This is a genomic window from Alcanivorax profundi (genome assembly GCF_003597125.1).
Classification (GTDB): domain Bacteria; phylum Pseudomonadota; class Gammaproteobacteria; order Pseudomonadales; family Alcanivoracaceae; genus Alcanivorax; species Alcanivorax profundi.
The window spans coordinates 115,344-165,168 of the sequence record NZ_QYYA01000006.1 but is presented as its reverse complement, the minus strand read 5'-3'; the positions used below and the strand labels follow the sequence as shown (position 1 = coordinate 165,168).

40 protein-coding genes and 1 tRNA gene (1 of these 41 running past the window's edge) are annotated in these 49,825 nt (G+C 53.7%); 24 read left to right on the top strand and 17 right to left on the bottom strand.

Translation table 11 applies throughout. The annotated features are described in order from the left end of the window. Positions 1 to 130 (top strand): IS3 family transposase (locus D4A39_RS15840; RefSeq protein ID WP_147393865.1); only part of this gene is annotated, 130 nt, incomplete at its 5' end. Between the two features lie 534 nt (positions 131 to 664). Here D4A39_RS15840 and D4A39_RS15835 read toward each other — a convergent pair. Continuing rightward, positions 665 to 2,992, bottom strand: coding sequence for a TRAP transporter large permease subunit (locus tag D4A39_RS15835; RefSeq protein ID WP_007150199.1), 2,328 nt, complete (start codon positions 2,990 to 2,992; stop codon positions 665 to 667). Positions 2,993 to 3,184: 192 nt separating this feature from the next. On the opposite strand from D4A39_RS15835, the gene D4A39_RS15830 reads away from it, so the two are divergent. Genes D4A39_RS15830 through D4A39_RS15800 form a run of 7 tightly spaced genes read left to right on the top strand, consistent with a single transcriptional unit; the run spans position 3,185 to position 11,645 of the window. Further along, positions 3,185 to 4,159 carry a metal-dependent hydrolase gene (locus D4A39_RS15830; protein WP_233552502.1) on the top strand — a complete coding sequence of 325 codons (975 nt, stop codon included), beginning with the start codon at positions 3,185 to 3,187 and terminating at the stop codon, positions 4,157 to 4,159. Further along, positions 4,159 to 5,160, top strand: a complete 1,002-nt coding sequence (locus tag D4A39_RS15825) for a BtrH N-terminal domain-containing protein (RefSeq protein ID WP_007150864.1) — start codon at positions 4,159 to 4,161, stop codon at positions 5,158 to 5,160. Before D4A39_RS15830 ends, D4A39_RS15825 begins: the two co-directional genes overlap by 1 nt. Continuing rightward, the gene (locus D4A39_RS15820; RefSeq protein ID WP_233552501.1) at positions 5,135 to 6,115 is read left to right on the top strand and encodes a PaaI family thioesterase; all 981 of its coding nucleotides are present in this window, start codon (positions 5,135 to 5,137) and stop codon (positions 6,113 to 6,115) included. Before D4A39_RS15825 ends, D4A39_RS15820 begins: the two co-directional genes overlap by 26 nt. Positions 6,116 to 6,173: 58 nt before the next feature. Then, on the top strand, positions 6,174 to 7,724 hold the full coding sequence (locus D4A39_RS15815) for a long-chain-fatty-acid--CoA ligase (protein WP_119918530.1): 1,551 nt from the start codon (positions 6,174 to 6,176) through the stop codon (positions 7,722 to 7,724). Positions 7,725 to 7,771: 47 nt separating this feature from the next. Next, positions 7,772 to 8,932 carry an acyl-CoA dehydrogenase family protein gene (locus D4A39_RS15810; protein WP_035233484.1) on the top strand — a complete coding sequence of 387 codons (1,161 nt, stop codon included), beginning with the start codon at positions 7,772 to 7,774 and terminating at the stop codon, positions 8,930 to 8,932. Positions 8,933 to 8,940: 8 nt separating this feature from the next. Further along, the gene (locus D4A39_RS15805; RefSeq protein WP_119918529.1) at positions 8,941 to 10,041 is read left to right on the top strand and encodes an acyl-CoA dehydrogenase family protein; all 1,101 of its coding nucleotides are present in this window, start codon (positions 8,941 to 8,943) and stop codon (positions 10,039 to 10,041) included. A gap of 2 nt (positions 10,042 to 10,043) precedes the next feature. Continuing rightward, on the top strand, positions 10,044 to 11,645 hold the full coding sequence (locus D4A39_RS15800) for a GMC family oxidoreductase (protein ID WP_119918528.1): 1,602 nt from the start codon (positions 10,044 to 10,046) through the stop codon (positions 11,643 to 11,645). A gap of 146 nt (positions 11,646 to 11,791) precedes the next feature. Here D4A39_RS15800 and D4A39_RS15795 read toward each other — a convergent pair whose 3' ends face one another. The 10 genes from D4A39_RS15795 to D4A39_RS15750 form a co-directional block, all read right to left on the bottom strand. After that, positions 11,792 to 12,676, bottom strand: a complete 885-nt coding sequence (locus D4A39_RS15795) for a metal-dependent hydrolase (protein ID WP_008930245.1) — start codon at positions 12,674 to 12,676, stop codon at positions 11,792 to 11,794. Positions 12,677 to 12,717: 41 nt separating this feature from the next. Next, a complete protein-coding gene (locus D4A39_RS15790; RefSeq protein ID WP_007150445.1) occupies positions 12,718 to 13,584 on the bottom strand; it encodes an SDR family NAD(P)-dependent oxidoreductase in 867 nt (288 codons plus the stop codon). Next, positions 13,581 to 15,107 carry a flavin-containing monooxygenase gene (locus tag D4A39_RS15785; RefSeq protein WP_119918527.1) on the bottom strand — a complete coding sequence of 509 codons (1,527 nt, stop codon included), beginning with the start codon at positions 15,105 to 15,107 and terminating at the stop codon, positions 13,581 to 13,583. The genes D4A39_RS15790 and D4A39_RS15785 overlap by 4 nt, the downstream gene beginning before the upstream one ends. Continuing rightward, a complete protein-coding gene (locus tag D4A39_RS15780) occupies positions 15,104 to 16,063 on the bottom strand; it encodes an alpha/beta fold hydrolase (protein WP_233552500.1) in 960 nt (319 codons plus the stop codon). Before D4A39_RS15780 ends, D4A39_RS15785 begins: the two co-directional genes overlap by 4 nt. A gap of 170 nt (positions 16,064 to 16,233) precedes the next feature. Next, positions 16,234 to 19,314, bottom strand: a complete 3,081-nt coding sequence (locus D4A39_RS15775; RefSeq protein ID WP_119918526.1) for an Ig-like domain-containing domain — start codon at positions 19,312 to 19,314, stop codon at positions 16,234 to 16,236. Between the two features lie 34 nt (positions 19,315 to 19,348). Next, a complete protein-coding gene (locus tag D4A39_RS15770; RefSeq protein ID WP_031225744.1) occupies positions 19,349 to 20,710 on the bottom strand; it encodes an OmpP1/FadL family transporter in 1,362 nt (453 codons plus the stop codon). A 334-nt stretch (positions 20,711 to 21,044) separates the two neighbouring features. Then, positions 21,045 to 22,688 carry a flavin-containing monooxygenase gene (locus D4A39_RS15765; RefSeq protein WP_040297294.1) on the bottom strand — a complete coding sequence of 548 codons (1,644 nt, stop codon included), beginning with the start codon at positions 22,686 to 22,688 and terminating at the stop codon, positions 21,045 to 21,047. Continuing rightward, on the bottom strand, positions 22,685 to 23,596 hold the full coding sequence (locus D4A39_RS15760) for an alpha/beta hydrolase (protein ID WP_231880744.1): 912 nt from the start codon (positions 23,594 to 23,596) through the stop codon (positions 22,685 to 22,687). The genes D4A39_RS15765 and D4A39_RS15760 overlap by 4 nt, the downstream gene beginning before the upstream one ends. 86 nt (positions 23,597 to 23,682) lie before the next feature. Beyond that, the gene (locus D4A39_RS15755) at positions 23,683 to 24,510 is read right to left on the bottom strand and encodes an SDR family NAD(P)-dependent oxidoreductase (protein WP_008930238.1); all 828 of its coding nucleotides are present in this window, start codon (positions 24,508 to 24,510) and stop codon (positions 23,683 to 23,685) included. Further along, positions 24,507 to 25,451, bottom strand: a complete 945-nt coding sequence (locus D4A39_RS15750; RefSeq protein WP_008930237.1) for a metal-dependent hydrolase — start codon at positions 25,449 to 25,451, stop codon at positions 24,507 to 24,509. The genes D4A39_RS15755 and D4A39_RS15750 overlap by 4 nt, the downstream gene beginning before the upstream one ends. Positions 25,452 to 25,632: 181 nt before the next feature. Between D4A39_RS15750 and D4A39_RS15745 the strand changes: the two genes are divergently transcribed. Then, on the top strand, positions 25,633 to 26,238 hold the full coding sequence (locus D4A39_RS15745; protein ID WP_007151233.1) for a TetR/AcrR family transcriptional regulator: 606 nt from the start codon (positions 25,633 to 25,635) through the stop codon (positions 26,236 to 26,238). Positions 26,239 to 26,309: 71 nt separating this feature from the next. Here D4A39_RS15745 and cypR read toward each other — a convergent pair whose 3' ends face one another. Further along, the gene (cypR, locus tag D4A39_RS15740) at positions 26,310 to 27,314 is read right to left on the bottom strand and encodes a transcriptional regulator CypR (protein WP_022983808.1); all 1,005 of its coding nucleotides are present in this window, start codon (positions 27,312 to 27,314) and stop codon (positions 26,310 to 26,312) included. Between the two features lie 157 nt (positions 27,315 to 27,471). Between cypR and D4A39_RS15735 the strand changes: the two genes are divergently transcribed. The 4 genes from D4A39_RS15735 (at position 27,472) to D4A39_RS15720 (ending at position 32,204) form a co-directional block, all read left to right on the top strand. Next, a complete protein-coding gene (locus D4A39_RS15735) occupies positions 27,472 to 27,792 on the top strand; it encodes a 2Fe-2S iron-sulfur cluster-binding protein (protein ID WP_022983807.1) in 321 nt (106 codons plus the stop codon). Between the two features lie 14 nt (positions 27,793 to 27,806). Continuing rightward, positions 27,807 to 29,219: a cytochrome P450 gene (locus tag D4A39_RS15730; protein WP_022983806.1), complete on the top strand. Its 1,413-nt coding sequence runs from the start codon at positions 27,807 to 27,809 to the stop codon at positions 29,217 to 29,219. Beyond that, positions 29,219 to 30,874, top strand: a complete 1,656-nt coding sequence (locus D4A39_RS15725; RefSeq protein ID WP_119918525.1) for a GMC family oxidoreductase — start codon at positions 29,219 to 29,221, stop codon at positions 30,872 to 30,874. The genes D4A39_RS15730 and D4A39_RS15725 overlap by 1 nt, the downstream gene beginning before the upstream one ends. Positions 30,875 to 30,971: 97 nt before the next feature. Then, complete coding sequence (locus D4A39_RS15720; RefSeq protein ID WP_022983804.1) at positions 30,972 to 32,204, top strand: NAD(P)/FAD-dependent oxidoreductase; 1,233 nt, start codon at positions 30,972 to 30,974, stop codon at positions 32,202 to 32,204. A gap of 186 nt (positions 32,205 to 32,390) precedes the next feature. Here D4A39_RS15720 and D4A39_RS15715 read toward each other — a convergent pair whose 3' ends face one another. Further along, complete coding sequence (locus D4A39_RS15715; protein WP_022983803.1) at positions 32,391 to 33,056, bottom strand: TetR/AcrR family transcriptional regulator; 666 nt, start codon at positions 33,054 to 33,056, stop codon at positions 32,391 to 32,393. Positions 33,057 to 33,217: 161 nt separating this feature from the next. Here D4A39_RS15715 and D4A39_RS15710 point away from each other — a divergent pair, with 161 nt between their 5' ends. Genes D4A39_RS15710 through D4A39_RS15700 form a run of 3 tightly spaced genes read left to right on the top strand, consistent with a single transcriptional unit; the run spans position 33,218 to position 38,640 of the window. Then, complete coding sequence (locus D4A39_RS15710; protein WP_022983802.1) at positions 33,218 to 34,393, top strand: acyl-CoA dehydrogenase family protein; 1,176 nt, start codon at positions 33,218 to 33,220, stop codon at positions 34,391 to 34,393. A gap of 54 nt (positions 34,394 to 34,447) precedes the next feature. After that, positions 34,448 to 37,435, top strand: coding sequence for a peroxisomal multifunctional enzyme type 2 (locus D4A39_RS15705; RefSeq protein WP_022983801.1), 2,988 nt, complete (start codon positions 34,448 to 34,450; stop codon positions 37,433 to 37,435). Between the two features lie 23 nt (positions 37,436 to 37,458). Further along, complete coding sequence (locus D4A39_RS15700) at positions 37,459 to 38,640, top strand: lipid-transfer protein (RefSeq protein ID WP_031225738.1); 1,182 nt, start codon at positions 37,459 to 37,461, stop codon at positions 38,638 to 38,640. Positions 38,641 to 38,898: 258 nt separating this feature from the next. Here the strand turns inward: D4A39_RS15700 and D4A39_RS15695 are convergent, their stop codons facing one another. Further along, a complete protein-coding gene (locus D4A39_RS15695) occupies positions 38,899 to 40,254 on the bottom strand; it encodes a tyrosine-type recombinase/integrase (protein ID WP_022983799.1) in 1,356 nt (451 codons plus the stop codon). 182 nt (positions 40,255 to 40,436) lie between these two features. Beyond that, positions 40,437 to 40,523 (bottom strand) — tRNA-Leu (locus tag D4A39_RS15690). A gap of 126 nt (positions 40,524 to 40,649) precedes the next feature. Here D4A39_RS15690 and rnr point away from each other — a divergent pair. Further along, complete coding sequence (rnr, locus tag D4A39_RS15685; protein ID WP_022983798.1) at positions 40,650 to 43,082, top strand: ribonuclease R; 2,433 nt, start codon at positions 40,650 to 40,652, stop codon at positions 43,080 to 43,082. Between the two features lie 133 nt (positions 43,083 to 43,215). Further along, complete coding sequence (rlmB, locus tag D4A39_RS15680) at positions 43,216 to 43,986, top strand: 23S rRNA (guanosine(2251)-2'-O)-methyltransferase RlmB (RefSeq protein WP_022983797.1); 771 nt, start codon at positions 43,216 to 43,218, stop codon at positions 43,984 to 43,986. A gap of 159 nt (positions 43,987 to 44,145) precedes the next feature. On the opposite strand, the gene D4A39_RS15675 is transcribed toward rlmB, so the two are convergent. Then, a complete protein-coding gene (locus D4A39_RS15675; protein ID WP_022983796.1) occupies positions 44,146 to 44,736 on the bottom strand; it encodes a hypothetical protein in 591 nt (196 codons plus the stop codon). 2 nt (positions 44,737 to 44,738) lie between these two features. Beyond that, entirely contained in the window at positions 44,739 to 45,440 is a 702-nt protein-coding gene (locus D4A39_RS15670; protein ID WP_022983795.1) for a hypothetical protein, read from the bottom strand. Between the two features lie 285 nt (positions 45,441 to 45,725). Between D4A39_RS15670 and rpsF the strand changes: the two genes are divergently transcribed. From rpsF to alr, 6 genes are all read left to right on the top strand, one after another. Further along, a complete protein-coding gene (gene rpsF, locus D4A39_RS15665; protein ID WP_022983794.1) occupies positions 45,726 to 46,067 on the top strand; it encodes a 30S ribosomal protein S6 in 342 nt (113 codons plus the stop codon). Positions 46,068 to 46,069: 2 nt separating this feature from the next. Then, positions 46,070 to 46,384, top strand: a complete 315-nt coding sequence (gene priB, locus D4A39_RS15660; protein WP_022983793.1) for a primosomal replication protein N — start codon at positions 46,070 to 46,072, stop codon at positions 46,382 to 46,384. 14 nt (positions 46,385 to 46,398) lie between these two features. Beyond that, the gene (gene rpsR / locus D4A39_RS15655) at positions 46,399 to 46,629 is read left to right on the top strand and encodes a 30S ribosomal protein S18 (RefSeq protein ID WP_022983792.1); all 231 of its coding nucleotides are present in this window, start codon (positions 46,399 to 46,401) and stop codon (positions 46,627 to 46,629) included. An 18-nt stretch (positions 46,630 to 46,647) separates the two neighbouring features. Then, a complete protein-coding gene (gene rplI / locus D4A39_RS15650; protein ID WP_022983791.1) occupies positions 46,648 to 47,100 on the top strand; it encodes a 50S ribosomal protein L9 in 453 nt (150 codons plus the stop codon). 253 nt (positions 47,101 to 47,353) lie between these two features. Further along, positions 47,354 to 48,748 (top strand): replicative DNA helicase, encoded by a 1,395-nt coding sequence (dnaB, locus tag D4A39_RS15645; RefSeq protein ID WP_022983790.1) that lies wholly within the window; start codon positions 47,354 to 47,356, stop codon positions 48,746 to 48,748. Positions 48,749 to 48,830: 82 nt separating this feature from the next. Then, positions 48,831 to 49,825: the 5' portion of an alanine racemase gene (gene alr / locus D4A39_RS15640; RefSeq protein ID WP_022983789.1), read on the top strand. 67 nt of this gene lie beyond the right edge of the window; the window shows 995 of its 1,062 coding nt (coding positions 1–995); the start codon lies at positions 48,831 to 48,833; its stop codon lies off the right edge, out of view.

Sequence of the window (49,825 nt, the reverse complement as noted above, 5' to 3'; positions counted from 1 at the left end):
TGCCGCCCGGGCAGATATTTTTGATTATATCGAGATGTTCTATAACAACCGGCGACGCCATGGTTCTAATGAAAAGCTGTCACCGGTAGAGTATGAAAAGCGTCACCAAGAACGGCTGATAAGTGTCTAGAGAACTGGTGGCGATTCAATCAGCAGGGCCGATGGGGGCTTCACGCGACTATCCAGCATGAGTTCTATCAGTCGGCGCGGCGGCGAATCGTTTTCAGTCATGCTGGCGTTGCTATCTGGGTGATGCATGGTACAGAGCGACACCACATTTTCCCGCGCCGATCAGTGAATGTGCGTCATTGAGCCTGCCACCTCAGAAATAGGTAATGGCATCGCCCTCTCCATCGTCTTTTCTAATGCAAAAGCGGCAGATTTCGTAGGCATCCAGTCACGACAGAGTGTGATATACAAAATAGGAGTAGGGGCGTATCACGGCGGTGTGGCTGGGGCCTCAAACCCGGCACGTTGCCGGTCGAGTTTGCCCTGGTCATCATCTGTTGATGGGGGGGGCGGATTTGGTCAGGAGTTCAGATAAAGTTTGATTATTCCTGACCAAAATTTTTCGTCTTATTGTAAATGCAATCAGTTTACATTTTAATTTTCGCTGAGCGATGGAATCAGTTATTGAAAGCCAACTTTTAAAATTGACTCGCGATTAACCACCGTGCGATATTTTCTGGAACATATAGCCGTGGAGCGTATCTGACATCAGTGGCAGGTAGGATACCATCAATAGAGCGGTCAGCATCACGGCAATAGGCAGAAGATACTTCTCGTGGCGACGGTAAAAGCTGCCTCCGTGAACTTTGGCGGATTCCACTTCCTCGTCGCCGACCACCTGTCTTGTTAATAAGTGGTTAAGTGCCACCGGTGGTGACAAGTAGCCCAGTTCGAAGGCCGCTAGAGTGATCATCCAGAAGTGCAGGGGCTCAATTCCATTGGCGAACGCCACAGGAGCTATCGTGGCGTTCACCAGTAACACCGCGCCCATCGGATCCATGGTCATGCCAATGATTACCATAGTGATCACCAATATAGTCATTGCAACCCAGATATTGGCAAAAGTTTCAGGTAAGTTTTCCATCATCCCAGAACGTTCTACGATGCCACCAAGGCTTACCGACATGCCCATCAAAATCAACAAGGCACCGATATGTCCGGTGGTTTCATTGGTGGCAAAACGCAGTGAAGACTCTAGCTTCTCTCCTGTGCCTGGTTCAGGCTGGTGGTGAGGTTTTGCCGAGGGTTTTTTTACTAGATGCTGCAGAATCAGGCTGACACTAAGTAACATATTGCGCCAGAAAAGCTCCCAGAACAGGCTGTTAAGTTCATTTTTTGAAGTGCCAGTAGGAATGTTGCCGCTATTCAGGGCCTCCTGCATACCAGCCATATTGTAAGAGGAGTAGAGAATGAGGGGGACTAGCGTCAACGAGAAGACGTGTAGAGATTTTACGCTAAGTTTCTCGTAACACAGAATCGACAGCATCATTACAGGCAAAATGATGGGGGCGTAGATTTCGTTTAACTCCGCACCCAGAATATCTCGGAAAAATACTACCACCGTGCCCATGATGATTATATAGGGAAGCAGTGGGACCAGGCGTTTAAGACTGGCGGGTACTGCTTCAGATAAGGGTGCAATACGGGCGGGTGATGTGCGTACAAACTGGCTGTAAACGAAGAACAAGAACAAAGACAAAGAGAAAACCTTCAAGCCTGAGGAAAACATCTCATCTGTCGTCACTGCGTTATTCAATGCGGCAATAATCACTACCAGAAGACAAGGTCGAAGAACGACGCCGAGAGAGCCAGACATAGCAGTGGCTGCCAGAGCTAACTGCTTGCGGGCTCCGGCGCGAATCAGCTCATGGTAAACGGTGGCGCCAGCTGCGATTACAAAAATACCTGAAGCGCCGGTGAACGCTGTCGGGATTGCGGTAATTGCTAGCACGACAAAACACATGAGCTCTGGAGACATTTTCCAGGGTCGCAGTACATCAAATACCAGGTGGGCGAGTTTGGTTTGACGTAACATCATGCCTATCCAGATATACAGCGCGAGGCTCAAAAACAGTGTGGAAAGCTCCATGAGCATACCTAGGTATACACTTATTCCGTGATAGTAACCTTGTTGGGCGAACTGGATACCTGCGGAAATACACATGATGCTGTACAGCGGAATGGTCAGCAGCGATTTCCCCCAAGAGCCGCCATCGCTTAGATCTTTCGGCGGACGGAGCAACTGGTAGAACGCTGCCAGGCTGAGAATACTAAATCCTGCAATCCAGAACTGATGAAGATAGAAGTGATCAACGTTGACTCCATCTGCCACTGCGGATAATTCTGCACTGCGATAAACCCATGCTGACGCCAATAGCATCAGGTTTGCACTTAGCTGACCAACAGTTGAGACCAAATGATCCTTGCGCGTTTGAGCAGGCCGAAGTGCGATGTGGTGTCGGGAGAATGTAGCTGTTGCTGCACAGATTATGATAAGTAGGCAGAGTAAAAGGCGCTTGTAACCCCCAAGGGTGGTGACCAGATGGGCCACCCCTGTTTCCAGGTTGCGGAAGGCAATCACTCCAGGAGTGGCGTTCTCTTGAACCATCCTGTAGTCGCTCCATTTATTGCGACAAATGGAGCGGGATGACTCCAGCGATTGACGTATCGCTCCTTCGTTCACCTCTGATCCCAAAATTCCGGCTAATGGATCGGCCGCCATTCGTGCTTTCTTCTCGGTGATGGCCTTCTGGATCTCCTGTTCAATGTTAGGATCTGAATTACAGGTGGGGGCGCCGACAAGTCCCGCTGTTCGCAGCTTGAAGTAACCTTCCCATGTGCTCTCACCAATCTTGAGTAACTGGGAATGAATCACTTCGCCAGAGGCTAGAAAAATAGTGAGCAATAGCAGGATTATGGTTGGCAAGGAGGAAAGCCATTCTCCCGCAGATCGCTGTGCCATGCTCAAACTGGCAATATTCATCGGTACTTCCTTGCTCTATAAATTTATCGGTTACAAACGACAGGGTCGAACCGAATGTTTAAGGGAATTCTGAATATTTCGTAAAATGTGGTGATTCTCACTTCTTGGCTTTTGATCGGCCCATAGCGCTGATATTTAGCGCATCTTTCATGGTCGAATCACTACTTCGAAAGTTATAAGCATGAAACTTACGTGGTTTTGCCGCTTTGTAGGTTTGTTCTGGTTGACATTTGGTTAGTTGACCAAATAACATCGAAGGATGTCAACCTAAAGACAACCTGTTTCATTGGAGGAATTATGACTTCTTTGCCAATCCAGCCACGTAAAGTTGCTTTTGATGTCTCATCAGTGCCGCGGCACTGGAATGGCGGTGATCCCGTGCTGACCCGCTTTTTTGACGCCCTCTCGGTACATTTCCCGGAGGGAGAGCGCTTCTTTATCCAGTCAGTGCGTAACTTCAAGGATCAGGTGACAGATGATCAGCTGATCGAGGACATTCGTCACTTTATTCGCCAGGAAGGTCAGCACGGCATTGTCCATGATCGTTTCAACGATGTGATGGCCAGCCAGGGCGTGGATGTAGATAAGGTCACTACGAATTTAAGGACGTTTATTCGCACCACACAAAAGTACTTGCCGAAGAAGTATCAGCTCGCCATGACTGCGGCGTTTGAGCACTTTACGGCAACCTTGGGCGAAACAATGGTCAGCGAGAAAAGCGACATGTTCCGCGAGGCCGACCCGGTAATGAGGGCTCTATTTCTTTGGCACGGGGTTGAAGAAGTAGAGCACAAGGCTGTGGCCTATGATCTTTATCAGGGAGCGGCTGGGGGGGGCTACCTGACTCGTGCCTCGGCGCTGGTGGTTGCGACACTGATGATTCACCTTGTCGTGGCTCCAGTATTTTGGAATATGCTCAAGCTTGATGGTGTCACGCGCCAGCCCGGTGTGATTCTGAAGGGTTTGAACAAACTTTATGGGCGAAAAGGTATTCTCACAGGAATGTTGCCTGATTTTCTTGCCTGGTTTCGTCCCGGGTTTCACCCTTGGGACACCGGTATGCCTGAGAAGGTTGCCGCCTGGTTGGCAGAGTATGAGGCTCATGGTGATCCAATGCAGGCATCGGAGACCATTTATGGTCCGGATCCTGTGAGAGAGGCAGCCTGATGCAGACCAACGATCAGGGTAACCCCGGTGCCTTTGATTTTCGGCACACTCATAGGCCCGGACGCCACTGTGGAAGTTCAGCTATCAGGGATCTTCTGGAGTTTCATGGGCTTAATTTAACTGAAGCTTTCTGCTTCGGTCTCGGTGCCGGGCTTGGTATTACTTATGTGGAAATACCAGGCACGGACACCCCGTTTATTGTCCATGTCCGTTCAATGGGATTTGAGGAAACGGTGTTCTCTACACTGGGCGTGCCGTTTCGCTGGGAAACTTGGCAAGATAAATGTGCTGCCGCCGATGCGCTGGATGCCCATCTTGATGCGGGGCGGCCTGCGCTTCTCTTAACTGATATTTTTTACCTTCCTTATTTCAAGAGCAGTACACATTTCCCCGGTCACGCCATCGTCGCCTGGCAGCGAGCCGAGAAGGGCGAGACGATGCTCGTTAGCGATACCGAGCGCCCAGGGCTTTTAGAGGTGCCTCGTGACAAGTTGGTTGAAGCCAGATTCTCCTTGTCGCCACCCTTTATCCATCATGGTTCATTGTTCGCACCCGAAAGTGTTTCGGTTCAGGTGTCTGCCGAGAACGTGCGCAGTGCGATTGTGAAGAATGCAGATAATCTCCTGCAAGGAAGCAGGAATCACGGTATTCAAGCGCTAACAACTTGGATCCAGGAACTTCCTCGCTGGAAGGCAGTGGATAAATGGCAATGGTTGCTCCGTTTCGCCTATCAAGTGATCGAGAAGCGTGGAACGGGGGGCAGCGGCTTTAGAGCGATGTATTCAGAATTTCTCGATGAAGCGAGTGAAATTGTTCCTGAAATACATGAGGCAGGCTTGGTCGAGTTGATGCGCACGAGTGCTGCGGCATGGTCCGCTCTGGCTGATTGTCTGCGAAAGGGGTCCGAAAGTGAAACATTCCCTGAAGAGGCAATAACGGACGCCATTGAATCTGTGCGTGTTGCAGAGACCCGGTATGCGGATGCCGCTTCAACATTCTGATAAAAAGTTGCTAACTATGACAGCTGAGACATCACTCCCGAGAGAACTGCTTGCCGCAAAGGCTTTTTTTGGTTCAGGGCATCCGTTGTTCAGGGTTTTTGGTATCGCAATGGATGACATTACCAAAGATGGCGCGGTAATGAGCATGCCTTGTGTGGAAGAGGTTTGTGATCAACAGGGAAAGCTTCATCGGGGAGCCATCGCTACCTTGCTTGATACGGCATGTGGTTTGGCGATTTTTGTGCGCCTCGGCGACATGCGCCCAATTGCGACAATTGACTTGCGCGTTGATTTCATCGCTAAACCCGAGGCTGGCGAAGGGGTGGCATGTAATGTCACCTGTTTTGCAGTTGAAGAAAATATTGCCTATGTCCGTGGAGAGGCATTTGGGCGTGATGGCGGCAATTTGCTGGCGTCGGTATCAGGCAGTTTTGCGATAGGAACGGCAGGCCCGTCCTTTGATCAATCTGTGAATCCTAGCAATAAGAGAGCCCCCTCCAAGAAAAAAACAATCGATGATGAAGGAATCATCAGCTTCGAAACAGAAAGGGTAACCGCTCTCTCTACTGTGGTCGGCGATGTATCACCATACGAAAAATTTCTTGGTGTGACGGCTTCGGACGATAACGGCGAAGCAACCTATAAAATGCCGTTTCGCGAGCAGCACATTGGCAACCCTCTGATCAAGACTTTTCATGGCGGTATTATCGCAAGCTTCGCGGAGCTTGTTGCTGGCGCGCACTTAACAGCGAATCAGACTGAACAAAATAAGCCAGTATGTTCAAGTATGACTCTGGATTATTTACGCCCGGCCTTTGCGGGTACGTTGGTGGCCAAGCCGAACATTATTCGTGAAGGAAAGCGCTTCATTGTGGTTGTTGTGGATGTGTTTCTTGATGGCGCCCAGGTTTCCCGAGGTCGCTTCATTTATAAGAGAGTCCTCGCTTCCAGCTAATCCAATCTATAAACAACCCTCCCCCCTTCCTTTTCTGCCTCAATAGAGGAGTTCTGTTATGTATATTTCACAGACTTTGCGCCGTGCGGTTCAATTAAACGGCCAAGGTACGGCTACCGTTTTTGCTGGTCGGCGGCAAACCTGGCGAGAGTTTGAAGACCGTATCGCATGCCTTGCTAACGGGTTGCTAAGTCTGGGCGTCAATGCGGGTGACAGGGTTGCCATACTGGCGTTAAACAGCGATCGCTACCTGGAGTATTTCTATGCAGTGCCGTGGGCCGGTGCGGCAGTGAATCCCGTCAATATTCGGCTCGCACCACCTGAAATCGCCTATACCTTGAATGACTCAGGATCTAAAGTCCTTTTCGTTGATGACACCTTTGCAGCATTGCTGCCATCCCTGCAGCCACAGCTTGAGTCTATCAAGCATGTTGTCTTCATGGGCGAGGGTGAGTGTCCACAAGGGTGTATTGATTATGAGTCCCTTGTCGCCAACGCCGATCGAATCCGTGACGCCGATGCTGGCGGTGACGATCTGGCGGGGCTGTTTTATACCGGTGGTACCACTGGGCGGTCAAAAGGCGTGATGCTGAGTCATGACAACCTGGTATTCAATGCCCTGAACGTGGTTGCCGAGATGGGCTATGACAGTGACACCATATATATGCATGCCGGGCCCATGTTCCACTTGGCTGATATGGCCAGCACGTTCGCCGTGACACTGGCTGCGGGAACTCATGGCATTGTTCCTCGCTTTGATGTTGATGAAGTGCTGGCTTTCATTGAGCAGGAGAAAGTCACGAACACCCTGCTGGTGCCGACCATGGTCAATCTTCTAGCCTCATCTGGTCGCATCGCCAATTACGATGTCAGCAGCATAAAACGCATGCTGTATGGCGCCTCGCCAATGCCAGAGGCGGTATTGATTAGTGCTATGGAACAAATGCCGACGGTGTCATTTGCTCAGGGCTATGGCCAGACCGAAGCCTCCCCAATCATTACCTCACTCGGGCCCGAACATCACATTCCCGGCGGAGAAAAATTACGTAGTGCCGGTCGCGCAGCACTGGGTGTGGAGGTGTTGGTGCTTGATGAAAATGATCAGGTGGTATCTCAAGGTACGGTTGGCGAAATATGTGCGCGGGGACCAAACGTCATGTTGGGTTACTGGGGAATGGAATCAACAACCGCTGATACCTTGCGCAATGGTTGGCTACATACTGGCGACCTTGGCTACATGGACGAGGATGGCTTTGTCTTCATCGTTGATCGAGCCAAAGACATGGTAATTAGCGGTGGAGAAAATATTTTCTCTGTTGAAGTTGAGGGTGCCATTTATGGCCATCCTGCGGTACAGGAGTGCGCGGTAATCGGTATTCCTGATGAGCGCTGGGGTGAAGCTGTGCATGCAATCGTGGTGCTGCGGGAGGGAGAGCGCGCTAATGAGGCAGAGATTATCGAGCATTGCCGTGAAAGAATTGCAGGTTACAAAGTGCCTCGTAGCGTTGAGTTTAAGGCCGAGTCGTTGCCGGTGAGTGGGGCAGGCAAGGTGCTGAAAAACGAACTGCGAGCCCCCTTTTGGGAAAGCAACGATAAACAGGTTAATTGAGTAATCGATGACCTTGTATTGCGAAATTTATTGGCTTGGAGGCTTCCATGAATCTGGATTTCAGTAATGAAGAAAAAGAATTTCGTAAGAGTATCCGGCAGTGGATGAAGGAAAATGTGCCTGATGATATTCGGCGCTGTACTGCCCGAGGAGCGATGTTAGATAAGAATATGCAGCAACGTTGGGAGCGTTTGCTGGGTAGTCAAGGTTGGCTTACGTCTACTTGGCCAGAACAATTTGGTGGCCCAGGGTGGAGCGCAACCCAGCGGTATATTTTCGATCAGGAGCGCGCCTCGGCAGGGGCACCGCCAACAAGCCCTTTTGGTGTGGCTATGGTTGGGCCGGTGCTATATACCTTCGGTTCTGAAGCACAGAAGGAACGGTGGTTGCCCGGCATTCAGCGTGGCGAAACGCTATGGTGCCAGGGTTATTCTGAACCCAATGCGGGCTCAGATCTGGCCTCCTTAAAAACGCGAGCCACGCGTAATGGCGACCATTATTTGGTTAATGGTCAAAAAATCTGGACGACACAGGCCCATTGGGCGGACATGATGTTTTGCTTGGTGCGAACGGATAGCACCGTGAAACAGCAGCAGGGTATTTCATTCCTGCTGATCGATATGAAAACCCCCGGGCTTGAAGTACGGCCGATTTATTCAATTGATGGGCATCATCACCTTAACGAAGTCTATTTTACCGACGTGAAAGTGCCTGTGGAAAATTTGGTGGGTCAAGAAGGAATGGGGTGGACCATTGCCAAGTTTCTTCTTACCCACGAACGCACCACCATTGCCGGTGTGGCGGATATTCACTACGAAATCAATCGCCTTAAAAGTGCTATCGATGCGCTACCAACGGAAACAGATAAGCAGTTGGCGGTGCGTCGGTTGGCTGGCTTGGAAGTCGATCTTATGGCACTGGAATACACCAACTTTCGCACCGTTGCTGCCACAGATGAAGGCAAGCCGTTCGGCCCAGAATCGTCAGGACTGAAAATCAAAGGCACGGAACTACAGCAAAGGGTTTCCCAAGCGATGGTGGAAATCGGAGGTTTGATGTCTTTGCCATGGGATAACGAGGAGCCCATTGGGGAGCAAATTTTTAATCAGGCCAGTCGCCGCTATAACTTCCTGCGTGCGTGCACCATCTATGGTGGATCTAACGAGATCCAGAAAAACGTGTTGGCGAAGATGTTGCTCGGATTGTGAGGTGAAAAATGGATTTCAAGTTACCCGAAAATACCACCATGATTGCGGATACCGCGCGCCGTTATCTTAAAGACAACTATTCATTTGACACCTACATTGCACAGTTGAATGAGAGTAATCACCTTGAAGCGAATCGCTGGCAGGCCATGAATGATTTGGGTTGGTTTGGCCTTCCGTTTGCTGAATCTGTTGGAGGGTATGGCGGCTCATTGCTTGACGTGTGCGCCATTGTTCAGGAGTTAGGAGCCGCGCTTTGTCTTGACCCTTTTGTCGATTTAATTGTTTCCCCCGGCAAGTTATTGGAGTTCGCCAATACGCCAACATCCTTGTCGTTGCTTGATCGCATTATTGCTGGTGAGGCACGTGTGGCTTGCGGTCTTTATGACCGGCATGCCGGTTATCACGTGCTGAACCCTTCCTTGAGGCTAAACGGAGAACGACTTTCCGGGCAGAAGCACGTTGTGTCTGATGGTGGCGTTGCAGACACCGTTCTCGTCTCCGCTATGTCTGGTGATGAGTTGGTCATTGTCGCGCTACCTTTCGACGCCTGTGACGTTGAAAGATATCGACTGCTCGATGGAAGCCGTGCTGCCAGTTTGACGCTTGATGATGTGCTCATCACAGACGAAATGGTTTTGTGTCGTGGTGATGCGGCAAAGCAAGCGGTTTCTGCCTGGTTCGATTATCTGTGCGCATTGGACTGCGCACGTATGTACGGCGCCTGCCGAGAGCTGTATCAGGCCACTCTGGAATACGCTCGAACGCGTAAACAGTTTGGTACAACGATTGGCAGTTTTCAGGTAATCCAGCACTACCTTGTTGATGCGTTTATTGATCTCCAGCAGCTAGAATCGATGCTCTTGATGGTGTCGGTGAAAGGGGAAAGCGAATGTAATTCTGAGCGCATTCGCGCTACGTCAGCGGCAAAGGCTTACTACGCGAGCCAGGCTGTTGGTATAGCCCAGCAAGGTATCCAGATACATGGTGGCGTTGGCGTTACAGAAGAGCTGAACATCGGACACTATTTCCGCCTGATTACGCATGCTTCATTGAGTAACGGTAATCGAGAGCATCACATAACTCGATTTTGTCAGGCAGGGGGAGAGTGAAAATGGAGTCATTTGATTTCATCGTTGTGGGGGCTGGTTCCTCAGGCTGTGTCCTTGCCAATCGACTAAGCGAATGCGGGCGATATTCCGTTTGCCTTATTGAGGCAGGCCCTCATGACAATAGCGGCTTTATTAATGTTCCGTTTGGTCTTATTGGCTTGATCAAACAAGGAAAGCGGAACTGGGGATACGACACCGTGCCGCAGACGCATTTAAATAACAGAAGCCTCTACTGGCCACGGGGTAAAACACTGGGGGGAAGTAGTTCAATCAATGCCATGGTCTACATTCGTGGCCAACAGCAAGACTATGATGACTGGGGCGCGCAAGGGGCAACAGGTTGGGCGTGGAAGGACGTGCAGCCTGTCTTCACTGCACATGAAAATAATGAACAATACCCAGCAAATAACTGGCATGGAGTGGGTGGGCCACTGAATGTGACCCGAGTAAGAGATATCAATCCCTTGACCCGGTTGTTTGTTCAGGCTGGAGAGGAGCTGGGTTATTCTCGTAACGATGACTTTAATGGACCAGAGCAAAAAGGCTTTGGACGTTTCCAGGTAACACAAAAAAATGGCCAGCGATGGAGTGCCGCGCGCGCTTTCCTGGATCCTGCACGTGGCCGCGATAACTTGCACATCATGACGGATGTGCAGGTAACCAAGGTGTTACTGGATTGCGGCAGGGCGATTGGCGTCGAAATTTGTGATAGTGATGGTGCTCAATCGGTCATTGGTACGAACAAAGAAGTCATCCTGTCCGGTGGGGCGATCAATACCCCTCAGTTGCTGATGTTGTCGGGTATTGGAGAGCGAGAGCACCTATCGAAAATCGGCATCACCTGTTTGCAAGACTCGCCGGAAGTTGGGGAGAACCTTCAAGATCACCTTGATATGACCGTCATGATCAAGGACAAAAGCCGTCAATCAATCGGCATGTCACCATTTTTTATACCTCGGCTGATTAGTGCCTTCTACCAGTATTTTCGTCATCGGCGCGGCTTTCTTGCCAGTAACGCGGCGGAAGCAGGGGCTTTTGTCAGCCTGCTCAGCGAGCCGGATCGTCCGGATGCTCAGCTACACTTTTTACCGGCTTATCTTCGAGATCATGGACGTCAGTTGACGCCTGGGTTTGGTTGTACGATTCATGTGTGCCAACTCAGGCCTAAGAGTCGAGGACAGATTCGATTGGCCAATAGCGATCCATTTGCTGCGCCTTTGATAGACCCAAACTATCTTTCTCATCCTGACGATATTCTTGTGCTCCGTGAAGGCGTGAAACTAGCCAGAAAAGTGTTTCACAGTCATTCTTTCAGCTCTGCTTTTGGCGGTGATGACGAACCGGCTTCCAGCGTGGAGAGTGATGACCAGATTGACGCGGATATTCGCCAGCGCGCTGAAACAATCTACCATCCCGTCGGCACTTGCCGAATGGGTAGTGATGAAAAAGCGGTGGTGGATGTCCGTCTGCGGGTAAACGGTGTGAAGGGGTTGCGTGTCGCCGATGCCTCGATCATGCCACTGTTGATCAGTGGTAATACGAACGCGCCATGTATGATGATTGGCGAGCGAGCGGCACAATTTATTCTAGAGGATGCGCAATAAAGATCGGCTAGAGAAAAGCTATTATAAAAGGTGTAATGCCGGAGTTGCATGGAAGCAATTCCGGCATTTTTTTGTGTGTCTTTTAGCAAACGGTGGTGACAGAGTCGTCAACTATTCAGAGGTTCCCTAAACCCCCTTGAGCATTATTATGCCGCCGGATTGCTATACAGCTCATGCAGTTGGCCACCTTCAGCGAACAACTTCTCACGCCACAGTTTTTCCAGCCCTTTGGTGTCATGTTGATCAGGGTGGAAATCCGGCTGAATGAACTCAGGAAGGCGCGAAAGGATTTGCGATACAAACCCGTTACGACCTAGCAAAATATTCAGACCTTTAACATTATCGCTGATGTTGCCGAGCTGGCCGTCTTTGACAAGCATCCAGCTCCAGGTGATGCCCAGCATCGGCAGCAAGACGACCATCGAGGCGAGGGCTGCAGCCACGCGCTCTGTACGGCTGTTACCAATAAGCTCATATACGTCGTAGGCAACAGATTTGTGTTCCAGCTCTTCGAGCGCATGCCACTGCCATATTTTGATCATTTCAGGGTCTGCCTGGCGTACAAAATTCTCGTCTTCAAGTAGCTGCTCGGCGAGAAGCGCAGTAAAGTGCTCCATAAACGTGGTGGCGGCTAGCCGAGTGCTCGGCGGCAACTTCTCTAGTATGGCCAAGCCAATTTTGACAAACCGATCTGGCGACTGCATGTCATAGCCGTACTCGGCGAGAATCTGGTTCAGCCTGTCGTGCTCTCGTCCGTGAATGGCCTCCTGCCCCATGAAGCCCGATATGGCCGCCCGTAGAGATTCGTCCTTAACCTGACCACGAAAGTGTCTAACGGACTCCATGAAATAGCGTTCACCAGGTGGGAAAAAACCGGAGAGCATGGCAAAGAAAGTCGTTGCTGTGGCATTTCCAGCATAAAAATACTTTGGAATGGAATCCGGAAATTGAAAATTGATATGACGCGGTGGAATGCCCACCAGCGCGCCGCTGAGTTTCTTAATGCTTTTTACCGTATTAGACGAGCGCATATCGCCTCCAATCAATAATGTGATAGTTAAAGAGAAATATGTCAGGCCATGCCCTGATGCGTTTTTTTATTTTTGCTGCTTTGCTGTTTTTTAAACATAATTTCAAGCAAGCGTTGGTAGCCTGTGGGTATCAGTCTCTGTGTGGTGTCCAGCATGACCGCGTCACCACCTACCAAAACTCTTCGCCGGTTTTTCCGCACGCCTTTCAGGATGGTTCTAGCGGCAGCTTCGGGTGTGGTCATGGCAATTTTTTCGAACATGCTGGCAATCTCTTCTTTGTCGCCCATGTTCATGCTGCCCATGTCTCCCATGCGACTATTACGCGCGATGTTGGTCTTTACTCCACCTGGATGAACGCAAGTCGCGCTGACAAGGCCGCCCGCGATATCCAGCTCTTCACGTAATGATTCTGTAAATCCGCGAACAGCAAATTTTGCGGCGTTGTAGGCTGACTGGGTTGGAACACCGATAATGCCGAAAACGCTGGAGATATTGACGATATGGCCTTCACCTATTTTCTGGAGATGGGGAAGAAATGCCTTTGTACCGTATACGACACCCCAGAAATTGATATTCATCAGCCATTCAAAGTTTTCATAGCTCATGTTCTCGACGGTCTCACCCAGTCCCACACCGGCATTGTTCATGATGAGATTTACTTTTCCGTGTGTTGATACGGTATCTTCCGCGTATTGATAAACCGCATTTTTGTTGCTGACATCAACAACATGAGTGCTGATGTTGACGGCGTAGCCTGCCAGTAATTCGACCGTCTTCTCTAGGCTTTCTTCGCTGATATCAGAGATCGCTAAGTGGCAGCCTTCTTTTGCTAGAGCAATCGCCGTGGCTTGCCCGATGCCCGACCCGGCGCCAGTGATCGCCGCGACTTTTCCTGAAAATGATTTCATCGTTGCGCCTCTATATTGAGTGTGTTGCTCAGAAGTTTTTGGACGAGATTGCGTTTCGTTTTATGTAGGTTTGTCGTTTCGAATTTAAGGTGGCCATCATTCATTTTTCCATAACGAAGCGCCGGCAGGTCGTGAAGATAATCGTTGAGGTTTCGCCAAGGATCTTTGTTGCCTTGGCGTGGCAGGCGGTCATCAGCACGTTGAATGTAGCCAGAGCGAAGGTTGAGAAAGTTGACATCAGAGCCACACCCTTCCTCGTCGATAGGGGTCACCTTTTCTGCGCCTGTCTTGCGCATATGCTTGAGAAGCCGACAAACAAATTCGGAGGCAATATCTGCCTTGAGGGTCCAGGACGCGTTGGTATAGCCAAAGACCAGTGCCATATTAGGCACTTTTTCCAGCATTAAGCCTTTGTACATCATGGTGTTTGAGAGATTGACGTGCGTACCATCAACACGTAGCTCTGCGCCGCCCAACATTTGCAAATCCAGACCGGTAGCTGTGACGATAATATCGGCAGGTATCCAATCCCCAGATTCCAGTTTTATACCGGTTTTGGTGACATTTTTTATATGATCCGTCACCACGGAAGCCTTGCCTTCACGAAGCACCTTGAACAGATCCCCCTTGGGAACTGCGCACATTCGTTCCTCCCATGGGTTGTAGTGAGGTTGAAAATGCTTCATGTCGATATCCGGCCCCAGTTGTTTGCGAGCAGCGGCCAGCAGTAATCTGCGGATCGCTTTGGGCTTACGAATCGATAGGTTAAATACGGTTCTCTGCAGCAGGATATTGCGTGTGCGCGCCATGCGGTAAACAAGCATTTCTGGCAGTACTCGGCGCAGGTTTTTCGAGATGAGATCTTGCTCAGGGACGGAGGCAACATAAGTAGGGGAGCGCTGTAACATGGTGACATGCGCAGCGCGGTCGGTCATCGCGGGCACCAGTGTTACGGCGGTGGCGCCGCTGCCGATCACGACAACTCGCTTACCCGTATAGTCGTAGTTATCTGGCCAGTGCTGCGGGTGAATTACGTCGCCGCCAAAGCGATTGATTCCAGGAATTTTCGGTGTGTAGCCGGCGTCATAGTTATAATAACCGGTACAGTTGAGGACAAACCCAGCGGTGAAAACTTCTTCTTCACCGGTTTCCTCGTTCAACGCGGTAACCGTCCAGCGATTGAATTCGCTGCTCCAGTCCTCGGCAGTGACTTTCAGGCCAAAATGAATTTTCTTGTGGACCTGATGATGCTCAGCGGTTTCTTCGATGTAATTGCGAATAGAGGGGCCATCGGCAAGCATCTTGGTGTCTGTCCAAGGCCGAAAGTTATAGCCGAGTGTGAACATATCGGAGTCCGAACGGATGCCGGGATAGCGAAATAAATCCCAGGTGCCACCAACGCGCTTGCGTCGCTCAAGGATGCCATAGCGTAGATCTGGGCACTTGCGGCTTAGGTGACAAGCCGCACCGACGCCGGAAAGGCCCGCGCCAATGATCAGCACGTCGAGGTGTTTATGTTTCATGGTGTAAGTCTCCGATCGGTGGAGCGTATGTGATTTCCTTGCGGGTCAAGGTGCTGAAGAAAGTCCAGCACTGCTCCGGTAAAAATACTGTTGCGGTCACCCGCTACCATATGACCTGCTTGATGGATTACTCGGTACTTGGCATGTGGCACGAGGGCTAATAATTCCTGGGCTCCTGCTTCGCTGAGTACATCACTGTGATGGCCGCGGATGAGTAATATCGGTAATTTGAGTTTGCTTGCTGCAAGATTGAGTCGCGCTCGGCCGAACATGCCTTCATTTGCTTCAGGGATTACCGCATGATCAAGAAACGCAGGATCCCAGTGCCAATGGAGACGGCCATTAGCGTCCTGGCGGAGGTTTTTTCGCAAGCCCTGTGAGCTTGATGGTGCTTTTCGTGTTGGGTTATAGGCAGCCACGGCATCCTGAACCTGATCCAGAGAGTCGAAACCGTCAGGGTGGCGGCGCATGAACTCAATCACCCGGCGAACGCCTTTGGTCTCAAGCCGTGGGGCCACATCCACCAGTACCAGACCTCGACAGGGCAAGGGGGGCTCCTCCCCAAGGGTAAGCATGGCCGTCAGTCCGCCCATTGACGCTCCCACGATATAAGGTGATGTGGGAAGTGATTGGATGATGGCGCGGAGGTCTGATACCAGCGCGGTGCCGCTGTAATCCCCTTCAGGGCACCACTGGCTTTGACCATGACCGCGGGCATCAATGCAGGTAGCGCAGTACCCTGATCTGGCCAGAGCTGTTGCCGTGTGCGCCCAGGCATGACGGGTCTGTCCGCCGCCATGCAGCAAAAGCACCTGCGGTGACTTCGGGTCCCCGAACTGGGTTGCACTAAGAACCAACCCGCCGTTTCCCGGGAACTGTATATCCCTGCCAGATTCCGGTGAGTGCTTTGAATCGCTGTAGGCAAGGCTTGCGAGGCTGTCGTGAGGATGCATCATTATAGGCATTTATTTATTTGGCCAAACAACCAAATATTAGCGTTTCTTCTACACAAAGAAAAGTCCTATTTGACGATATTGATGATCATTCAGCGGTGTGGCATACGGTGAGGACAGAAAAAAGCCCCCATAAAGGGGGCATGAAAGTGCGTTAGCACAAGGGGAATATATTAAAAATCTTTTACCGGCAAAAAGGTAAAGGTCAGATCTACGCCGAGGGGGGGGACTTCCAGCTCAACACCCGCCAAGCCGATTCCCAAGAGATCAATGTTGGCCGGTATGATGAGAGGGTCGGGGTTACGGACTTTGAGAATCAGACGACCATCATCGACAAAGCGCAGGGGGCCTTCGAGGGTGACTCCGGTAATTACTTTGCTGCGGATGTCATGCCCGAGTTCTATAATTAGCCGTGGTTCTAACTCTGGTGCATCCACCATGAGATCAAACGTAGTACTGAACCAGGGGCCATCCGGGGTTTCGGTGATATAGCCCGTAATGGGTTGATTGTTTTCGTATCCCAATCGAAGTACCAGAGGACCGGTGTCCAGCGGTATTGTGATTAATCCCAGTGCGCGAGCTTCCAGAAAGACACTGGTCGTTGAGAGAACGGTAGGGAAGACTTTGGCAATGACGGCGCCGGTGACTTCATTTGATGTCATTGGGTCGCTGTCGATGAGGCGTCGGTTGATGGTGACATCCGGCTCATACTGGCTTACCCCGGCTTGCAAGGCGCCTGACCCGACAAAGGAAAATTTCTTTTCCGGGCAATCGTCGCCTATACCACAGCCAATGTTGGCATGGGTTATTACTCCCGATTTGCTTTTTAGCCTAAGCTGTAGGTAGTTGGCATCGGCAATGGCACCGCCGTTACCATCGGGTACCGCACCTTGCTCGTTGTCATCGATACTAAGATTAGCGTTAACATCCGCAACCGGCAGAGAGCGTAACGACACACGGGTGATCCGGTCTTCTTCCCCTGTTACAACGAAGTGATTGGTTAGGTCTGGACCTCCTTCTCTAAGCTCTGGGGCTGAGGAACTGGACTGAGAGATTTGACGTGTTTGTAGCGGTGCACCATCGGTTGAACATATGGCATTGGTGCCACAAACAGGCGAGTTTTGCTCGGAGTGCAGGGTGTAGCGATAAAGCTCGCCAATCTGCCACGGGTTGTTCGGGAGAAACTCTATTCGCTGGGCAAGCACCTTGAGACGACCATTGATGGGGTCCCATGCGTTATTGTTGGTATCGAAGTGTTCAACAACAAAAGTCTGATCATTAACCGTGTCGCCGTCGATACTGCGGCTAAAGATGACTCGAATACTAAAATCCTTGAACATATTCGGTACAGGATAGAGCGGGTCGCTATTTTTACCTCCTACACATCGGCCATTGCGCCAAGTCTCTCTTTCGCCGGTAAGATCGACATCGGTTAACGCACAGGGGTAACCGGGAAAAACAGCAGCGACAAGTGGTGCACGTAGCTCATTGGTGCTGCCATTGGGAAGCACGAAGTCCGGTAGGCGGATGTTGAGTGTCTGGTCCTGGTTGAGCGGGTTTCCCTGCGTATCTCGGAGCAGGCTGGTGAGGGTGAGCTCGACGTCTTTTCCGTGTTGAAGGATATCTCCTGCGATGATGATCGTGGCTCCATCGTGACGTATTGGGTACGTCTTTACTACATCATCAACAGAAACCTGTACGGCACCGTCAAGGAACACCGAAGCTGGGTCTAATGGTTTGTTGAAGTTCAGGATAACGGGGTCACCAGGCCTTGCATTGGGTTGGAACGTTTCTCCCGGTGCCCAAGACTGAAGCTGCAAGGGTCGAGTGTCTTGGCTTGGGGCAGGCGCTTGGCGCTGGTTTTGATAGGCCTCCATGCGGAATGAGAGCAGACCGGATGCCGTCTCCAGGCCCAGTACTTCAAGTTCAACCACACTGACCGCATCCAGTACTAGTACACCATCCTTTACAACGGCTAAACCCGCTACCTGCACATTAAGCAGGTTCTGGCTGAGAGCCGCATTGGGTTCTTGACCTGCTGCAGTCATTGCTGCGTCCATATTAAGCAGGGCATAGCGGGGAGCCGATGGGGAATCACTGAATGGATTCGGGATCAGATACCCATTAGCGTCGCTGAGTATCGTGATGGTGATTTCACCGGTTTCCAGCCCGGACGGTATTTCGCCCAGTATATTGACGTCCACGGGGGTGCCGCGCAGTATGGAGCCGGCGGGTACTCGCAGTGGTACAGCACCAGGAAAATCGGGCGCAAAAGCCAGATCTGCTGCTAAATCCCCGCTCAACCCGGTAAATGATTCATCTCCCAACACAAAGGATTGTACTGGCACCTGATTGATCGGGTTGCCGGTTAAAGTTGACACTAGTCCAGGTTGTTCAGCTCCAAGACTGCCAACTTTTAGAACGGATGTAGCACGGGGAAGTGTCGCTTCCGGAACAAAAGTCCGATTGTACTCCGGCAACTGTTCACCGGTAGTCTGGGCCCGCAGCCCAGCAATCGTTAGTGTGTGTTCCACAGGTTTCAGATCCTGGTCAGGATCCAGTGTCAGGTAACGACCCTGCAAAAATAGCGATGCGGGAACCAACTTGCCGAGGTTGTCACGAAGTTGAACCGATCCGGTTTCGCCATATGCTGTGCTGGTCGGATCAACCGTTTGGTTAAACGACATCCTGAAGGTGCTCATGTCGTTGGGATGGCTGGCATCATCAATCGGCTCTAGCAATGACGGTTGGTCTAGAGGAGTGGCTGAAAGCAGGGTGAAAGAGCCGCTTCCCATGGTTTGCGATGCGCCGGCTTGACTGCCTGCAGTCCGAAACCGAACGCGGGCCACGGAGTTATCATCAATGGCTCCAAGGCCATCATCGTTGACAACCAGATGGTACGCTTCCGCCGGAGCCAGCCGCGATTGAGGATACAGGGCCAGGCCTCTGCCATTGTCTACCACCTGATAGTCAACCATGACGGTATTCCCATCAGTATCACTGACCAGCTGTAGGCGTGAGTCAATGTCATCAATAACCTCTTGCTCAAGTGCAGAGGAAAATCGCAGGATTACTGGCGCGCTAGATGGAACCTCAGTCTGGCCAGGATAAGGGTAAGAAAAAATTAGTGTCTCTGGTGTGCTCCAGGGATTGCTTACATCGCCCTGATCGCCACCGCATCCGGTCAGAAGGGCTGCTATGGCGACCGCCAGACTAATCAGAAACTGGTGGATTGTGATGGGGTTATTATTCATTGCTCTTCTCCTGGTATTAATCGCATGCCTGTTGTTAAAACTTTAGCGACAGGGAGGAAGAAAATACGTTTATTTCACCATCAGCCCTTACCGTTTCATAAGGGGCTGGATCGGTGGAAGAGTTGATGGAGGTCAATTCGAAATCAGCTTCATCCAGCATTTGATACTGGTAAGCGAAGGCGAGTTCTAATGGCATATCTATTATTGGCGCGCTGGCCAGACGGTAGCTGGCACCCAGACCGAAAACCTTTTTATCGGTGTCAAGATAGTTAACATCCTGGGATCGGCTGGATTTTAAAGGTGAGTCCTCCAGGGCTGCGCCGGCAAAGAGTTTCATGGACTCCGACCACTGATAGCTAACGCCAATTCGGGGAATGGTGATGTCGTCAAACGCTAGATTAGCCTGATCGCGAATAGTATCGCCGGCAAACTCGCTTTCAAGCGCAGACCAATTGTGCTGCTCAATGCCTGCCGTCAATTCGAATTTGCCAACGGGAAGCAAAATGGCTGCGCCGAGAACTTCAGGTTGATAGGTATCAATTGTACTAAGCGCTAGGCTCAGGCCTGGTTCAGGGATAACTCCCGGCACAACCACATTGGCATCCACGGATACCTCATAGCTACTTTCCCCCCGCCAGAAAAGAGCCAGCTCCATCTTATCCATTCCAAAAGGCATGCACTCGCTTGTACCGCAAAACATTTCTCCAGAGCGGATATTGATACCTAGTGCCGGTGATAGGGATGGAGAGGCTTCCAGGGAAAGTTTTTCAGAGTCTGTGTTGCCGCCAAGGTCTGAAACTGCTTCCAGGTTGGCTTTGGCCTGGAGGGTAAGACGTGCTGATGCGCCGACGTCAACGCCCCTCAGGACGTTGCTGATAGCGCCACCAAAGGCGAGATAAAGTGGCTGAGATTCATAGCGTAGAAACTGCCCTTTCTGGCTGGTATTGGCCTGATAGGGCAATAGGTTGGATGTGTATTGGTCTACACCCACGTTCAGGCCAAAGTAAATGGGCTTGTCGATGCTGGAAATGCCGGCGACGCGGCTTTTGAAGCCGATTAATAATAGTTCGGAACTGGTGTCAGAGAGGATATCATTCTCTCGCTCCAAAGGGTCTGTTCCTCCCAGTGATTTGGCACGTAATTCCTGGTCGCCATACTGCACAATGACTCCCAGTTCGCCCTCCGGGGAGCGGGCCATGGCGGCCGGGTTGTAGTACACCGACCAGCTGTTGGATGCAAAAGGACTGAATGCCAAGGCAGTGCCGGCATTCATCGGGCCTAGCCCATAAGTGCTCGCTCCGTCGCCAGCACCGCCAATGGCCAAGCCGGGTGAGAGCAATGCTGTAGTGCACGTGAAGAAAAGGAGAGGTAACCGTTTTGTTTTTTTTGCAGACATTTCAGGCTCCTAAAGGGGGCTGTTCTGGTTATAGATGGTGAGTTGTTCTGATTTTCTGTTTGTTTGGTTAAACAACCAATATTGGTCTCAGGCTTAGCTGTCTGTGTCCATGACTGTAATGACGTTGTGCTCTGGCGCTCCGGTAATGTCACACATTAATGCGTGACGCCCAGTCGTCGTCTATGACGAGATGCCGTGTTCTGTTGCTGACCAGGCATGGGTTATCGAGTGGTGTAACGCCTCCTGGGCAGCGCTAAAGCGCACGGTCAACTGGATCTGGAGAGCTCTGCTGGCGTGACATGTACAAGCAGGCTCCACACTTTCTCTGGCACAGTCACTGAGAATTGTTATCTGTTTGTTTTGCCGGAATGCCCTTCTCTGGCAGCTGGGGATGTGGCTCACAGGCTTGTCTCCCGCCGTCGTGTCTGCTGGGAGTGTGCCCGGCCAGTACACTGAACCGGTAGTGATCCATCGGTAAATGCTTGGCTCGCCACAGCATTTCCAGAGAGGTAGAGGGCCGCAGCATTGGCGCGTCACCATGATGGTCGAAGTAATAACTGTTCGACAGCGCGCAGTTGTGGTTAAGGAACACGGTGTTTTGCTGGCGTTTCTGGATATTGCGGAAATACGCGTCATGGACGGACTGACGTATTTCCACTTGGCTGGCTCCACGTCGGTTGGCTTCGCGAATACAGCGAGAGAGGTGGATGGCATTCCCTTCGACCATCTTGAAGTAAGAGGTGCCGATAAGGGCATAGGGACCGAGCATGATGTAAAAGTTCGGGTAGCCCGGAATGGTCAACCCTTCATAGGCCTGGTAACGGTAGTCATGCCAGAAATCGCCCAAATTGATGTTGTTGCTGCCGATGACGTCGAACGAGGGAATATTTCCTTTCTCGAAGGTTTTGTAACCGGTGGCGAGGATCAAGGTATCTATGCGTCGTGAGCGGCCGTCTTCGGTGGTGATGCCACGGGAGGTGATGCGTTTGATCGGCGTCGTCACCAGCTCGACGTTGTCCCGGCCGAAGGTGCGGAAATAGTCGTTGGAGAAGGTTGGTCTTTTACAGCCGAAGCCGTATTTCGGTGTCAGTTTCTCCCACAGGTCTTTGCGGTTGGGCAGTTGTTCGCGCAAGTTGTTTATGCCCGCCTTTTCGCACATGCGGACCAGCCAGGGGGCCTGGCGATAATAAATTGCTGAAAGCACCATCAGGGTTTCACTGGCGGTATCGGTGGCGCCCCGAAGGGTGCGTTGCAGGCCCGGTACGGTTCGGAACAGAGTCTTGAGCCAGCCGGGCAGGCTATGATCGGGTTTTTTCAGTACCCAGATGGGGGTGCGCTGGTAGACATCCAATTGGCGGGCCTTGCCGGCAATTTTCGGAATCAGTTGCACTGCAGTGGCGCCAGTGCCTATTACCGCTACTCGCTTGTCACTAAGATCAAGGTCATCTGGCCAGCGTGCAGTGTGAATGACATTGCCCTGGAACGTATCAAGCCCTTCAATATCTGGCATCTTGGGTGATATCAAACCGCCACAGGCCGAGACAATATGGCGTGCACTAAGTCGCCTGCCATCCGTAAGATCGATCAACCAGACATGGCTGTCGAGATCAAAACGGGCGCTAGCGACTTCGACACCAAAGCGAATCAGTGGGTAGATGCCATACTTGCTTGTTACCTGTCTTGTATACTGGTAAAGCTCGTTTCCCGGCGCAAAAACGCGAGACCAATTTGCGTTTTGTTCGAAGGAAAATGAATAGGTAAACGAGGTAATGTCGACAGCGATTCCCGGATAACGGTTGTCGCGCCAGGTTCCTCCCACATCCTTGCTTCGCTCAAGGATCAAGATATCTTTGATGCCATCGGCACGCAGCTGGATTGCCGCACCAATTCCAGAAATTCCCGCGCCGATGATAATGACTTCATGATCAGGAGTAACGCTGGGACGAGGGTTATGGATTGCAACAGCAGCCATATTCATGATGCAACCTCAACTATGGCGCTATCGCTAGCATTGACCGTTTGGGATGGGGCTTTGCCGACGTTATTGCTGGTCAGATACTTTTCCAGAATTCGGACGATGGTAGGGAAGTCCTGCTTTGCCTCTGGTAGCAAAAAGGTGAATACGGGCCACACGTGCGGCATATCATCGCGCTCCAGAACCTGCACGGGCACCCCCGCATCTCGCGCGCATTGTGCTGCTGCATGGGTATCGTCGCGCAGACACTCTTCGCTACTGACAGTGAAAAGTAGAGGGGGCAAGCCGGTGAAATCCGCGGTGATTGGTGAGGCATACGGGTGAGCGGGGTCCGCGCCGGCCAGATAGATATCCGTTGCCACCTCAATCATGCCATGGGAAAGCATGGTATCGCTGTCGCTATTCGCCTGTCTGGACATCAGGGTGCCTCGCGCATCCGATGCCGGCGAAATGGCGAGGGCGCAAGCCGGCATTTTCAGCAGCTGATCACGGGCACGCAGCAATGTGACTAACGTCAGGTTGCCTCCCGCAGAGTCTCCCGCAATGACCACAGGGCGAGGGTCTGCGATCAGTTCACGATACACATTAAAGGCGTCATCCGTTGCTGCCGGGAAGGGGTGCTCAGGGGCTAGTCGGTAATCCGGAAGAAAGACCCGCGCATTCAGGGCGTGAGCCAAACGGCCACAAAAGTGGTGATAGGTATCAAGCCGCCCGCCGATGAAGGCGCCACCATGCAGGTAGAGTATGGTGATTTGTGGGTCTGCGGTGCCTAGCCAGTGGCCAGCTATTCCTGCAACCTTGCCTCGCTTGAGTCGCACTCCGCGTGGCAGCAGAGAGGGGGCCAAAGGCGCGTTCATCACCCTGCGAAGATGTCTTACCAGTTTGTCCGGGTCGCGTATATCACGCTTCATGCCGGCGCGAAAAAGTAGCTTCAAAATTGTTGTAGGAATGGAGGCCATATTGAATTCCTTGCGTGTTTCGTTTCCACTAATGCGGTTTAATCAGCCAGCATTCTGTAAGCTTCGCCAATCGCGCGGGCGTATAGTCGTGGCGTCAGGCGTTTCAACCGCCAGGCAAGCCGGCCGTCAATTTGTGGCAGCATGTAAAGCTCACCTCGATCAAGGGCACTGAGGGTCTGTCGGGCCACCTGGTCGGCGTTGGTGAGGGCATAGCGGGTCATCGCTGAACGGGCAAAGTCACGGCGACGTTCAGGCAGGCGCCCATTCTCGACGATATTGGTCGGGACCACGGTTGGGCACAGGGCCGTGATTTTTACGCCGGTACCGGTCAGTTCAGAAGACAGCGTTTCGGACAGGGCCAGCACCCCCGCCTTGGTGACGTTGTAGGCGGCCATTTCCGGGGCGGACCCGAATGCGGCAGCAGAGGCCACATTGATGATGCCTCCATAGCCCAGATCGCGAAGCTGAGGGGCAAAATAATGGCAGCCGTGAATAACTCCCCATAGATTGACGTTCATGCACCAGTGCCAATCTTCAAGTGACACCTCGCCGATTGGGCCACCGAGGCCGACGCCGGCGTTGTTGATTACCAGGGTTACCGGCCTGCCGAGCAAAGGCTCGGCATTTTCCGCCAGGTATGCCATCTGTTTTTCATCGCCGACATCACACCCCAGGGCTACCGCGTGAGTACCGAGTGCTCGCAGGCTGATCGCCACCTGTTCGGCGCGCTCTTCATTGATATCGACACACAGTACCGAACCGCCTCGACGGGCAACTTCGTAAGCAAAGCTACGACCGATGCCGCTACCCGCCCCGGTGATGACAGCTGCCGCCTGAGTTGACGGGTGCAAGGGTTTCTTTTTCATGCCTGCCCCCATGCGGGTTCAGGTTGTGGCGTTTCGAATGTACCGTGTACATTGTTGGCTCGGTGGTCTCTGAGCGCTTGATAGGCCTTATGAGGGTCGCCAGTTCTTTCGTAGGCGCGTTTCCAGATCCGGATTACATCACGGTTATCGTCATCCCACGGGTGGAAAGTGGGGGAGAAATAGGGGGGCACGCCAGCGAGTACCTTGGAAAGAATGCCGGGACGCCAGAACAGGACTTTGGTCATTTTGGCGGCGGACCACAAATTCAGAATTTGACGATCCTTGTAGAGCAGATAGGTCTGGTTGCCGATCATAATGGGGAAGCCCAGGGCAATGGCCAGTAGCATGCCACTGATACGCAGTCGGTAACTGCGGTAGCCACCACCACTGGCATCGACGAAGACGTCATAACTGACGCTCTTGTGCTCGGTTTCTTCGACAAAGTGCCAGTAGAGCATGGCACGCAAATCCGGGTGGGTTTCGTCAAACAGCTCCGGGTGCTCAAGCAGTACCGAGGAAATAATGGCCGTGAAATGTTCAAACGCCGCTGCGATGGAGCTCTGCATATCGTCACTGAGGCGGTGTTGGAGTTGCTTACGGATCAGCTTGAACACGCCTTCAACCTTGTCGATGGGAACCCCGTGTTGCACGCCGATGGCGTTCATTTCATCGTGCTCACGAGCATGAATGCGCTCCTGGCGAATGAATTCTTTAGCTGCGTTCAGCACTTCTGGATCGTCAAGCTTGCCAAGCTGCCGTCTTGCAGAATTCATCACCCAGCGTTCACCGTCGGGGACGGCGGCGAGAATGGCATTCATCCAGTGAGTGGACCACGGGTCGTTGCGAAACCAGTGGCGAGCCACGTTTTCGATGTTCATGGGAAAGTGAATGTCACGGGTTACAACCTCGTCGTAACCAATCTTGCGGTTTGCCAGAGCCATTGGATCGCTCCCAAGTAAAGTGCATTCATTGGACTTTATTTGTATGACCAACCAAATTCAAGATTATAAGGTAGACAGCGTGTTTTTATCTGTATAGATCGAATAGTGCCATCGGCCAGGAAGGCTGGGCCGACTTTAAAAGGAATGCTAGAATCAAAGGCTTACAGCATGGGAGTGCCTTGTGGGAAGAAAGAAAAATCAGGTAACGCCGGTGGCGGAGGCGGATCGAGTGTTTGTGCTCGGTGCTGCAGCTCGTCTATTTCGTCAAAAGGGGTTCGATAAAACCACCGTTAAAGAAATCGCCGAGGCTTGTGGCATGCTGCCTGGCAGCTTGCATTACCGTTACCCCTCCAAGGAAAGCATTCTGGTCGACTTGATGCGCCTTGCGCTTGAGCAAGCGTCTACGGCCTTGTCTGAGGCCATTCGGGGGGAAAGTGAGCCGCTTGAGCAGTTGCGTCAGGGGATCAATGCTCACCTTGAGTTGCTGGTTGGTGGGTCGGATATGGTCTATGTCCTCCTTTTTGAATGGCGCTCCTTGCATGGTGAGTCCCGCCAGGAAATGATTGATCTACGAGACAAATACGAGCTTCTTTGGTCTGCCATGTTGCAATCTTTGTCCTCTCAGGGCCTGATTCGTGCTGATGTGGATCGTGATCTTTTGCGTCTTATCGGGCTGGGCGCGTTGAACTGGGTAGCAACGTGGTTCAATGAGGGGGGGCGATATACGGTGAAGGATGTCGGAGATTTTGTGTGGACGGTAATTAAGGATGGTGTGCTCAAACGCTAGACAATTCTATTTTATTTGGTGTTTATATCCCTACGATTGTATTGAAATGTGGGCATAGGTTAAAAGTTCCCTCAAATATTCTGTCTGTACTGGTCAGGCGTTCGGCCGAACCAGCGCTTGAAAGCCCGCCTGAAGCTTGCTGAGTCGTGATAATTCAGCAATGAGGCAATGGCTTCAACAGACAGATTGCTGTCACGCAAATAGCTTGCGGCCTGCCTGGATAGCACCTCGTCGCGAATTTTCCTGAAACTGCTGTTTTCGCTTCTCAGTTTGCGAGCAAGTGTCCGCTTGCTTATGAATAGCGTGGCTGCTGCTTCTTCTTCACTAAGCGTCCCTGGAGGGCGAGACAACATCATTTTCTCAACCTGGGTCCGATAATCCTGCTCACGAGTCTGAAGCCGCGCAAGCATGGATTCGCATTGCTGTAACGCTAGACGGTAACTTTCATGATTGGCTGATGCGTTTGGTTTACGGCACAACGCCATTGCCAGCTTTAGTTTGAATTTGTCACAGTTAAAGTAAACCCTGCCAGGCAAGTAGTCCCTGTACATATCTTTGTAGGCTGGGGCTGGATGGGTGAAGTGAACCTCCGATTCATATAAGGGGCGGCCTACGATGAATTCACCAATTTCAAAAAAAGCTTTGATTACGGCATCGGCCAAGCAGCGTTCCACATCCGTATCCATCGAAACTTGGAAGTTTACAACGCATTCCAGAAATTCCTCTTTTTGTTGTAAGTGAACATGAATAAAGCTTGCCCGAGTTGGCAGGAAAGTGTGGACAGCATGCAATGCTGTATAAAGATCTGGGCTGCTGTTTGCAACAAATCCCATTGCCCCGTGGGTTGCAGGGGTGAGGCGTCGGCCTAGCAGTAAGCCGAACTCCGGTTTGCAGGACAAATCTAAAGCATTGCGGAAAACCTGAATCTGCTGGGCCGCAGTGAACAGACTTTCGTCTTTGAGCAACTGCGCAACATCTACACCCGTGTTGCGCAAGAGCTTGGGGAGTTCTCGTGCACTCAGGCCAAGTTCGCGAGCGATAAGGCGTGAGTAATTCGACGGGATATCAGCATCCACTTTTTCAAACCCTGTTTGTGCGACGTTATCGCCATCAGCGATTCCTCGGAATGTGCCAACTGTCTTTTAATGTCCCTGTTATGTCAAGAAAAGTCCTCGTCGGTGTTCCTGCATATAGCCAGTCTTCAGGGTAGATATAACTGGCAGGAGACACACTGTGGGAAAAATTATTTTCATTGAACATGACAGCACCGAGCATGTTACGCAATTTGATGAGGGGGCTACTCTTATGCAAATCGCCGTTGATAATGCCGTTCCTGGTATTGATGGTGATTGTGGTGGGGAGTGCGCTTGTGGAACCTGTCACATGATTGTGTCAGATGAGTGGTTCGAAAAGACCGGTAAGGTTGGTGATGCAGAAGAACAGATGCTGTCAATGACTCCGGAGCGTGCGAGAACTTCACGCCTAGGGTGTCAGGTGCAAACGACTAAAGCAATGGACGGTATGACCGTCCAACTTCCCGAGTTCCAGATGTAAGCAAGGAGAAAGCTATGTCAACAAAAACAAGCTCAACCAATGCTATTCAGACTAAGATGATCAACGCTTCCTCCAAAGTGCTGCCGATGCATTTGCAAATCAAGGCACTGAAGATGTTGATGAAAGCCAAGAAAAAAACGGTTGGGTCTCGGCGACCACAAGTAAATTTCGTTGAAACGCCTGTTCCTGATGTCAATAGCTTGGCAATTGAAGATATTGACACCAGTAACCCCTTTTTGTACCGGCAAGATCAGTGGCGCGCGTATTTTAAGCGATTGCGTGATGAGGCCCCGGTGCACTACCAGAAGAAAAGTCCATTCGGTCCTTTCTGGTCCATAACGCGCTATGAGGACATATTGTTCGTGGATAAAAATCACGAACTTTTCTCATCCGAGCCACAAATTATTCTTGGTGATCCACCTGAAGGCTTATCGGTTGAAATGTTCATTGCTATGGATCCGCCCAAGCATGATGTACAACGCCGGGCGGTGCAGGGCGTAGTAGCGCCGAAAAATCTTAAGGAAATGGAGGGGCTGATCCGTTCTCGAGCTGCAGAAGTGCTCGATAGTCTGCCGCTAGATAAACCATTCAACTGGGTTCCTGCAGTATCAAAAGAGCTTACAGGTCGCATGTTGGCAACGCTACTTGATTTCCCTTATGAGGAGCGTCACAAGCTTGTTGATTGGTCTGATCGTCTGTCTGGTGCAGCATCTGCCACCGGTGGAGAGTTCACGGATGAGGATGTCATGTTCGATGATGCAGCAGACATGGCTAGAGCTTTCTCAAGATTGTGGCGCGACAAAGAGGCTCGACGTGTGGCTGGTGAAGAGCCGGGTTTTGATTTGATCAGTATGCTACAGGGCAACGACGACACAAAAGACCTGATCAATAGGCCGATGGAGTTTATCGGTAATCTTGCTCTATTGATTGTTGGAGGTAATGACACCACGCGGAATTCCATGAGCGGTGGTGTGTTGGCCTTGAATCAATTCCCCGAGGAGTTCGCCAAGCTGAAGGCGAAACCGGATCTGATTCCGAACATGGTGTCGGAAATCATTCGTTGGCAAACCCCGTTGGCCAACATGCGCAGGGTTGCGACCCAGGACGTTGAACTTCGTGGTCAGACCATCAAGAAAGGGGACCGGGTTTTAATGTGGTATGCCTCAGGAAATCGGGATGAACGCAAGTTTGAAAACCCCGATCAACTTATTATTGATCGCAAGGATGCACGCAACCATATTTCTTTTGGTTACGGTATTCACCGTTGTATGGGTAACCGCCTGGCTGAATTGCAATTACGGATTTTGTGGGAAGAACTGCTCAAGCGATTCGAAAATATCGAAGTGGTCGATGAGCCGGAGCGTGTACAGTCGAACTTCGTGCGCGGTTATTCGAAGTTGATGGTCAAACTGACGGCAAAAAATTAATGAATGGTTTGACCAGTCTGGCGACTGAACAATTCGATTATATCGTTGTTGGCGCTGGCTCAGCAGGGTGCGCGGTAGCCAATCGTTTGTCTGAGAGTGGCCTCTATACGGTGTTGCTACTCGAAGCCGGGCCCAAGAGTCGCCGCAACCCTTTCGTCAACACGCCTCTTGGATTTTTGCAGTTGATGTTCAGTCGCCGTTTCAACTGGCAGTTCTATACTGAACCACAGCGCCACATGTATGGTCGCTCGTTGTTCCAGCCGCGGGGCAAGATGCTTGGCGGTTCGAGTGGGATTAACGCCCAAGTCTATATCCGTGGTCACGCCAGGGACTACGACGAGTGGGCACGGCAGGGGTGTAACGGTTGGTCATACGCCGAGGTGTTGCCGTATTTTCGTAAGTCAGAACATTACGAGCCTGAGATGGTGCCGGGTACCGCAGGCTTCCACGGTCAGGATGGGCCTCTCAATGTGGCGGAGCGGCGTTATACAAACCCGTTGAGTACGGCGTTTGTCGAGGCATCAGTACAGGCGGGGTATCGACGCAATCGGGACTTCAACGGCCCTGATCAGGAAGGCGTCGGCTATTACTACACCTATCAGAAGGATGGTTCCCGTTGCAGTAATGCGCGTGCTTATCTTGAGCCTGCTGAGGGTCGATCTAACTTGACCATTCGCAGCGATGCACATGTTACCCGCGTGCTGTTTGATGGGGCTCGCGCTATTGGTGTCGAGTATCGCCACGCAAAAAGTTTGGTTAGAGCTCATGCCAAGCGGGAGGTTATCCTATGCGGCGGTGCATTCAACTCGCCACAACTTCTTATGCTGTCAGGTGTCGGCCCCCGCGAGGAGCTTGCTCGACATGGCATTGAGCTGCGTCATTCGCTGGAGGGGGTGGGGCGTAATCTTCAAGATCATGTTGACGTTTTTGTACGGGTCAGATCGCGAAGCCGACAGGGAATATCGATGCATCCTAGCTATTGGTTGAACGGGGGGCGGGCCTTAATGCAATACCTGAGCGGTCGTCGAGGTGTGCTGTCTAGCAATGGCGCTGAGGCAGGCGGATTCATCTGCTCCCAAGCAGAGCAACCGATACCTGATCTGCAATTGCACTTTGGGCCAATGCTGTACGCTGATCACGGCCGTGACATGAAAATTGCAATGAGTGGCTATGGCTACATTGTAATGATCTATGGGCTCAGGCCCTTGTCCCGGGGCCGCATTGGTTTACACAGTGCTGATCCGCTCGCTGCACCATTGATTGACCCCAATTACATGGCTGACCCTGCCGATGTCGAACAACTCATTCGTGGTGTTCGGCTTGTTCGTAATATTTTGTCCCAGCGTGCACTTTATATTCATCAGGATGTAGAAATTTCACCAGGGCTGGAAATACAGGATGACGCGAGTCTCACCGAGTGGGTGCGCCGTAATGGTGAGTCCGCATACCACCCGGTCGGCACTTGTAAGATGGGGATTGATCATATGGCAGTGGTCGACCCTCGTCTCCGTGTGCGTGGCTTGCAGTCGTTGCGGGTAGTTGATGCGTCTATCATGCCAACCCTGGTTGGCGGGAATACCAATCAGCCGGCGACCATGATTGGAGAGAAAGGGGCAGATATGATACTTGAGGACGCCGCGGTGGCTGGATTTTAGGCATCATGTGTTTAGCTCGGATGATGTTGCAAGTTATAGTTATTCATGAATTTTTTGTGGGTAACTCGGTTTCAGTACGCATAGAAAGAGACAGGTTATGATTAACAAAAATAAAGAGGTCACCGTCATTATTGGTGGTGGACACGCAGCAGGAACACTTTTGACCGCCTTGCTGCAAAAAAAATACCCTCACAAAGTGGTTATGGTTAGCGAAGAGCTGCACCCTCCCTATCAGCGACCGCCCTTGTCCAAGAATTATCTCGCGGGGGAGGTTGATAAGGCGTCTTTATACCTTAAACCGCCTTCAATCTACGAGAAAGCGGGGCAGGAATTACAGCTCGGCGTGCGCGTAGAAAAGATTAACAGAGACGACAAAAGCCTCATTTTGTCAGATCAAAGCACTTTAAAGTACGACCAACTGGTCTTGGCCACTGGCTCACATGTCCGCCGTCTTAACGTGCGGGGTTCAGACTTGAAAGGTATTCATTATTTGCATGGTATCGAGGACACAGATGCCCTGCGTCGTGAGCTAGTACCCGGCAAACGCCTGGTTATCGTGGGGGGCGGGTATATCGGACTTGAAGTGGCTGCCAGTGCGACTAAGCAAGGTGTTAAAGTTACTGTCTTGGAAGCTGCCGAGCGCTTAATGCAGCGTGTTACTGGGCCAGAGATATCTGAATTTCTCTACGCCAAACACACGAGTGCAGGAGTCGATGTTCGTCTGGGGGCGGCCGTAATTGGTTTTGAATCAGATGATCAAGGGTGCGTGAATGGTGTGACCTTGGCCGATGGGGGTAAGGTGTCAGCGGACATCGTTCTCGTTTCGATTGGTGTCATACCAGAAACGGCCTTGGCTGAAAATGCTGGCCTGCTTTGCGATGATGGCGTTGTCGTCGATGAATTTACCCGCACCGATGACCCAGACATTCTGGCGATAGGAGATTGTACCCGCCATCATAATCTGTTCTTCGACAAAAGGCAGCGTCTTGAATCAGTCGCTAACGCTGTTGAGCAAGCTCGTACGGCGGCAGCTACACTTATGAGTGAAGAAAAGCCCTACGATAGCCCTCCCTGGTTCTGGTCGAACCAGTATGATGTTCGTTTGCAGATGGTAGGATTGTCCCAAAATCATGACCAGCGTGTACTGCGTGGCAGTATCCTTGACAAGGAATTCGCAGTTTTCTATCTATGTCTTGGTCATGTTATTGCTGTTGATGCAGTCAATTTTCCAGTTGCATTCATGGTGGGTAAACAGTTGGTTAAACTGCGCAAGAGTGTCAGCGCTGAAGTATTGTCTAATCCGAATATCGAACTGAAGTCTTTAATCTGAAGCACTGCAAGAATTGCTATCTCCAATAGTCTCGATGACGACTTGTGTCAACGGAAACCGTATCCGGTACCGAAGGTCGATCTGAGCAATCAAGTGGCGTGGACATGGTCGATATACAGCTTTATTCGTTGGGTGTTAACGACAACGTAGCTATGTGTAGAGATGCCGCAAGCCCAAGTGGGGCGGTCAAGCATCGCTCAGCGGTAGTTCCCACTTGGGCGGGTAAGGCGGTGGGTCGTTTACATCTGCACGGGCTCGCAGATGAACGGCGAGCATGTTGCACCAGACTTTGAGATAGCGGTCAAAGAGCGTTTTGTCGGCAACGATGTGCAAATCCTGCGCCATGCCGCGCAACAGCCATTGCGTCAACATCATCATCGAGCGCACATCGGTGTCTTCACTAATGGCCTCCAGATAATGGTCAGCCGCGTTACCGACGATGAAGTAATTGGAAGTCCAGACACGTTGCAAAATGGATGCAAGCTCAGGGTCATGTTGGCTGGCTGTCAATAGTTGCATCAACGGGATAAATTCCGGCTGATCGAAAACATTCTTCCATGCACCAAAGATAAGGGCTTCTAGTCGATCTTCAGATCCATGGAGTTTGGCGATGGCTTTACCCAGCTGAATATAGTGCTGGCGAATTAAATGCTCAGCTGCCGCAGCGATCATGTCTGCTTTACTAGAGAAATGGTGTAGTGGGGCGCCCCTAGATACGCCAGCGATGTTGATAATGCGACTGACGGTGGTGCCAGCGAATCCATCCTTCTCTAGACAGGTGAGCACTGCCTGAATGATGCGTTCCCGCATGGCGTCGCTACGTTGTTCCTGGGTGCGTCGTTGAGCATTCATCGCGTTCTCTGTCTATTACTGAGCATGGTCACTGGGATGCAGAGGCCTGATTCTAAATGATAAATGGATTGTAGCGTAGCTCGCCAATAAACAAGTTGAACGTACGTATTGTAAGTTATAAAGTCTTGCCATTGTTCCTGAATCAACGTTGGAAGCCTGTAATGAGTGATGTGCATGTACCGGCGGCTGTATCGCCGATGATCCCCCGTACTCTCTTCAATGAAGACCATGAGGCGTTCCGCGCCACAGCAAGGCGTTTCTTCGAGACTGAAATCTCCCCTTACCACGAGAAGTGGGAGGAGCAGCAACATATTGATCGTGAACTGTGGAATAAGGCGGGGGAGCTGGGGCTGCTGTGTCCAACGATGCCTGAAGAGTACGGCGGCTGCGGCGTTGACCGTCTCTATTCGATGATACTGATGGAGGAGCAGGCGAGGGTGGGGGATTCGGCCAGCGGCTTTGCCCTGCACTCGGACATTGTTGCCAACTACATCAACAACTTTGGTTCCCATGAACAGAAAAGCCAGTGGCTGCCCAAAATGGCCACCGGTGAAGCGGTCACTGCCGTGGCCATGACCGAGCCGGGTACCGGTTCCGATCTTCAACGTATCAAGACCACGGCCACCCTTGAGGGCGATCACTACGTGGTAAATGGCTCGAAAATCTTTATCACCAACGGTTACCTCTGTGACATGGCGGTGGTGGCGGTGCGTACCGGGCCGGCTGAGCTGGGTGCACAAAGTGTGTCCCTGATGATTATTGAGGCGGATCGCGAGGGCTTCTCCAAGGGCAAGCCGCTGAAGAAAGTCGGCATGCGCGGGCAGGACACCTGCGAGTTGTTCTTCGACAACGTCAAGGTGCCCAAGGAAAACCTGCTGGGTGCCGAGGGCATGGGTTTCATTGCCTTGATGAAGGAGCTGGCCTGGGAGCGGATGATGATCGCCATCATCTGTTCGTCGGCTGCCGAGCATGCGCTGGCAACCACCGTGGAATATGTGAAACAGCGCCAGGCGTTTGGCAAGCCGGTGGCGGCATTCCAGAACACCCGCTTTGAATTGGCCGAGATGCGTTCTGAAATCCAGATTGCACGGGTTTATGTTGATCGCTGTATGGAGCTGGTGGTGAAGAATTCCCTGTCGCCCGAGGCTGCCTGTGCGGCCAAGTACTGGGTATCCGATTTGCTCAGCAAGGTGGTTGACCGCTGTGTGCAACTGCATGGTGGCTATGGCTACATGCTCGAGTATCCGATCGCCCGAGCCTACATCGACACCCGTGCCAACCGCATCTACGGCGGCACCAACGAAATCATGAAAGAACTTATTTCACGCTCTATCTGAGGATTCTCGACCCTGCACGGCATGTGTGCCCTGTATTGAAAAGAGGAAAGTATCATGGCAGAACTTCGTTTTGATGATCGTGTAGCCATTGTCACCGGTGCCGGGGGCGGGCTGGGCCGGCAGCATGCCCTGACCCTGGCCGCGCGTGGCTGCAAGGTGGTGGTTAACGACCTGGGTGGCAGCGCCCACGGTGATGGCAAGTCGTCGTCTGCCGCAGACAAGGTGGTGGATGAGATCCGGGCCATGGGAGGGGAGGCGGTTGCCAACTATGACTCGGTGGAAAACGGCGAGTCGATAGTACAAACCGCGTTGGATAGCTTCGGCACTGTGGACATCGTGGTCAACAATGCCGGCATCCTGCGTGACGTCAGTTTTGCCAAGATGTCGAAGCAGGACTGGGACTTGGTGTTGAAAGTCCATCTGGAAGGTTCCATGAGCGTCACCCATGCGGCTTGGCCGATCATGCGTGAGAAGGGCTATGGCCGCATCATCATGACGACCTCGGCAGCCGGCCTCTACGGTAACTTTGGTCAGGCCAACTACTGTGCTGCCAAGTTGGGTCTGGCCGGGCTGGCCAACTGTCTGGCGGAGGAAGGTCGCAGCAAAAACATTCATGTGAATACCATTGCGCCGATTGCGGCCTCGCGGCTGACTGAAACCATCATGCCGCCGAATTTGCTGGAAAACCTCAAGCCAGAAGCGGTCAGTCCGCTGGTGGCCTGGTTGTGCCATGAAAAGTGCGAAGAAACCAAGGGTATCTTCGAAGTGGGTGCCGGCTTCATCAGCAAGTTGCGCTGGGAACGTAGCCAGGGCAATAGCTTCCCCCTTGGCAAGGCCTTCAGTGTTGATGATGTAGCGCGTCGTTGGGGCAAGATCACCGACTTTACCGATGCGGAGCATCCATCCAATGTCAACGAATCCTTCTCGCCGATTCTCGACAACATCAACAACCCTTCACTGGGCGGCAACGAATTCATCGATCTGGATGTGGCCAGCAAGGAAAGCCTCGAGCTGGAATCGTCCTATGATGAAAATGACCTGTCGTTGTATGCCCTAAGTGTGGGCGCCGCACGTGATCCGCTCGACAAGGATGAACTGAAGTTCGTCTACGAGCTGGGTGGCAATTTCCAGGCGTTGCCCACCTATGGCGTCATGCCACAGATCGGCGCGATGCTAAAGGCAGCAAAAGAAGGCGCGCTGGCTCTGCCAGGGATGAACTTTGGCTTCGACCGGTTGCTGCATGGCGAGCAATACACCGAAATCAAACGGCCGCTGCCGCCGCACGCCAAGCTGAAGCACACCTTCAAATTCAAGAAGGCATTGGACAAGGATCCGAATGCGGTAGTTACCTTTGCTATTACCTCCACCGACGAAAACGGTAACGAGGTGGCCTATAACGAGATGACCTCGTTCGTGAAAGACGCCGGCGGCTGGGGCGGTGAGCGGGGCGATTCCGGCGAGATCAATGTGCCGCCCGCACGTGAACCGGATGCGGTGATCGAAGAGAAAACCGACGCCAACCAGACGCTGCTGTATCGCCTGTGCGGTGACTGGAATCCGCTGCACGCCGACCCGGCGTTTGCCAGGGCGTTCGGTTATGACAAGCCGATCCTGCATGGGCTGTGTACCTTCGGTTATGCCGGACGCCATGTCATCAAGGCGTTCAGCAATAACGATGGCCGTTATTTCAAGAGCATCAAGGTGCGCTTTGCCAAGACGGTATTTCCGGGTGAAACCCTGGAAACGCGCATGTGGAAGGAATCCGATAACCGCATCATCTTCGAAACCTGGGTGAAAGAGCGTAACGAGGTGGTGCTGAAGAATGCCGCCATCGAGTTGTTCTCGGAGATTCCGGCAGAAGCGCCGGTGCCGGAACAGGTGTCCGCCGAGGAAGTGTCTGCGCCGCAGGTGGAGCAGGCGGTGACGCCTGACGATGTGTTCGCGGCGGTGGCGACCTACATCAAGCAGAAACCGGAACTGGTTGATCAGACCGGTACCAGCTTCCAGTTCGAGTTCAGCAATCCGGATCAGCAGTTCTTTATTGATCTGAAAAATGCACCAGGCGCGGCAGGGCCTGGCACGATCGACAAACCGGACGTGACTCTGGCGCTGGACAGCGAGCATCTGGCGACCGTGTTTGGTGGCGATCTTGCGGCGGTGCAGAAACTGTTCTTCGGTGGCGAGCTGAAAATTTCCGGCAACGTGATGGCCTCCAACAAGCTCACCGTGTTGCAGGACATGGACCCGAAACTGGCCGAGCAGGCGCGTGACAAGCGCGTGGCTGACGGTGGTGGTTCACAAGCTGTCGCAGTACCGGTCGAATCGCAGGAGCCGACCATGGCGGATGTGTTCAGTGCCATCGGCCACTTCATCGCTGACAACCCGGATCTGATCGAGAAGGCCGCTACCAGCTTCCAGTTTGCGTTCAGCAACCCGGATCAGGATTTCTATATTGATCTGAAAAACGCACCGGGTACCGCCGGGGCGGGCCAGCTGGACAAGGCGGATGTGACGCTGGAGTTGGACAGCAAACATGCCCCGACCCTGTTTGGCGGTGATCTGGCTGCGGTACAGAAACTGTTTTTTGGTGGCGATCTGAAGATCGGAGGTAACGTGATGGCCTCCAACAAGCTCACCGTGTTGCAGGACATGGACCCTAAGCTGGTGGAGCAGGCACGCGACAAGCGATTGGCCTCCGGCCAGCCGGATACCGCTACCGCACAACCGAAAAAGCAGAAAGCACCGCAGGCGGAGAAAGTGCTGCCGGAGCTGGCGGAAAAACTGTCGGCCATTGGTGGACAGGGTGGTGTGTTGCAGATCAAGGTGCGGAGCCCAGACAGTGCCTGGTTTATCGATCTATCCGCCTCGTCGCCCGGCATCGTCAGCGGCGAGAAGGACGCGGCGGCGGTGATCACGCTGGACGACAGCAAGCTTGCCGACCTGATTGCCGGCAAGGTGGCCTTGAGCACCTTGTACCAGAAGGGCGACATGCGCGTCGACGGTGACCTGGCGCTGGTGCGCAAACTTGAACAAATCCTGTAACGCCATAATTCGGAGAACAGAGAATGAAACGAAGAGTGAATGTGATCGGTGTCGGGATGACCAAGTTTGCCAAGCCCGGTGCCAGCGATGATTACCATGTGATGGCAAAAGCGGCTGGCCTCGCCGCAATGAAGGATGCCGGCATCCAGTACAGCGATGTTGAGCAGGCGTTCTGTGGTTATGTCTACGGCGATTCCACCTGTGGTCAGCGTGCCGTGTATGAACTGGGCTTGACCGGCATTCCCGTGGTCAATGTGAACAACAATTGTTCCACCGGTTCGTCGGCCCTGTTCCTGGCGCGCCAGGCCATCGAAGGCGGTTTGGCTGAATGTGTCATCGCCCTGGGTTTTGAAAAAATGGAGCGCGGCGCGCTTGGTGCTAAGTTCAATGATCGCGAGAACCCCATGAGCCAGCATGCGCAGGTGATGATGGATACGCAGGGCTTCAATCAGGCGCCGCCGGCGGCACAGATGTTCGGTGGCGCAGGGCGTGAATACCGCTGGAAGTACGGCACCAAACGGGAAACCTTCGGCAAGATTGCCGAGAAGGCGCGTCAGCATGCCGCCAACAATCCTTACGCACTGTTCAATCAGGTGCTGTCGCTGGAAGAGATCATGGCGTCAGACGAGGTGTTTGATCCGCTCACCCGTTTCCAATGCTGCCCGCCCACCTGTGGTGCCGGCGCCGCGATTCTGTGTTCGGACGAGTTCGCCAAGAAGCATGGCATTGCTAACCCGGTGTATATCGCCGCCCAGGCGATGACCACGGATTTCGCCAGCAGCTTTGATGAAAAATCCATGATCAAGATGGTCGGTTACGACATGACCCGTTCCGCCGCCGACAGCGTGTACGAGCAGGCCGGTATCGGCCCGCAAGACATCAATGTGGTCGAGTTGCACGACTGCTTTACCGCCAATGAGCTGCTCACCTATGAAGGTCTGGGTCTGTGCCGGGAAGGCGGCGCGGAGAAATTTATCTGGGATGGCGACAACACTTATGGAGGCAAGTTCGTGACCAATCCGTCCGGTGGCTTGCTGTCCAAGGGGCACCCGCTGGGGGCTACAGGTCTGGCGCAATGTGCCGAACTGGTGTGGCAGTTGCGTGGCCAAGCAGAAAAGCGACAGGTCGAGGGAGCTCGGGTAGCCTTGCAGCACAACCTTGGTCTGGGGGGGGCCTGTGTAGTGACCCTGTACCGCAACGATTGAGCCGTTACATGCAAGGGATGGGCTGGCTGCGCTTCTGATCGGGATGTTGACCAAATAGGGCGGTATCTTAGACGGGCTAGGACGCTTTTGGATGCCTGGGGACTATGCTCAATGACTTGCTTTGCAGGCCTGCGTTATGCTGCCGCCCACGAAGGGTTAGGGTTCCATTTTTTTGCGATTTTTCGGCTGAAAGTCTGTGTTGTTACTTGCACCCGGTGATTTCGAGCTACGAGTGTTTGGTAAAGATCGGAGTGGCGACTAATCAGATGTGGGTTTTTCCTGGGATGCATAATTGCTAAATAAAGCTGTAAAGCTTTTCTTGCCATCCTTCTTTAGATTGCCATTCTCTTTTTCAGTCGATTCGCAGCTAAGGCTGTATTGAGTTTCTGGGGTTGTTCCCGCCCGTTCAAATTGTTTCCCATCTCGAAGGGCGTCTAGGTAGTTGGCCCACTCCTGCATCATTTTGGTGCGCTGACTCAGGAAGCTGGTTCTATTATAGGCGGTACCATTGGGGTCTTTGACGGCATGAGCCAGTTGGTGCTCGATCCACTCAATCCTATAGCCCAGTACTTCGTCCAAGATTGTCCGGGCTGTTGCTCGGAAGCCATGGGGGGTTACGTCATCGTTGCCGTAGCCCATATCCCGAAGGGCCACTCGGACGCCATTCTCGGATAGACAGCGGCTTGCCCCTCGTTGCGACGGAAAAACGTATTTGCCGCGTCCGGTAAACAGGTGGATATCCTGTAGTAACGCCATGGCTTGCTGCGGTAGTGGTACTATGTGGGGATGGCGCATTTTCATCTTGTCGGCAGGGATCTCCCAGCGCTGCTCTTCCCAGTTGATCTCGGACCATTCCATTTGCCGGATTTCGCCTGGGCGCTGGAATAAGATGGGGGTCAGAAGCAGGGCGGTTTTCACCACTGGGCCTGCTGTGGACGCTTGCATGTCCCGTAGCAGCTTTCCCAACCGGGAAGGGTCGGTGATGGCGGCGCGGTGTTTTACCTTGGGTGACTTGAGCGCTCCTCGCAAGCTTGCCGTGGGATCGATTTCGGCTTTTCCCTCAATGATTGCATGGCGGAAGACCTGGCCGCACTTTGTCTTCAGGCGTTGAGCTGTTTCCAGCTTGCCGGTTGACTCGACTCGGCGGAGGACATCCAGCAGTTCTCGGGGGGATATGTCGGCAATAGGCCTGTGTCCTATATAAGGAAAGGCGAAGGTTTCCATGAGCCAGCGATTTTTCTTGTCTGTTTCGGGGGCTACCTGCTGGCGCACCAGCCATTCCTGGGCAACAGCCTCGAAACTGTTGGCCTGGGCTTCGGTGCGAGCCAGTTTCTCCTGGCGGCGAGCTTCGCTAGGGTCAATGTTGTCGGCAAGTTTGAGCCGCGCGTCTTTGTGAGCTTTTCGGGCGGCCTTGAGGGAGATTTCGGGATACACCCCAAGTGCCAAGGATTTCTGCTTACCTAGGAAGCGGTACTGATAGCGCCAGTACATTCCTCCATCAGGAGAGATCTGTAAGTAGAGCCCGCCACCGTCAGCAAGCTTGTAGGTTTTGTCTTTCGGTTTGGCCTTTTTGATCTCAAGGGCCGACAGCTTTTCCATCGCATTCTTGCTCATTTCCTGTTCCTTGGGCGTTGTTGGTATCTGAAAGAGGCCAGCAGGGCAGTGCCAACATAAGTACCAACAGAAATGCTGGTATCTGGTTGGATTCCATCGGATGGGATTAGAGCGAGTATAAACGAAAAAAGCCCTGAACCAGACGGTTACAGGGCTTTGTCGGACTCCGTAAGAGTCATGTTTGGTGCCGAGGAGAGGACTTGAACCTCCACGGGGTTGCCCCCACTAGCACCTGAAGCTAGCGTGTCTACCAATTTCACCACCTCGGCGTTTCGTGCTGAGCCGTATATGAGTCCGGTAAAGTTTTTACCGTTTCATGTTCGGTTCATCGCGAAAGCGCGTGCATTCTAGTATATGATGGACGAATGTCAAATCCCTTTTCGAAAAAATCCTCAATGCCCCCAAAAAAGCGTTACCGCGACCCCCACGCCGAAAGAGAGGCGGAAAAGTACGAAAACCCGGTGCCCAGCCGTGAGCTGATCCTGGACGTACTCAATGACCAGGGTAAGCCCCTGGCCTTCGAAGACATCGCTGCGCTGCTGGAGGTGGGCGAGGACGGTGAGGTCGGTCTCGACCGCCGTATTCGCGCCATGCTGCGCGATGCTCAACTGGTACAGAACCGCAACGGCAAGGTTGGTGTGGTGTCCCGCATGGACCTGATTGCAGGCAAGATCCAGGGCCACAAGGATGGCTTTGGCTTCCTGATTCCCGATGACAAATCCCAGAGTGACCTGTTCCTCGGCCCCCGCCAGATGGAAAAGGTCATGGACGGCGATCGGGTGCTGGTCAGTGATGCCGGGGTCAATCGTTTCGGCAAGAAAGAAGCCCGCATCGTCGAAATTACCGAGCGCGCCACCACCGAAGTGGTCGGCCGCTATTACCGGGAAGCCGGCATCAGCTTTGTGGAGCCGGAAAACCGCCGCATCACCAAGGAAGTGCTGGTCGAGGACAAGAACGGCATCAAGCCCAACCCGGGTGACCATGTCCGTGCCACCATTACCCAGTACCCCAGTCGTGATCACCATGTACTGGTTCGGCTGGAAGAAATCATTGCGACCCCGGACCAGGCGGGCATGGAAATCGAAGTGGCCCTGCGCCGTTTCGAGATTCCCCATGTATGGCCGGACGGGGTAGAAGAGCAAGCCAATGCGTTTGGCGATAGCGTCCCCCACAAGGCCAAGGCCAACCGGGTGGATCTGCGTGACCTGCCGCTGGTGACCATTGATGGCGAGGATGCCCGCGACTTCGATGACGCGGTGTATGTGGAGCGTCGTCCCCGTGGCGGTTGGCGCCTGATTGTGGCCATCGCCGATGTGAGCCATTACGTGTATCCGGGCTCGGCGCTGGATAACGAAGCGGCCAAGCGCGGTAACTCGGTGTACTTCCCCAATCGGGTGATTCCGATGTTGCCGGAGGCGCTGTCCAACGGGCTGTGCTCCCTGAATCCCCATGTGGACCGACTCTGTCTGTATTGCGACATGACCATCTCGGCCAATGGCCGGCTGTCCGGTTTTGTGTTCCGTGAGGGCGTAATGCGTTCGCGTCACCGTCTCACCTACACCAAGGTGGGCGCGATGATCGAGGACCCGGAGTCCGAGTTGGCTCAGGAAACAGTGGCCAGTCTGGACGATGAGTCCCTGGACATGCTATGGGCCTATCACGAGATGTTCCTGGCCCTGCGCCGCCGTCGCGAAGAGCGGGGAGCCATCGACTTCGACAGTGAAGAAACCCGCATCATCTACGACGAAAACCACAAGATTGAAGGCATGGTGCCGGTGGTGCGCAATGTGGCACATATCATGATTGAGGAGGCCATGTTGGCCGCCAATATCTGTGCCGCCAAGCTGTTGGAAAAAGCCAGAGTGCCGGCCCTGTACCGTAACCATGAGCCGCCCAAGGAAGAGCGCCTGAGCAAGTTGCAGCAGTTCCTCGGGGGGCTGGGGCTGAGCATTGCCTGGTCCGAAGGGGCGCCGAAACCGGCGGTGTTCCAGCAGCTGCGCGAACAGATTCTGGAGCGCCCGGATCGCAACGTGATCCAGACCATGATGCTGCGCTCCATGACCCAGGCCAAATACGAAGCAGAGAACAAGGGCCACTTCGGGTTGGCCTACAAGGCCTATACCCACTTTACCTCGCCGATCCGGCGCTACCCGGATCTGCTGGTGCACCGGGCAATCCGTTATCTGATTCGCTCCGAGGGGCTGCCCGCCCATGTGGACAATCCAGGTAGCCTGCCGGAGATTCCGCGTCAGAAAATCCTGCCCTATAGTCAGGAAGACATGGTGGTGATCGGCGAACAATGCTCCATGACCGAACGCCGTGCGGATGAAGCCACCCGTGACGTGATTTCCTGGCTCAAGTGCCAGTTTATGGAGTCGCGCATCGGTGAAGTCTTCGAGGGGGTAATCAGCGGCGTGGCCAGCTTTGGCCTGTTTGTTCAGCTTAACGAGCTGCATATTGACGGGCTGGTGCATGTGGCCAACCTGGACAGCGATTACTACCACTTTGACGAAGTGAACATGAGCCTGAATGGCGAAAGCAGCGGGCGTCGCTTCAGTCTGGGCGACTCTGTCACCGTGCGGGTCGCGGCAGTGCATACCGAAGACCGCAAGATCGACCTGCAGCTGGAGTCGTCGACGCCGTCCCGCAAGGGGCGCCCCAAGGGCGGCAGCAAGGCGTCCGGTAAGGGCGCCGCCGGCCAGAGCAGCGGCAAGAAGGGGCTCTCCGAGCGGGAAAAGCTTGCCAAGGGCGATATCCCCAAGCCGAAGGCCAAGCGCAAGGGCCCGCCCCGTGGTAAAAAGGCGGCCCGGCGCAGCAAGAAGAGCTAGGTCTTCATTCTGCAGGAGCTTGCCTGCAAGCGATTTGCCACGCGTCGCTGGCGCGAATCGCTTGCAGGCAAGCTCCCACATTTCTCTTTTCCCACCGCGTGTAGCGTGGTGCGTGTAGCGTGCAGGCGTCCCAATGAGTAAAGCCCAGAAACCCCTGATGTATTCCGGCTTCCACGCAGTGGAGGCGCTGTTGCGCCATCGCCCCGAGGCGGTGCTGGAATTGTTTGTCCAGGACTCCCGCGCCGAGCGCGAGGAGCCGCGGCTGGAGGCCATGATTCGGGCCGCCAGGGATGTCGGGATTGCGGTCCAGCGGGCCCGCCGTGAGGTGCTGGAGAAGCATGCCGGTCCCCAGCATCAGGGGATTGTGGCGCGTGCCCGTCCGCGTCGTCCCGCAGATGAAAATGCGCTGCTGAAGTGGCTGGACGGCAAACCGGCCAATCCGTTTTTGCTGGTGCTGGAAAATGTCACCGACCCCCATAACCTCGGCGCCTGCCTGCGCAGTGCTGATGCTGCGGGGGTGCAGGCGGTGATTGTTCCCCGTCGTGGTGCAGCGGGTCTAACGCCGGTGGCGTGCCGTACCGCCGTGGGGGCCGCTGAGAGTCTGGCTTATTATGAGGTGGGTAACCTGGCGACCTTGCTGGACCAGCTCAAGGAGCGCGGGGTCCAGGTCGTCGGCACAGCGCTGGAATCACGAAGCACCTCCCTGTTCGATTTCCAGGCCCCGGATGCCCTGGCGGTGGTCATGGGCGCAGAGGGGGCTGGCTTGAAACGGCTGACTAAAGACAAGTGTGACCAGCTACTGGAAATTCCCATGGCGGGCGAGGTGCAAAGCCTGAATGTTTCCGTGGCGACAGGGGTGGTGTTGTTTGCTGTTTGTGCGCAGAAGAAGGGCGGGGGCAGTTAACAGTTAACAGTGAATAGTGAACAGTTGCGCGAGCAGCGGCTGTGCGGTTTTAAACGTATGAGGCCGCGCCCAACCATTGGGCGCGGCCTCATACGTTTAAACAGTCAAAACCCCAAGATCGCGACGCTGTTCACTATTCACTGTTAACTGTTCACTGCCTCACCGTAGTTCCGAGTGCCCCACAAACTGCTGTCGCGTCATGGTTGGAAGAGGTTGCCCGCTTTTGCTCGCGGCCATCTCCCGCTGCAAGCGAGCATTGTCCTGAAGAATGGATTCGGGGATATCCTCCTCCAGTGTGGGTTGAGGCAAATTTTCCGCCGACAGGGCCTTGTCCGCGAGCTGCTCCTGTTCAAGCGGGTCCAGCGGGAAGCTGATGTGGGTAGTGCGATCAAAGCGACGGAGCTCTCGGTACCTGGGTTGCTGATAGCCTTTGGCGTTACTGATGGCGGTGTCGAGGTCTTCCGGGCCTGTTACGTGATGCCAGTCATGCTCGTTCTCAGCAGCGGAACCGGAGAGGCTTTCACCTTTCTCCAGGCGTTTTTTCAGTTGCTCTCGTCGTGCTTGCCAGGCAAGGAGATCAGTTACAAATTGGTCTTGGCGCTGATACGAATGGATGTCCGGGCGCGGACCGGATGCATTATCCAGCGCCTCTTGCTGGGCCTCGCTCAGCCCGGGAGCCGCTAGCGCTGCCGGGGGGGCGATAGCCAAAAAGATCAGGACTGCCAGGCAGCACTGACGGACCCCTTGCATGACTAAAAATCTCCCTCAGCTGTCGCCTCAATAAAGTAAATGTCATCCGAGCTGTTCAGGTAGATGGTCAGATTGCCGTCAGTGTAAAGGTCGTCCAGTTGAGCCCGCTTCACGGGCTGGTAGGAGGCCTGTTCGGCTTGCCGTTCCTCATAAGGCAGCTGCTGGTAAGCGGTTTGTTCTTCGATCAGCTGTGCATTGCCGCCATCGTTCAGGCCCTCGAGCTGCATACCGACGACGGTCATGGGCAAAATCAGAGGTTCGTCGGTGCCGGCGTTGCCCAGCAGTGTGCGAAGGCGCTCAGAAGACAGGATGGGGGCAGTCAAGGGAGACAAGACAAAGCTTCTTGATGTGGAGCGGTCGTGCCAGGTGCGATGTGCCTGGTAGTCAATTTCCGGTATGCGCGGGGTTCGTTCCAACGCACTGTCGAGCGTTTCGGGCCCCTCGATGACGGTGGGGTCTGTGCTGGCGGAGTGCTGCGCCACGTAGTCCGTGGGGCAGACCTTGCGGTGGCTGGCCCGATCCCGGCTGGCCTGCTTGTATTTCATGATCTGGAGCAGGAAGTCCGTATAGTCCGGATAATCCTCCAGAATCGGTTTTTCCGGCACGGCCACGGGGCTGCCGCAGGGGGGCAGGGCGTCCTGTGCGTGAACAGGATTCAGCAAGCTAAGGCTGCACAGACCAAAGGCCAGGGCTCTGTAGTGCATGGTCGTATCCCGATTGTTGTTGTTTTCCTCTGTAGATCAGAGGCTTAGGGTAAACGACGCTTTTTGTAAGCGTTTGTAGCGTTTTTGTTTTCATTGAGGATACGTGGACTGTGCACCGTTGGCAATCCACACGGCTTGAGTTATCCGGGGCGAATGGGATAGAATCGCGCGCTTCCTGCATTCCGGTGGTTTCCGGGGGCAGGCCTCCTTGCTTCACCGCGGTGCCGACAGGCCCGGGGGAAGCTGATCTGACACCGTGAGGTGTCTCAACCGTAAGGAGCTAACATGCGTCATTACGAAGTTGTGTTCCTGGTTCACCCGGACCAGAGCGAGCAGGTGCCCGCCATGATCGAGCGTTACAGCGCGATCGTGACCGATGGCAAAGGCACTATCCACCGTGTTGAAGATTGGGGTCGCCGTCAGCTGGCCTACTCCATCAACAAGATCCACAAAGCCCACTATGTGATGTTGAACATCGAATGTGACGGCGAAACCCTGGCCGAGCTGGAAAACACTTTCCGCTTTAACGATGCCGTAATCCGTCACCTCGTGATTCGTCGCGACAACGCTATTACCGAGCCGTCGCCGCTGGCGAAGAACGATGAGAAGGAGGGGGCTGCCAGCTAATTTTGGAAATCAATTGCTGCGAACTCACCGGTATCGTCGCCAGCCTTGAAAAGGTGGCACTGACACCGGCAGGGGTACCCCGCCAACGGCTGTGGCTGGAGCATCGCTCCCGACAGCTGGAAGACGGCCACCCCCGCGAAGTCCAGGCCCGTATCGCCGTGATTCTGGCGGGCGGGATGACCCGACAGGCCCAGGGCCTGAAAGAGGGTCAGCGAATCAAGGTAACCGGATGCCTTAGCCGCGCTGGTTACAAGGGAGACGCCCGGGACCGACTGCAGCTGATTGCCCAGACGCTGGAACCTCTCAATCAGGATTAAACAGGAGATATCCAATGGCCCGTTTTTATCGCCGCCGCAAGTTCTGCCGCTTTACCGCGGAAGGTGTTGAGTACATCGATTACAAAGATCTCGACACCCTGAAAGCCTACATCACCGAAACTGGCAAAATCGTGCCCAGCCGTATCACCGGCACCAAGGCACGCTATCAGCGTCAGCTGGCCTCTGCCATCAAGCAGGCCCGCTACCTGGCGCTGCTGCCGTACACTGACAGCCACGACAGCTAAGCCGAGGGGACTACTATCATGCAAGTGATCCTGCTGGAAACTATCAAGAACCTGGGCGACCTGGGTGCTGTGGTTGACGTACGTTCCGGCTACGGCCGTAACTTCCTGATCCCTCAGGGCAAGGCTCTGCCTGCCACTAAAGCTAACCTGGCTGAAGTGGAAACCCGTCGCGCCGAGCTGGAAAAGCATGCTGCCGAGCAGCTGGCTGCCGCTCAGGAGCGTGGCGAGAAGCTGAATGAAGCTGCCGTCAGCATTGCCGCCAAGGCTGGTGATGAAGGCAAGCTGTTCGGCTCTGTCGGTACCCGTGATATCGCTGAAGCGATCACCGCTTCTACTGGTGTGGAAGTGGAAAAGGCGGAAGTGAAGCTGCCTCACGGTGCACTGCGCAACACCGGTGAGTTCGAAATCGACCTGGTGCTGCATGCCGACGTTACCGTTACCATCAAGCTGGCTGTGGTGCCTGCTGAGTAACGGATAACCGGTTTGCCCATTACTGGGTACGGTGACAGAATCAGGGCATTGTCCGCGAGGGCAATGCCCTTTTTCGTTTAAGAGCCGTTGAAAGTTGAAAGTCCAAAAGAGCAGCTCCGCCCTGAGTTGGTCGCGAGGGCTGGGTGCCGTATGTCGCGATCCTCCAGCTTTCACGTTTGCTGCGTGCCTTGATCGGGTTTCAACTTTAAACTTCAACTTTCAACTCACAGTCCCCTGAGTGCTGGTATTCCCCATGAACGAACCCGTATCGCTGGATAAACATCTGCCTGAAAGCCTGAAGGTGCCACCGAATTCGGTAGAGGCCGAACAGGCGATCCTGGGAGGCCTGTTGCTCAATAACAGCGCCTGGGATGATGTGGCTGAACGAGTCGGAGCACGGGACTTCTATCGCAAGGCCCATCGCCAGATCTTCGAGGTCATCGCGCAACTGGTAGAGGAAGAAAACCCTTGTGACCTGGTGACGGTATCCCAGGCGCTGACCCAGTTGGGGCAGCTGGACGACATTGGCGGCATGACCTACCTGTCCGAGCTGGCGCGCAATACTCCCAGTGCTGCGAACATCACCGCCTACGCGGAAATTGTGCGCGAGCGCAGCATCCTTCGTCAGCTGATCAATGTGTCTCATGATGTGGCGGAAAGTGCTTTCAATACGGAAGGTCGCAAGTCGCTGGAAATTCTCGACAAGGCCGAGTCCGCCATTTTCGAGATTGCCGAGCAGCAGAAAAAAGGCTCTGGCCCCCAGGACATCAAGTCGGTTCTGAAGAAGACCGTGGATCGTATTGATGAGCTGTACAAGAACAAGAGCGCGATCACCGGTGTGACCACGGGCTTTGACGAGCTGGACAAGATGACCGGTGGTTTGCAGCCCGCGGATATGGTGGTTATCGCCGGCCGTCCTTCCATGGGTAAAACCACCTTTGCCATGAATCTGTGTGAAAACGTGGCGATCAAGGCCGGCAAGCCGGTGCTGGTGTTCTCCATGGAAATGCCCGCAGAATCCATTGTCATGCGGATGCTGGCCTCGCTGGGGCGAATCAACCAGACCGCCGTGCGCTCCGGGCAGCTGGAAAAAGACGACTGGCCACGGGTAACCTCGGCGATCCACATGCTCAGTGAGCAAAAGTTCTTTATCGATGACACCCCGGCGCTGAGCCCCCTGGAAATGCGGGCCCGCGCACGTCGGGTGGCTCGCGAGTGTGGCGGCGAGCTGGGAGCAATCATGGTCGATTACCTGCAGCTGATGCAGGTGCCGGGGGTGGATAACCGGGTCAACGAAATTTCGGAGATTTCCCGCTCGCTGAAAGGGCTGGCCAAAGAACTGAACTGCCCGGTGCTGGCCCTGTCCCAGTTGAACCGTTCCCTTGAACAGCGCCCCAACAAGCGCCCGGTGATGTCGGATCTTCGTGAATCCGGGGCCATCGAGCAGGACGCGGATTTGATCACCTTTCTCTATCGCGATGAGGTGTACAACAAGGAAACCAACGAGAAGGGCGTGGCAGAAGTGATCATCGGCAAGCAGCGGAATGGTCCTATCGGTACCGTGCGCCTGGCATTTTTGGGGCAGTACTCGCGCTTTGATGATCTGGCGCCAGAGTATTACGCCCAGCTGTCTGCAATGGATGAGTGATTGCGTTGCACGATTCAAACGGCAAGTTAGCGGGTCAGTGTAGGGCAAGCCTTGATACGGGTTTGCACGGGAGCCGTGTGTAATGCGGGGCACCCGGGTGGAGATTCGCACAGCCGCATTGGCGCACAACGCCGGCCGTGCCCGGAGACTTGCCGGTGACGCTGAGCTCTTTGCCATGGTCAAGGCCAATGGTTATGGGCACGGGCTGCTTACGGCAGCGCAGGCCATGGCGCCGGCGGTAGAGGGCTTTGGCGTTGCCGTGATGGAAGAGGCCGTGGCGTTGCGGGATAGCGGCATCGCCGGGCCGATCTTGGTGGCGGAAGGCTTCTTTGATGCGGATGAACTGGAACACGCGCGGCGGCGTTCGCTGGAGGTGGTGGTCCACTCGCTCTGGCAGGTTCAGTTGCTGCTGGCAAAGCCGGCACCTACCCGCATCTGGTTGAAGCTCAATACGGGGATGAACCGGTTGGGCCTGCGCCCGGAATGGGCGCTGCAGGCGGCAGAGCAGTTGGCGGCAGCGGGCATGAAGCCGCTGGGTATCATGAGCCACTTCGCCTGTGCTGATGACGCCACGGATAGCGTTTCTGAAAAGCAGCTTCTGTTGGCCGCAGAGGTGGCACAGCGTCTGCAATTGCCACTGTCCACGGCCAATTCCGCGGCGCTGATTCGCTACCCCCATGCCCGTGGGCAACGGGTTCGCCCCGGAATCATGTTGTACGGATCCTCGCCGTTTGACTGGCAAAGTGCCAGCGAGCTGGACTTGCAGGTCAGTCACCGCTTCAGTGCCCGCCTGATTGCGATCAACGAGATTCAGCCCGGCGAGTCCGTGGGTTACGGGGCAACCTGGACCGCGGCCCGTGCGGGGCGTGTCGGCGTGGTGGCGGTCGGCTACGGGGATGGCTATCCCCGTCATGCTCCCAGTGGCACCCCGGTGGCGGTCAACGGGCAGCCCACGATACTGGTCGGTCGTGTCTCCATGGATATGCTGACCATCGACCTGAACGGGATTGATGCACAGGTGGGCGATGAAGTGGAACTGTGGGGCGATGCGGTAGCGGTGGATGCGGTGGCGAAGGC

Coding starts and splice junctions, on each gene's coding strand:
- D4A39_RS15835 (WP_007150199.1), bottom strand. CDS start 2,992: ATGAATATTGCCAGTTTGAGCATGGCACAGCGATCTGCGGGAGAATGG.
- D4A39_RS15825 (WP_007150864.1), top strand. CDS start 4,159: ATGCAGACCAACGATCAGGGTAACCCCGGTGCCTTTGATTTTCGGCAC.
- D4A39_RS15820 (WP_233552501.1), top strand. CDS start 5,135: ATGCGGATGCCGCTTCAACATTCTGATAAAAAGTTGCTAACTATGACA.
- D4A39_RS15815 (WP_119918530.1), top strand. CDS start 6,174: ATGTATATTTCACAGACTTTGCGCCGTGCGGTTCAATTAAACGGCCAA.
- D4A39_RS15810 (WP_035233484.1), top strand. CDS start 7,772: ATGAATCTGGATTTCAGTAATGAAGAAAAAGAATTTCGTAAGAGTATC.
- D4A39_RS15805 (WP_119918529.1), top strand. CDS start 8,941: ATGGATTTCAAGTTACCCGAAAATACCACCATGATTGCGGATACCGCG.
- D4A39_RS15800 (WP_119918528.1), top strand. CDS start 10,044: ATGGAGTCATTTGATTTCATCGTTGTGGGGGCTGGTTCCTCAGGCTGT.
- D4A39_RS15795 (WP_008930245.1), bottom strand. CDS start 12,676: ATGCGCTCGTCTAATACGGTAAAAAGCATTAAGAAACTCAGCGGCGCG.
- D4A39_RS15790 (WP_007150445.1), bottom strand. CDS start 13,584: ATGAAATCATTTTCAGGAAAAGTCGCGGCGATCACTGGCGCCGGGTCG.
- D4A39_RS15785 (WP_119918527.1), bottom strand. CDS start 15,107: ATGAAACATAAACACCTCGACGTGCTGATCATTGGCGCGGGCCTTTCC.
- D4A39_RS15780 (WP_233552500.1), bottom strand. CDS start 16,063: ATGATGCATCCTCACGACAGCCTCGCAAGCCTTGCCTACAGCGATTCA.
- D4A39_RS15775 (WP_119918526.1), bottom strand. CDS start 19,314: ATGAATAATAACCCCATCACAATCCACCAGTTTCTGATTAGTCTGGCG.
- D4A39_RS15770 (WP_031225744.1), bottom strand. CDS start 20,710: ATGTCTGCAAAAAAAACAAAACGGTTACCTCTCCTTTTCTTCACGTGC.
- D4A39_RS15765 (WP_040297294.1), bottom strand. CDS start 22,688: ATGAATATGGCTGCTGTTGCAATCCATAACCCTCGTCCCAGCGTTACT.
- D4A39_RS15760 (WP_231880744.1), bottom strand. CDS start 23,596: ATGAAGCGTGATATACGCGACCCGGACAAACTGGTAAGACATCTTCGC.
- D4A39_RS15755 (WP_008930238.1), bottom strand. CDS start 24,510: ATGAAAAAGAAACCCTTGCACCCGTCAACTCAGGCGGCAGCTGTCATC.
- D4A39_RS15750 (WP_008930237.1), bottom strand. CDS start 25,451: ATGGCTCTGGCAAACCGCAAGATTGGTTACGACGAGGTTGTAACCCGT.
- D4A39_RS15730 (WP_022983806.1), top strand. CDS start 27,807: ATGTCAACAAAAACAAGCTCAACCAATGCTATTCAGACTAAGATGATC.
- D4A39_RS15725 (WP_119918525.1), top strand. CDS start 29,219: ATGAATGGTTTGACCAGTCTGGCGACTGAACAATTCGATTATATCGTT.
- D4A39_RS15720 (WP_022983804.1), top strand. CDS start 30,972: ATGATTAACAAAAATAAAGAGGTCACCGTCATTATTGGTGGTGGACAC.
- D4A39_RS15715 (WP_022983803.1), bottom strand. CDS start 33,056: ATGAATGCTCAACGACGCACCCAGGAACAACGTAGCGACGCCATGCGG.
- D4A39_RS15710 (WP_022983802.1), top strand. CDS start 33,218: ATGAGTGATGTGCATGTACCGGCGGCTGTATCGCCGATGATCCCCCGT.
- D4A39_RS15705 (WP_022983801.1), top strand. CDS start 34,448: ATGGCAGAACTTCGTTTTGATGATCGTGTAGCCATTGTCACCGGTGCC.
- D4A39_RS15700 (WP_031225738.1), top strand. CDS start 37,459: ATGAAACGAAGAGTGAATGTGATCGGTGTCGGGATGACCAAGTTTGCC.
- D4A39_RS15695 (WP_022983799.1), bottom strand. CDS start 40,254: ATGAGCAAGAATGCGATGGAAAAGCTGTCGGCCCTTGAGATCAAAAAG.
- rnr (WP_022983798.1), top strand. CDS start 40,650: ATGCCCCCAAAAAAGCGTTACCGCGACCCCCACGCCGAAAGAGAGGCG.
- rlmB (WP_022983797.1), top strand. CDS start 43,216: ATGAGTAAAGCCCAGAAACCCCTGATGTATTCCGGCTTCCACGCAGTG.
- D4A39_RS15675 (WP_022983796.1), bottom strand. CDS start 44,736: ATGCAAGGGGTCCGTCAGTGCTGCCTGGCAGTCCTGATCTTTTTGGCT.
- D4A39_RS15670 (WP_022983795.1), bottom strand. CDS start 45,440: ATGCACTACAGAGCCCTGGCCTTTGGTCTGTGCAGCCTTAGCTTGCTG.
- rpsF (WP_022983794.1), top strand. CDS start 45,726: ATGCGTCATTACGAAGTTGTGTTCCTGGTTCACCCGGACCAGAGCGAG.
- rpsR (WP_022983792.1), top strand. CDS start 46,399: ATGGCCCGTTTTTATCGCCGCCGCAAGTTCTGCCGCTTTACCGCGGAA.
- rplI (WP_022983791.1), top strand. CDS start 46,648: ATGCAAGTGATCCTGCTGGAAACTATCAAGAACCTGGGCGACCTGGGT.
- dnaB (WP_022983790.1), top strand. CDS start 47,354: ATGAACGAACCCGTATCGCTGGATAAACATCTGCCTGAAAGCCTGAAG.